The following is a 54,270-nucleotide window of genomic DNA, read 5'->3' as shown; positions in this document are numbered from 1 at the left end:
CGAGGAACTGGACGTTCGCCTGGAGCGCACGCACGAGAATCATCGGCAGGACGCTCGCGTAGATGAGCTTCACCGGGAAGCGCCCGCGCGCGCCCTTGACGCGCGCGTGGCTCAGCGGAATCTCGACGCGCACGCTCTCGGCGTACACGACGACGGCGAAGATGAACAGCGTCGTCGCCATCGCGAGCAGGCTCCCCGGGTCGAACAGGAGCGCCTCGATGAGCGACCCCTCGAGTTCGATGCTGCCGGTGATGATGCCGACCCACGCCGGGAAGAACCCGGTGATGCCCGCGAGCGACTGCGTGGCGAACAGGCCGGCGACGAGCTGTTGGCTCACCGATGCGATGATGAACAGCCCGATACCGGAGCCGACGCCCCACTTCGAGATGACCTCGTCCATGAACAGGATGAGGATGCCGCCCACGGCGATCTGCGCGAAGATGAGCGTCTTCACGCCGAGCACCGCCTCGCGCGACCCGAAGACGGCCGCCGCCACCTCGCGGCTCGCCGGGAGGTACCCTCCTGCGAAGACCATCGGCAGCCCCGTCAGACAGATCATGGCGAGGACGAGTAGCTTCTGGAGGCCCTGGTACAGCACCTGGTCGCGCGGGTCGTCGGTGTCGAGTCCGAGCAGGTTCGCGCCGCCCAGCAACTGCAGCACGATGCTCGCCGTGACGATGGGGCCGATACCCAACTGGAGGATCGACCCGGTCGACCCGGCGAGTATCGAGCGGAACTGTCCGTAGAAGTCACCGCCGGCCGTCTGCGTCTGCAGGCCGAACAGCGTGACGTTCGTGAGGAAGAAGTACAGCACGAGGACCCCCGCGGTCCATCCCAGTTTGCGTCTGAACGGGACGTGACCCTCCGGTCGGGTGACCGAGGGCATCCGCGTGAGTACCGGTTCAGCGGCCTCCTTCCAGCTCATTAGTTACGCCTCGTCCTCGTCGGAATTAGAATCTTCCGCTTCGGCGCGCTCCTGTGCGCGCTCGGTGAGCGAGACGGAGCCGCCCGCCTCCTCGATGAGTTCGCGCGCCTCGTCGGTGAACGCGTCGGCCGTGACGTGCAGTTCGCCCATCACGCGACCGTTCCCGAGCACCTTCACCACGTCCGCCTCGTGGCCGTCCTCGGCCACGTCGCGCGCGTCGAGGCGGTAGCCGTCGCCGTCCTCCTCGGCGAGGCCCTCCGCGGCGAGCAGCGCCGCGTCCTCGTCGAGTTTCTGGACGGTGACCTCGACGACGTCGTCCTGGACGGACGGGGGGCGCGTGAAGCCGTGTTTGCCGAGCGGACCGTAGAGGATGCGCTCGTGCTTCTTCCGCCCGGCGCGGCCGCGGCCGCCGCGGTGGCCGGCGCCGCGCCGGTTCTTGTGGCTGCCGCCGCCGTGCGTCCGGCTGCCGCGCTGGCGTCGCTTCTTGTTCGTCATCAGCGCATCGCCCCCAGCAGGCCGTCGATGTCGTCGTGGTGACCGAGTTCGCCACCGTTCTTCGTCGCGTGCTTGATGCCCCGGTGACCCTTGCGCGGCGGGTGGAGCCGCAGCGCCGGGGAGAGTCCCTGCTCGCGCAGCGTGGTCTCCTCGTCGACGAGCGCCGACGCCAGCGCGTCGACGTCGTCGTAGTCGGTCTCTTCGGCGACCCAGTCGTCGTCGACGACGGCGGTGCCCTCGAGCGGTTCGCTGCGCGTCCGGAGCAGGGTCGCGACCGTCTCGGCCGACGGCTCGCCGAAGGCCACGAAGTCGTTGACCTTGGCGATCATGCCCCGGTACGTGTCCTCCTCGGGCACGAGCGTCGCGTGGTTGACCGCGTGGAGGTTGAGCATCTTCAGGGTGTCCCGCTGGGCGCCGGACATGTCCACCTCGCCGCGGAGCTGGACGACCGCCTGCATCACTCGGACACCTCCTGGCCCTGACTCCGGCTCTGTCCGTCGCTTCGCGCCTCCTGCTGGACGCGCCGCGCCCGGTCGGGCGTGCGCGCCTGCGAGGCGTTCTGGAGCGCGTTGAACGTCGCCTTCGCCAGGTTCACCGTGGTGCGCGTGTTGCCGTTCGAACTGGTCCAGGCGTCCTGGACGCCCGCGAGTTCGAGGATGTTGCGCACCGTCTCCGCGGCGGCGAGTCCCAGCCCCTGCGGGGCCGGGCGAATCTCCACCTCGACGGAGCCCGCCTTCCCCTTCGCGGTCCGGGTGAGCGAGTTGACCCCGCCGGCGGAGTCCTCCCACGACCCGGAGCCGCGGTCGACGCTGATGACGTTCAGCTTCGCCACCTCGATGGCCTTCTGGATGGCCCCGCCGACCTGGTCGTCGCGGGCCTCGGCGTAGCCGAGGTAGCCGTCGCGGTTGCCGACCGCACAGGCACACCGGAACTTCACCCGGCGCCCGGAGTCGGTCATCCGCTGGACCATGTTGATATCGAGCACCTCGTCTTCCAGCCCCGGGAGGAGCTGGTCGACGATTTCGGGCTCCTTCAGCGGGAGCCCAGTGGCGAGCGCCTGGTCCATCGACCCGACGTCCCCGTCCTGTACCATGCGGCCGAGCCGCGTGCGCGGCGTCCAGCCGTCGTTGTTTCGACTCATTTACTCGAAGTCCTCCGTGATCTTCCCCAGCACACCGTCGAAGTGGTCGGGGAGTTCGGTGGCGTCGAAATCACCCGAGTAGAGCGGCTCGTCGAGCGACTCCGCGTACTCGGCGATGTGTTCGCCGCGGTTGCGCGGCCACTCGGCCAGCACGTCCTCGTTGTGGGGGATTTCGAGCCCCGCGTCGATCGCACCTTCCTGTACAGCGAACGTCTTGTTGCCCGGCGTCGCCGTGTTGAGACCGATGTCGAGCACGGCCTCTTCGAGGCCGGCCTCCACCGCCCGCAGCCCCGCGAGGTACCCCGTCAGGTACGCGCTGGGGAGGTTGCCCGTGGGGGCCTCCCAGCCGTACTCGACGAGGTCCTCGCTGGACGCGGCCGCGTGCGTCTCGTCACCGTTCGGACCGGGGGTGACCAGCTGCGCCCTGACGTGGCTGTTCGAGGCGCGCGCGACGAGGCGCGGCTTGCCGGATTTCAGCAGGCGCAACCTCTGGTGGTAGTCGGTCCGAACCTCGCGGCGGCGCCGCATCGGCACCTTGTATCGTGGTCCGGTCGCCATTATTGGTCCTCCAGTGTGATGTCGTAGGTGTTCTCTGCGTACGTCTCGAGCCGGCGCACGTCCTCGAACTCCCCGCCGGAGGCCTTGTCGTACAGCTCGCGGTACTGCGAGCGGTCGAGCGGCCCGTCGTCGCGGAGTTCCTTGAGGCGCGCCCGCTGTGCGCGGATGCGCGCGACCCAGTCGTCTTTCGTGTTCTGGCGGCCTCCGGCCTTCCCCTTCCGGGAACCGGGGCCGGTTCGGTGGCCGTACGAACGCTTCTCGTCGCGCTCGCGGGCGCGTCCGCGCGAGTTGGACTTCGCGTCCTCAGCGCGGACGTTGCCCTGTTCGACCTGCTCGCGGATGTCCGCGCGCGTGATGGCGTCCGCCAGTTCGTCCTGTGCCTCTGGGTTGAGCCAGACCCGGCTCTCGCCCACGTCGAGGACGTCTGCGGCGAGCCGGCGCTGTGCGTTCAGGTCTGTCATTGCTCGACCTCCACTTCCTCGTAGGTGGGGTTGAGGACGCGAATCTCGCGGTCCTCGCAGACGTCCTCGATGCGCTCGCGCTTGCGAGCGCCGACGCTCGAGGCGATGCGGACCGCCTCGGTGTCGGCGTCCACACCCTCGAGGTCGTCGGCGTTGTGGACGCGGACCTCCTCGAACCCGCTCGGGTGGAGTCCGCGGGCGGCCTTCGGCGAGCCGTAACCCGCCTCGACCGTGGGACCCTTCCCCTTGATGCCGCGGCGCTGCTTCGAGAGCTGGCCGCGGGGGCGGCGCCACGAGGTGGGCGTCCGCTTCTTCTTGTGGTAGTCCTGCCGGTTGAACTGCGGCGTGGACTCGCGGTGCTTCTGGACGAGCGCGCGAGCCGTCTCGTCGTCCAGGTCGGGCGTCTTGTCCGCGTGCCCGCGTGGACGGAGTTCGGTCTCCCTGTCCTCGTCCTCGGGTCCTCCTCCGCCTCGGCGGCGGACTCGTCCTCCTCGATTTCGGCCTCCGTCTCGGTGTCGACTTCCAGTCCGCCCACGTCCGCCTTGATGCGGGCGGCGAGCGCGTTGCCGATACCCTCGACGTCCGCGAGCTCGCTCTGCGAGGCGGCCTGAACGTCCTCGACGGTCTCGTAGCCGGCCTCGTGGAGCGCGTCGGCCTTCGAGGGACCGACGCCGCTGATGGCTTCGAGGTCCTCGGGCTCGTCGCCGTCGTCGACGACGACCTCCTCGTCCTCGTCGAGTTCCTCGTCGACGCCCGACAGTTGGGCGACGATGTCGGCGGCGAGCGACTCGCTGATGCCCTCGACCTCGGTCAGCTCCTCTGCCGTCGCGGCGCGGAGGTCGTCCACCGACTCGTAGCCGGCGTCCGCCAGCGCCTCGGCCTTCGAGGGACCGACGCCGTCGATGTCCTCTACGGTCTCGATGTCGTCGTGGTCTTCGTCGGCCATCTATCAGGCACCTCCGGTCGGTTTCTCGGTGATGTACACGCCGTCCTGGAAGACGCGCGTGTCCTTGTCCGTCACCCGGGTGAGCTGCTCGATGTTGGCCGCCGTCTGCCCGACGTCCTCCTTCGAGGGACCCGAGAGGGTGATCTCTTCGCCGTCCACCTGTACCTCCGTGTCGCCGCGGATGGCGGCGTGGCGCGGCGCCCGCTCCCCGAGGAAGTTCGTGATGGCGACCTGGTCGCCCTCCACGGAGACGTCCATCGGGAAGTGGGCGTAGAAGACCTCCATCTTGTACTCCCAGCCGTCGGTGACGCCGCGGACCATGTTTCGGACGTGGGTCGCGAACGTCCCGACGGTCGCGCCCGTCTTCCGGTCGGCGCCCTCGGGGTACTCGATGGCGACGGCGTCGTCCTCGACGGAGACGGTCACGTTCGGGTACCACAGGCGGCGCGTCACGGAGCCGCTCGGCCCCTCGACCGTCAGGTCGAGGTGGTCGAGTTCGGCGGACACGTCCTCCGGTAGTTCGATTTCTCGTCGTTCCATTGTTCTATCAGTAGACGTATGCGATTACCTGGCCACCGATGCCCTGCTCGCGGGCGTCGTAGTGGCTCATGACGCCGTGGGAGGTGGTCACGATGAGCGCGCCGTAGTCGCGGGCGGGGAGATACCGCTTCTCCCACCTCTCGTAGCCGTCCGCGCCCACGGAGTACCGCGGCTTCACCGCGCCACACTCGTTGATGGCGCCTTTCAGTTCGACCTCGAACAGGCCGGCCTTCCCGTCCTCGACGTACTCGAAGCCGTCGACGTAGCCGCGGTCGTACAGCACTTCGAGGATGGACCCGACGATGTTCGAGGCGGGCTGGACCGTGTACTCCAGATGACCGACGTTCTCGGCGTTGTTGAGTCCGCCGAGCGCGTCGGAGAGGGGGTCGTTGCCTGCCATAGTTATCGGTACTTGTGGAACCCCATCGAGCGGGCGACCTCGCGGAAGCACTGCCGGCAGAGGTTGATGTCGTACTTGCCGACGAGTCCCTGCTTGCGTCCGCACCGGCGGCACTCGTGTTCCTGCCCGGTGCGCTTCGCCGCGTGCTCGCCCGTCGTCTCGGAGCCCTTCTGCTCGATGTCTGCTTCACTCATTGTCGGTGACCTCCACGTCGAACTCGCGTTCGAGGAACGCGACCGCGTCGTCGACCGTCATCCGGTGACGGCTCGGCAGCGACCGGGTGACCGTGTCCCGCTTGGCGACGCGGTATCCCGGGCGCGTGAGCGCGACCGTCACGTCGAGCCCGTAGATGCCGATGTTCGGGTCGTACTCCTGGCTGGGGAACTCGGTGTGCTCCTCGACGCCGAAGCTGAAGTTCCCCGTGTCGTCGAACTGCGCCCGCCGCAGGTCGACCAGGTCGAGCGCCGTCTCGAGGAACTCGCGGGCGTCCACGTCGCGGAGCGTGACCTTCGCGCCGATGGGGTCGCCCGGCCGGATGTCGAACTCGCCGATGGCGCGTTTGGCCGTCGTGCGAACCGACGTCTGCCCGGTGACCTCCTCGAGGATGTCCTCGGCGTTCGCGAGTTCTCGCCCGCCCTGACCGACGCCCATGTGGACGACGACCTTCTCGATGCGCGGTTCGCGCATCTCGTGGAACTCGGCGTCGCTCTCGCTGCTCTCGCTCGATTCGCTCATCACTCACCCCCCGCGGCGTCGTCCGCCGCGTCGGTGAAGTTCTCGTCGATGACGACGACGTACTCCTCGACCGTCTCGAAGCCCGCGTCGTCCTCGCCGTCGTCCTGACTCACGGTGACGCCGTTCGACCCGGAGCCGGGAGTGACGGTTATCTCCTCGACGGTGCCGATCTCCCCGGCGTGCGCGCCGTCGACGGCGGTCACGAGCGCCCCCTCCTCGTACGGGAAGTGGGCGACGACCTCCTTCGTCTCGTTGTCGACGACCAGCGAGTCCTTGCCGCGGTACTCGCCCTCGTCCGAGCGGAGGGTGGTGCCGTCGTGCAGCGTGTACTGGAACTGCCCGCCGGGCATCTGCTGTTTGCCCGTGACCTTCCCCAGCCGCGAGGAGGCGGCCTCCTCGTCGATGGGACTCAGCGAGAGCCGACCGCCCTCGCCGGGGAAGACGCGGTAGAACTCGCCGCGCTCGGTGAACGCCAAGATGTCGAACATCCCGACCGGACGGGCCTCGTCGGACACCGGCGTCCCGTTGACGAGGACCGAGTCCTGCCCGAGCGCGTAGCGCGCTTCCTTCCGGGAGTCGACGTACCCCAGCACGTCACGGAGGACGATGAGCAGGGGGACGCCCGACTCGCCGTGCGGACCCGCGTCCGCCTTCACGGTGAACGTCTCCTCTTTCCGCTCGACCGGCCACGAGTTCGGGGCCGAGAGTCGTTTCTGGTGTTTCGTCATGTTATGCGGCCTCCTCGTCGGAGTCGAGACGCGCCTCGCGCCGGTCGTCCTCCAGGTCGAGTTCCGTCACGCGAACGTTCGAGGCGTCGAGCGCCCGAGGGGTCTCTTCCCCGTCGGCCTTCTCGATGACGACGTCCTCGACGTGGATGACGGACTCGCGGAGGTCGACCTTGACGACCTCGCCCTCCTCGCCGGCGAAGTCGCCGCGCATGACCTCGACGGTGTCGCCCACGTTGACGCGGACGTTCCGCTGTCCGTACTCCTCGCGGAGGTCGGGCGTGAGGGTGGCGCGGACGAACTTCTGCCGCTCGTGGAGCGGCGCGTCCCGCGTCCGGTTTCGCTGCTTGTGCGGTTGCTCTGTCATACGATCTGCGTCGCGGTGGATGCGATGCTCCCGAAGCGCTCTGCGACCTCGCGCGCGATGGGACCCTTGATCTCGGTCCCGCGCGGCTCGCCGACGTCGTCGATGACGACGGCGGCGTTGTCCGCGAACTTGACGCGCGTGCCGCTGGGGCGACGGATGGGCTTGCGCTGGCGGACGACGACGGCCTCGAGGACCTGTCGCCGCATCTCCGGCGTACCCTTGGTGACCGAGACGGTCACCTTGTCGCCCACGCCCGCTTTGGGGTGGCGATTCTTCGTCCCCGAGTAGCCCGAGACGCTGATGACCTTGAGTTCGCGGGCGCCGGTGTTGTCGGCGCACGCGATGAGCGAGCCCTTCTCGAGGCCCTGCGTGACGTCGGCCTTCAGGGCCTCCATCAGTCATCACCCTCCAGAATCTCGACGACGACGTGTGACTTCGTCTTCGAGAGCGGTCGGGTCTCGGCGATGCGCACCTCGTCGCCGTCCTCGACGTCGAGACACGGCGAGCAGTGCGCGGGGACGCGACTCCGTCGCTTCATGTAGCGGTCGTACTTCGGTACGAAGACGTCGTACTCTCGCTCCACGACGACGGTCTTGTCCATCTCTGTGGAGGCGACGGTGCCCTCGAGCGTCTGCCCGCGCACGGAGAGCGTTCCGTGGAACGGACAGTTCTCGTCGGAGCACGTCTCCTCCGGTTCTGTTGCGTTCAGTCCTAGTGCCATGTCGAATCACCCGCACGTTCCGTGCGGAAGGCGGGTCGTGAGAGCAGTCTGGCCCCATCCACCGTAACGTAGACCGCACCCTCGCAACCGCCCGACTGACCGGCTGTGACCCCGGCAGTATCGTCCTGTCCTCGCCCGACGGCCAGCGTGTCGGGCGACGACGACGGGAGTTCGGATGCGGACCCCGGGGGCTTGCGCGCCCCGGCGGCTTCATTTGTGGGCTGGGGGTTCCCCCCCGTGACGGAATCCGTGGAGTTCTCGGGATTCTCGGAATCCTCGGAACCCGTGAAATCGGTCGGGTCTGTCGACGAAGCGGGGAGCGCGAACACGAACGTCGTGCCCGCCTTCGGTACCCGCTTGTCCCCGTCCCCCGCCGCCCCGTCGCGGGACGGAACGCGGACCGTGAGGGTCCGCTGGCTCTCGGACACGACGCGGCCGGCGATGCCGACGTGGGCGTCGCTGGCGGCGGTGGCCACCCGGACGGGCAGGCCGATGAGTTCGTGTCGCGTGAGCGTCTCGGGGGTCAGGGGCATCGGTCGGTTACTCCTCGTCGACGTCGCCTTCCTCGCGCCGAATCGTCTTGATCCGGGCGATGGTCCGGCGGAGTTCGCCGACGCGACCGGGGTTCTCCGGCGCGCCGCCGGCCGCCTGCACGGCCTTCGCGTTGAGCAGTTCGGTCTCGAGTTCGTCGAGTTCCGACTCGCGCTCGGCCGGCGTCATGTCGCGTATCTCGGCAGGGTGGAGGATGGACATGTTACTCCTCCTCCTCGTCCTCGTCCTCGTCCGCTTCGTCGGTCTCCGAGGCGGCCTCGTCCTCGTCGGATTCCATCTCGGCGACGAGTTCCTCGGCCTCGGCCTCGACGTCCTCGTCGAGGTCCTCGAGTTCCTCCACGTCCTCCTCGTCGGCCCCACCGGGTTCGCCGGTGGCGGCGGCGCCGTCGCCGTCCTCGGTCTCGTCGGCCTCGATGACCTCCTCGACCACGTCCTCGTCGATGACGTCCTCGGGTTCGTCGGTGGGCACGTCGACCTCCTCGTCCTCGCCCACGTCCGGGACCTCCTCGGGTTCCTCCTCGAGGAGGCTCTCGACGCCCTCGTCCGCGGCGGTCTGCTCGACCTCGGGCGCCTCGGCGTCCTCGGCGACCTCGAAGTCGTCGGGCAGCTCCGCGCCCGGCGGGATGATCTTCACCGTGACGCCGATGGTGCCGAGTTTCATGACGGCCACGCCCTGGCCGGTGTCGACGACGTCCTCGGCGGGTTCGCCGTTGTGTTTGATGTAGCCGCGGTTGAACTTCTCGTCGCGCGAGCGGGCGCCGGTGACCTTTCCGTTGAGGTTGATCTCGGCGCCCAGCGCGCCGGCGTCCATGATGCGGTCGATGGTCGTGTGACCCGCCTTCCGGAAGTACCAGCCGCGTTCGAGCGCGTTCGCCAGCCGGTCGGCGACAATCTTCGCGTTGAGGTCGGGTTCGTCGACCTCCTGGACGTCGATCTGCGGGTCGTCCATCTCGAAGCGGGTCTCGAGTTCCGAGGTGATCTTGCGGATGTTCTTCCCGCCCTTCCCGATGACCATTCCGGGTTTCTCGGCCTTGAGCACGATCTGGGTGCCCATCGGCGTCTTGGCGACGTCCATGCCGCCGTAGCCGGCGCGGCCGAGTTCGTCCTCGAAGAACTCGTCGATCTGGCTCCGCTGGAGGCCGTCCTCGATGAACTGGTGTTCGTCCGCCATTACTCTTCGACCTCCGTGAGGATCATCTCGACGTCGACCTGCGGGGAGTTCCACGGGGTCGCGCGCCCCATCGCGCGGGGCTTGCGACCCTGCTGTTCGCCGACCTTGTGGGCGGCGACGTGCATGATCTCCATCTCGTCGGCGTCGAACCCCTGCTCGTCGGCGTTGTTCTTGACGTTCACGATGAGTTTCTGGAAGTCCGCGGCTGCCTTCTCCGGGTAGCGGCCGGCGTCCCAGCCGTCGATGTCGGAGCGGTGGCCCACGCCGGAGTTGTGCTGTCGGAACGGTACGGAGCGCTCCTCGTTGCGGACCGCCTCGAGGTACGCCTCGGCGTCGGCGACCGTCTTGCCCTTTATCTCGCGGGCGATGGCCTTGCTGTGCTTCAGGCTGATCTGCCGTTCGCGGAGCATCCCTCTCGCGCTGGAGTCCGGGTCGGCGTCGACGCTGTAGTTGATTCCCATGGTTGTGTTACTTGAGCGGCACGAACTTCGAGGACCGGGTCGCGCCGATGCCGGCCTGTCCGTGTTCGACGGACGTTCGGGTGAGCTGGAACTCGCCGAGGTAGTGCCCGATCATCTCGGGCTCCACCCGGACGCGCTCGAACGACTGCCCGTTGTAGACGGCGAAGGTGAGGTCGACGAACTCCGGCAGCACCGGCATGTCGCGCAGGTGCGTCCGGACGGGGTCGTTCGCCGACGCCTCCTCGTCGGTCTCGCGGGCGTCCTCCAGCAGCTTCTGCTGCTCGACGCTCAGTCCTCGGGTGATGGTTCGCCGCGTCCGCGCGGGGAGCAGTTCCGCGACCTCGTCGAGGTCCATCTCCTGCAACTCGTCAAGCGTGTGGCCGCGGTAGGTGAACTCGCCCTCGCGACCGGTTCGGTAGTCGGAACTCATTATTTGTTACCTCCACGTCCAGTGCGCTTGGACGCGATGTCGCCGACCTTCCGTCCCGGCGGGGCGTTCCGCGAGACGGACTTCGGCTGGCCGGGGTGTTGCCGGCCGCCGCCGCCGAACGGGTGGTCGACGGCGTTCATCGCCACACCGCGGACGTTCGGCCACTTGGTACCCCGGGCCTTCATCTTGTGATACTTGTTCCCGGCCTTCACGAACGGCTTTTCGGTCCGGCCGCCCCCGGCGACCACGCCGATGGTGGCGCGGGCGTCGGGGTTGAGCCGCTTGACCTCGCCGCTCGGCAACTGGACGACCGCCACGTTGCGGTCGTGGGTGAGCAGCGTCGCGTTCACGCCCGAGGCGCGGGCGAACTTGCCGCCGTCGCCGGGCTTGGACTCGACGTTGCACACCGGAACCCCCTCGGGAATCTCCGCGAGCGGGAGCGTGTTGCCGGGCTTGATCTCCGCCGAGACGCCGACCTGCAGGGTCTCGCCGACCGTGATGCCCTCGGGCGCGAGCACGAGGCGGCGGTCGCCGTCCTCGAACTCCACGTCCGCGAGCGGGGCCGAGCGGGCGGGGTCGTGTTCGATGCCGACGACCTCGCCCGATATCGTGGCGTCGTCCGTCTCGGTCTTCTTGTGCTGCTTGTCGGATTTGTAGCGGTGCGAGGGCGCACGGAACGTGGGCCCGCCGCGGCCGCGTCGTTGTCCCTGAATCCTGCGTCCCATTGTCAGAACACCCCGATGCGCGAGGCCACTTCCTGCGCGTCGTCGTCCTCCGCGAGGGTGACCGTCGCCTTCTTCGTCCCTTTCGGCGTGACCTGCGTGCGGACGTCCTCGACCGTCACGTCGAACTGCGACGCGATGGCCGACGCCACGTCCCGCTTGGTCGCGTCCATCGAGACGATAAACTGGAGTTTGTTCTCGAAGTCCATCTCGTCCATCGCCTTCTCGGTCACGAGCGGGTGGCGGATGACGCTCATCGGCTCTCACCTCCGGTGAGAACGACGAGGTCGTCGCGCGCCGCGCGTGCGACGGAACTCATCGTTCCGCCACCTCCTCGAGAGCCGACTCGGTGAACACCGTGAGTCGGCCCGGGTGCGTGCCGGGCGCGAGGTCTTCGGCGTTCACCTCGGCGCCGGTCGTCACGTCGACGCCCGCGAGGTTGCGGGCGGCCGTCGACGGTTCGCCGGCGGTCACGAACAGGAGCGACGTCGGCTCCTTGTACTTGCGGCCGCGGGTCGTCCCCTGGCCGGCGCGGACCTTGCGTCCGTCGTCGGCGCGCTCCACGTCCGCGTGGACGCCGAGCGCCTCGAGCAGGTCGACCACCTCGCGCGTCTTCACGAGGTCCGCGAAGTCGTCCGAGAGGACCAGCGGCAGGTCGAGGTCCTCGTCGAAGCGGTGACCGCGCTCGGCCACCAACTCGGCGTCCGCGGTGGCCGCGATGGCCGACCGGACGGCGAGTTTCCGCTCCTTGTCGTTGATGTCCTTCCCCTGGTCCTTCTCCGCCTTCGGCGGGTGGGCCTTGCGCCCCTTCACCGTCTGGGGGACGCGGCGGCCCTGCCCGTTCTGTCGGGGGACGTGTGCCATGCCGCGGCCGGACCCGGGCGACTCCGCGGGCGTGCGGAGGCCCGCGTACTCGTCCGCGCCGTACGGCTGTTTCCGGTTCGCCTGCGCCGAGAGGACGGCCCGCCGGATGAGGTCCGGGCGGTACTGGGTCTCGAAGACCTCGGGGAGGTCGATCTCCTCGCCCTCGTCGCCGTTCAGGTCGCGTACTGTTGTCTTCATTATCCTTGGTTCGACGCGGTGGAGACGTAGCGCACCTCGGGGTCGAGGCGCGGCTGGTCGTTCGGCCGGATGGCCGGGCGGAACCTGAGGAGACGCTTCGAGGGACCCGGCAGCGAGCCCTTCACCAGCGCGTACGACCCGGTGACCTCGCCGTAGCCCTTGAAGCCGCCCTCGACGGACGCCTCGTCGCCCTCGCCGAAGTCGATGAGTCGCTTGTTGAGTTCGGTCCGCTGGTGGTAGCCCGTCTGCCCCTGCTGGGGGACGGTCGAGCGCACGCGCGAGGGGTTCCACGGGCCGAGGTTGCCGATGCGTCGGCGCCACCCCTGCCGGGCGTGTTTCCCCTTCCGCTTCTGGACGCCCCACCGCTTGACGGGACCCTGCGTCCCCTTCCCCTTCGTGACGCCGGAGACGTCCATGTACTCGCCGGCGCGGAACACCTCGCCGAACTCGTGCTCGCCACCGTCCCCGACGAGGTCGAGGGCGTAGTCGAGTCGGTCCGAGAGGGAACCGCCGCCGACGCGGGTCTCCATCACGTCGGGGTTCTTCTTCGGGACGTTCGCCAGGTCGCTCGGGACCGTGTGCGTGATGAACCGCAGGTCGTCGACCGCGCCGTCGTCGACGAGCGTCCTGAGTTCCTCGGCGTCGTCCTCGTGGGTGTCTTCCGCCGGTAGATCGAGGGTCCGGTCGAGTTCGTCGTGGAACTCGGATGACCAGACCTCGGTCACCGGCTTCTGGCCGTACGGCGTGTCCTCGTACGCTCGAAGGGCGACCGCGCGCATCGGTGGCACCTCGACGACCGTCACGGGGACCGACTCCTCCATCCCCTCGCGCGGGGAGTCGGATTCGTCGTTGACCATGACGACGTGGGTCATCCCCGCCTTGTAGCCCGCGAAGCCCTGCACGACGGCCGAGCCGTCGTCCTCGGGCCACGAGCGGATGCGTGGGACCTCGCTGGTCGCGCGGGTGCGCGGGCCGAAGCCCATCGAGCCCTTTCGTGGTCTGCTTGGTTGTGGCATGTGTGTGGCTTACTCCGTTTCGGTGAGCGTGAGGGGCGAGAGGGTGGCGAACACCGCTTCCTCCGTCCGCACCACCTCGCTCCCCTGTCTCGGAACCGTGTTCAGCCAGAGGTCGAACCCCGAGTCGTCGGCTGCCCCGGGTTCGACCGGCACCTCCTCGGGCGTCATCCCGAGGATGGCCGGAAGCCCCCGCCCCGGCGAACCGAACGCGATGGCGACGTGCTTGTCGCGCAGTCGCGCGTGGAGGTCGCCCAGCCCCGACACGGACAGCGGGCGTCCGTGCCGCGAGGTGGCGACCGCCAGTTCGGCGGCGGCGAGGGCGTCCGAGATGTCCCCGCCCGCGACGCGGAACCCCGGTGGGGGGTCGTCCACGACACGGGCGCGGACGGGTTCTCGCGAAGAGACCCTGACGGTGACGCGCTCCCCCTCCGCCGCCTCCCGTCCGGGAGGCAGGTGGAGGGAGATCGGGTGTTGCAGTCCGCAATTGACCCGAACGCGGCCTTCAGGTCCGACCTCGGTCACGATTCCGTCGCGCAACTCCGACCCGTCGGGGCCGGAGGCGTCGGGCCGCATCGGCGGGAGTACGCCGACGTGCCGGAGTTCCTCGCGCATCCCCCACACCTCCTTGCGGAGGTACGGCGGGGTCGCGCAGTACTCCAGCACCGTGCGGACGTACTCGCCGCCCCAGCGGCGTTCGCCTTCCCGGTCGGGGAAGACGACCAACCGGTCAGCCCGGAAGACCGTCGCCGCGCGGGCGACGTAACCGAGTTTCCGCGTGGCCTCGCGGCCGTCCTCGGCCTCCCGGACGAGCGACGACGGCACGAGCACGTCGAGTCTCGCGTCGTCCATGTCGCTCACACCGGACTGTACTCACACACTCACGAGCCACGACCTAAAAGCACATCGGAACGCCCCCGGGGGAGTGACGCGCTCACACACCCGTACGCGGTCGGTTCGAGCGTCGCGTGGCGGCGCACGGTCGGCCGCCGAGCACGCGGCGGGCGTGCGAACGATCCCCACGCCCTCGTGCGGTTTGTCTCCGTTTCGACAGCGTTAAGTGTGCGTCGGCGGTACCGAGGAGTGCAGCATACCAAGGCGCTGGTAGTGTAGTGGTATCACGTGACCTTGCCATGGTCACAACCTGGGTTCAAATCCCAGCCAGCGCAGTTCTACCGAGCCAATCGGCGAGCAGGGGGACCGCCTTCCGTCCCCGACCGCTCCGATCTGTCGCCCTCCACCGAACGCTCACGCCGACGGTAACGAGTCGTTACCGCTGTAGCTCCCGCCTTCCGCCGAGTAGTAGCCGTTTTCCACCACCGGAACGCGGTGCATGACTAAGTGGTATCCACCCGGACGTACGAGTGCAGCGGGGGTCACACGCCCCCTTCCCTCGTGCGCTGGTGGTGTAGTGGTATCACGCGGCCGTTCCACGGCCGTGACCCAGGTTCGACTCCTGGTCAGCGCAGTTCTCCGGGTCGACGGTTCCCCCGACACCGCTCAGTCGTCCCGTCCCTCGGTCCCGTCGGCCGCCCGGGCGTGGGAGCCGTCCGCGTCAGCCCCGGTGGGACCGGTCGGAACCGCGCTCCCGTCGCCGGTCGACTCACGTTCGCCGCTCCAGCGGAGCGTGACGCCGAGGTCGTTCCCCCCGAACACGCTCGACTGCGTGTCGGTCTGGACGCGCTGCGGGGCGGGAAACGACACCGACCGACCGTCGACGGACACCGTGAACGCCGCGGGTCTCGCGAGTAGCTCTTCGAGGTCCTCGATGGCGCGGATCACCTCCTCCTCGCCGGAGCGCTCGGGCGTCGTGTACGACCCGAACACCGGGTCGACGCTCACGTCGGCGCTCCGGTTCGAGAGGACGGCGTTGACCGCGGCGCCGACGAGGATGACCAGCCCGGAGACGTACAGCCACGTCAGGAACACGAGGATGGCGGCGACGACCGACTCGCCGGGCTGGCGGCCGCTCCACTCGGTGTAGACCCGGAACAGCGACTCGAACGCCACCAGTCCGGCGGCCGCGAACAGGGTGCCGGGGAGCACCTCGGCGACGGAGACGTCCGCGTCGGGGAACACGTAGTACATCGGCAGCAGCGTGAGCGCGAGCAGTCCGGTGAGCGAGACGTAGTGGACCGCCCACCACATCGGGTTACCGCCGGCCGCCGGGAGTACGCGCTGGACCGTCGCCGCGAGGAGGACGGCGGCACCGAACAGGACGAGGACGAACACGCCGTCGCCGAGTTGGTCCAAGAAGCTGTTCTCCGACTCCGTCTCGTAGATGGCCGAGAAGGCCGTGTCCAGCCCGCGGAAGATGCGGAGCGCCCCCCAGACGAGCACCCCGACGCCGACCAGCGAGAGACTGCGCGACTCGCTCGCCCGCTGGAGTTCCTGCAGGAGTTCCTCACCCGCGTCGGGAGTCAGGGCGGCACGGACGAGCGACTCGAACGCCGACTCCAGCCCCGCGTTCTCGGTGGCGGAGAGCAGGAAGACGACGAGCAGCAGCAGCGGGAGCAGCGAGACGAACGCGTGGTACGCGATGCTCCCGGCGAGGAACGTGACCTTCTCCGTCCGAATCTCGTGGAACACCGCGCGGGCGAGCGTCGCGACGCGGCGGCGGTCGAGGTTCACGCACCCGCTTCGCCGGGGTGGACCGAGAAGGTAGCGACGCGCGGTCCGGACCGTTCGCGGGGAGTCTCAGCGTCGAGCGATGACCTCCACGTAGTGGTCTACGGCCAGCAGGTCGTCGAACGTCTCCACGTCGAGGTGCTTTCCGTACCAACCCGGCTCGCCCTTCCTCATGTAGCCGGCCTCGCTCACCGCCGAGACGAGTTCGAACCCGTTCTCGACGAGTATGCTCATCATCGACTGGGCGGCGGACGAGGGGACGTGGTTGGGGTGGAACTCGAAGTAGACGAGGGTCGGTCCCGGCGCACAGAGGGTACGCTCCAGTCCCTGAAACACCGCCGACTCGGCGCCCTCGAGGTCCATCCGTATCACGTTGACCGACTCGTGTGGGACGTCGTTGTCCGTGAGGTACTGATCGCCAGTCGTCTGTTCGACGAGGAGCACGTCTGCCCTGTCGGAGTCGCCGGTGAGGGACGCGTCGACGGCGTGCCTGTTCGACAGTTCGGACAACCGGATGGCTGTCGGTTCGGTGGTCGCGCCGAAGGCGCCGCGTCCGATGTCGACCAGGTCCTCGTAGCCGTTGAGTTTCACGTTCCGTTCGAGGAGAGCGACGTTTCCCGGTACCGGCTCGACGGCGTGAATGGTCGCTCGCTCGCCGAGGACGGACGCGATGAACAGGGAGAAGTACCCGATGTTCGCCCCGACGTCGAGAACGACGACGGTTCCATCGACGTCCCTCGCGAGCGCTCGTAGCTCGTCTCCGAACACGCCCGTCGAGACGTGTTCGTGTGTTCCGTAACTGAGCAGCGTGTGGGAGATGCCCGGGTCCTCCGTATCGAGATACATCTCGTAATCGTGGATACGTCGCCGGACGTACCGAGACTCTCGATACGTCGTGACGTCGTAGTAGAGGTTCCGACCGAGAAACAGGACTGCGAGCGCGCCGGCGAGTTTGCCGAAGTCTCCGTTCTCGACTAGCCACCGTGCTCTCGTGGCGGACATTCTGCCGACGTTCACGACGGACACGGATACCTCGAGGGTCCGCCTCAGAGTCGGGGTCGAGCCGAGGGACGTGCGCCCGAGGAACGAACAGAAGCGGGTAAACCGCCCCGGAGACCCTACGTTCGGTGGGTCTTCCTCCACGCTACCGTCGGAACTCACACTGGCCCCGGATTTGCCGAGCGAATCGAGAGTCGGAGCGAGCGAACGAGAGAGGGGAGGTGGAACGAGACGAGCGAGATAACCGGTCCATCAGTTGCGACCTATTGAGTCACACACACATAAACATACACACGACAAGAGCCGGTCGTGTCACCGCGCCCGGCGTGAGAGTTAGGGCCGAGCGTGCCGAACTGCCGGTATGACAGTCATCGCGCTGCTCAGCGTCGCGCCCGTCGTCGAGGGGAGCATGGCCGGCGAGGTCGCGAAGGCCATCGAAGCACTGGACGGGTTCGACGTGACGTACGAGACGAACCCGATGGGGACCGTCGTCGAGGCCGAGTCGATAGAAGAGCTCATGGCGGCCGCGACGGCCGCGCACGAGGCAGTCGACGGCGACCGGGTGAGCACGTTCCTGAAGATCGACGACAAGCGCACGCGCGACCAGCGGGCCAGCGAGAAGGTGGACGCGGTCGAACGGGCGCTCGGCCGGCCGGCGCGCACGCCGCCTAGGGAAACCGAGGAGGACCGCCGGTTCGACCCGGACGCCTGAGGCGACCCGGCGCGGGTGTGGTCGGTCGCTCTCGCTCGATTGCTCGCGCCGCTCGCCGACTGGCAAACTCTTTCCGGAGAAGCGCCCAACCCTCGGCATGGACAGTCTCAACCGCATGGCGGTAGAGTTGGTCGACGAGGCCATCGACTTCGCGGACGAACTCGGCGTCGCGGCCTACGAACTCGACTCGGGCGCGACGGTCGTCGACTTCGGCGTCGAATCGGACGGCGGGGTCGAGGCGGGGCTGCTGCTCGCGGAGATTCAGACCGCCGGGCTGGCGACGGTCCAGACCCGGATGGGTCGGGTCGCCGGCGCGCCGGTCCCCCACGTCGAACTCACGACCGACCACCCGGGCGTCGCGCTGCTCTGCTCGCAGAAGGCCGGGTGGGAACTCGACGCGACCGGGTTCGAGGGGCTCGGCTCCGGTCCCGCCCGCGCGCTCGTCGGCGAGGAGCGGGAGTTCGAGGCGGTCGGCTACTACGACGAGTTCGACCTGACGGTGCTGTGCGTCGAGAGCGCGACCCTCCCGGACGACGAGGTGGTCGCGCGGGTGGCCGAGCGGACGAACGTGAACGAGTCGGCCGTCTTCCTCCCGACGTGCGCGCTCGGCTCCACCGCCGGGAGCGTCACGACCGCCGCTCGGGCGGCCGAGTTGGCCGTCTTCCGCCTGCTCGAACTCGGGTACGACCCGACGGACGTGCTCTCGGCGTCGGGGTCCGCCCCCCTCGCGCCGGTCAGCTACGACGAGACGACGGCGATGGGGCGGACGAACGACGCGCTCGCGTACGGCGGCGAGGTCCACCTGACGGTGGCGTCCGACTCCGACCGGTTCGACGAGGTGCCGTCGGTCGCCGCCGACGAGTACGGGACGCCGTTCGGCGAGATCTTCGCCGACGCGGGCTACGACTTCTACGACGTGGACGAGGCCGTGTTCGCGCCCGCGAGCGTCACAGTCGACGTGGTCGACGGGCCGACGTACGCGTACGGCGAGGTCCGGGAAGACCTGCTCGCCGAGTCGTTCGACTTCGCGGGACGAGCGGCGGACGGGGACGCGAGCGACGGCGACGCCTGAGACTCGACGCGATGAAGTTCAAACTGGTTCCCGAAGCGCCCGAGACCGTCTCGCTCGTCGCGGAGGCGCAGGCGGCGGTGCCGCTCGTCCCCGGCAGCGAGGACGACTGCTGCGCCAGACTGATGCGTCGCTGCGGGTTCCGCTCGCGCGACGACGCCAGGACGTGGCTCACGTTCCTCCGCGCCCTCGGACTCGCCCGCGAGACCGACGACGGATTCGAGCGCCTGCGGACGGAGCCGACGACGGACCACCTCCGCGCGGCGCTGCTCGACGGCGCGTACGGCGCGAGCGAGGTCGCCGACGCCCTGCTCGACGCGCGCGAGTCGGCCGGCGGGGAGTCGAGAACCGTGACCGTCGACGACGCGTTCGCCCGCGTGGCCGACCGCGTGCCCGGCTGGGAGCGGAACCGGACGAGCGACTGGGAGTCGGTGTGGCGCGAGCGGACCGTCCGACTACTCGGCTGGTTCGTCCTGCTCGGGCTGGCAGACGAGAGCGGGAACGAGAACGAGGGCGGCTACGCCGCGACCGACGCACTCGTCGAGGTCGCGGCGGAAGACGGGTGAGCGTCGCGTGAGCGACGACGGACGGCCGGTCCACGCGGTCACGTTCGACCTCGACGACACGCTGGTGAGCTATCGGCGCTCGCCGGGGGAGGTGCTCGCGGCGGCGTTCGAGGCGGTCGGCGTCGACCCCCTCTTCCCGGTCGAGGCGTACTACGAGCGGTTCGCGGAGTTCAACGACCGGTCCGACTCGATGGCGGCCCTCCGCCGGGCGTGTTTCGCCGCGCTCGCCGACGGCCGCGGCCACGACCCGGAACTGGGACGGACGGTCGCCGACGCGTTCGCCGACGCGCGCGACCACGCGAACGTGGGCTGGCGTCCCGGCGCGGCCGACCTGCTCGACGCGCTCGACGCCCGATGGGTACCGTTCGCCGTCGTGACCAACGGCCCGCCGGACGCGCAGGCCGCGAAGGTCCGGGCGGTCGGACTCGACGAACGGGCGACGACGGTGGTGTACGCCGGCCACGACGCCCCGGCGAAACCCGACCCGGGCGCGTTCGCGCCCGCGCTCGACGCGCTCGGGAGCAGCCCGAACGGGACGGTCCACGTGGGCGACGGTACCGACGACGTCGTCGGGGCGCGGCGGGCGGGGCTGCGAACGGTCCGGGTCGGCGACGACCCCGCCGAGTGCGGCCGTGACCGAGCGGACCGACGGGTGGACGGGCTCGACGACCTGCTGGACGGACGGGGAGACGACGCGGTCGTTCGGTGGCGACTCGGCGAGCCGGACGAGTAGAACGGGACACCGGCCGGGACCGGTCGGTTCAGGTCGGGGGAGCTCGGGTCACTCGTCGGCGTAGCGGACGTCCGTGACGGTCCCGACCCCCTTGCTGCGGCCCTCGCGGAAGACGAACCGCTGGCCCTCCTCGACGAGGTACGACCGGAACTTGAACTCGACTTCCGTCTCGCCGGTGTCGCCCGGGAGGAGTTGGCCACCCGCCGGGTGGAACACCGCGGCCTCGCTGAGCGTCTCCAAGTGGACCACGGGCTCGTAGCCGTCGCGGATTCGCGTCGGGTGGTTGAGCACCATCACCTCGGCGTCGAACGACTCGACCGGGCGAGGCTCCGACTCGCGCGGGACGAGCACCATCCCGCGTTCGAGTTCCCGCTCGGCGACTCCCTTCAGGGCGATGCCGACGATTCGGCCGGCGCGCGCCTTGTCGACCCGGTGGTAGTGCATCTCGATGGAGCGCGCCTCCACCTCGCGGAACGAGCCGTCGGCCATCGGCCCGACGAGGAGTTCGTCGCCGGCCTCGACGGTGCCCGACTGGATGGTGCCCGAGGCGACGGCACCGACGCCCTTCACGTCGTACGAGCGGTCGACGTACATCCGGAACTCGCCGTCGGCGTCGTTCGCCCGCTTGGGGAGCGCCTCGAAGAAGCGGTCCAGGTCGGTCAGCCCGCGACCGGTCACCGCCGACGTGGCGAGCACCGGGACGACGCCGTCGCCCACCTCGTCGACGGCGGTGGCGACGCCGTGCCGTTCGACGCGCAGCGGCGTCTTCCCCGCGTTCCGCAGCATCGACTCCACCTCCCGCTCCACCTCGGCGACCCGTTCGTCGGAGACGACGTCCACCTTCGTGACGGCGACCAGGGTGGGGAGGTCCATCGCGAGCAGGATGCCGAGGTGTTCGCGGGTGGTCTTCGTCGGGCCGTCGTCGGCGGCCACCACCAGGAGACCGTAGTCGAGTTTCTGCCCGACAAGCCCCCGGATGGTCGTCCGGAGCCACGGCTCGTGACCGACGGTGTCGACGAACGAGACGAGCCTGTCGGCCTCCTCGACGACGCGGGCGCGGTCCGACTTCCGGTGTGGGTTGTCCATCCGGACGGGCCCCTCCGCGTCGAAGCCGTACACCGCGTAACTGAGGTCCGCCGAGAGGCCGCGCTCCACCTCGTGGGGCTGGACGTCGAGGAACGACCGAGTGCCGCCCTCGCCGTCGTCCGCCTCGCCGGTGACGAGCGACCCGACGAGCGTGGACTTCCCGTGGTCGACGTGGCCGGCGGTGCCGACCACGATGTGTTCGTCGTCCGTCTCCAGCATCGCCCCCTCCCGCACGGTTGCGATGCCGACGAGGCCCGCCTCGTCGGCGGGACCGTCGCCCGCGCTCCACGTCTCCACGTCGCCGATGTGCGCGTCCGCCTCCTCGGCCAGGAGCGAGAGCACGTCCATCGACTCCGAGAACTCCGCGGGCGCGATGCCCGCGATGCCGCCGTCGTCGTCGACGCCGACGACGTACAGCGCCTCGCCGTCGCCCGAGAGGACGCGGTGGCGCAGTTGCGCCGCGAGGCTCTCCATGCGCCCGTCGGCCAGGTGAACCGTCCGCGAGAGGCGGGTCTTGAACTCGATGCGCCCCCCCTCCTCCTCGCCGCGCTCGATGGCCCGCCGCAAGGCGGCCCGGTCAGCGCTCATGCCCCCGTTCCGCGCGCGCCGGCTATAATCCTTTTCACGGAACGGCTTCACATACCACGCCCGTATTTGCGCGAGCGAGCCGTCGAGACGCCGATCGATTCGACCCGCACCGGCTTCCGTCCGCCGGCGCGCGGTCGGACCGGAGGATACACGGGGACCGCCCGCGAACCCGGAGTCGTGACAGACCCCACCGACGGCGGGGCCGGCCGGCGGCCGAACGGTGGTCGGCGCCGGAACGGGACGCGCCGGCCGCGGGGACTCCGGGTCCGTCTCCGCGCGCTCTGGCGTTTCTCGTCGTCTGCTGGCGGTTCCTCCCGTTCGCCGTCGCTCTCGTCCGCGACCGGCGTCGGTTCCTCCTCGTCGGCGGCGGGCGCGAGGTGAGCGCGGAGACGCGCGAGCGCCGCGCGGAGCGCCTCCGCGAGACGCTCGTCGGACTGGGACCGACGTTCATCAAACTGGGCCAACTCCTCTCGACCCGACCGGACGCGCTGCCGGCCGCCTACGTCGCCGCCCTCTCGGCGCTACAGGACCGCGTGCCGCCGGCCGACTGGGCCGAGGCGAGACGCGTCGTGGAGGCGGAACTCGGTCCGGTCGGGGAGACGTTCGACGAGTTCGACACCGTCGCCATCTCGGGGGCGAGCCTCGGGCAGGTGTACACCGCGCGCGTCGACGGCGAGCGCGTCGCCGTGAAGGTGCTCCGGCCGGGCATCCGTCGGGCCGTGGCGGCGGACCTGCGCGTCGTCTCGACGCTCCTCCCGTGGCTGGTTCGGCTGGCTCCGCCGGGGCAGGCGTACACCCTGGAGAACCTCGCGGACGAGTTCGCCGCGACCATCCGCGAGGAGATGGACTACGAACAGGAGGCGCACAACCTCCGGACTATCGGCCGGAACCTCGCCGACGAGGACGACGTGCGGGTACCTGACCCCCTCGACGAGTACTCGACGGACCGCGTGCTCACGATGGAGTACGTCGGGGGGGTGAAGATAGACGACGTGGCGGAACTCGACGCGCGCGGCATCGACCGCGAGCGACTCGTCCGGCGGCTGGAGGAGGTGTACATGGGGATGATACTCGAGGACGGCGTCTTCCACGCCGACCCCCACCCGGGGAACCTCGCGGTGCGCGACGACGGCACCATCGTCTTCTACGACTTCGGGATGGTCGGCCGGCTCGACGCCCGCACCCGCGAGCGCCTGCTCGACTTCTACGTCGCCGTCGCGCGCGACGACGTCGACGCCGCCCTCGACGCGTTCGTCGCGCTCGGAGCGCTGGACCCGTCCGCGAACCGGGCGCTGATGGCCGAGGCGTTCGAACTCGTCGTCGAGCGGTTCCGCGGGGCGGACGTGGAGCGCTACCGCGTCGAGGAACTCGTCTCCTCGTTCCAGGCGGAACTGTACGAGTTCCCGATGCGGCTCCCGCGGAACCTCGCGCTGCTCGTCCGCGTCACGTCGGTGCTGGACGGTGTGTGCCGGACGCTCGACCCCGAGTTCGACTTCATCGCGGTCGTCGGCGACTACGTCCGCGAGCGCGGCGCGAGCGCGGAGGGCCGGCGCGAGGTGGCGGAGCGCGCGAGCGCGGAGGTGCGGGCGCTCGCGAGAGGGATGGTCGGCGTCCCCCCCAAACTCGACGCCGCCCTCGACGCCGCGGAGCGGGGGGACCTCGCGGCGACGGTCCGGCTCGCCGAGGACCGCGGCGTGCTGGTGCGGGTCGCCGGCCGCATCGCGGCGACGCTGCTGTTCGGGTCGGGCGTCGTCGCCGCGGCCGTCCTCTACGCGTTCGGGTCACCACTGGACGCCGTCCCGGCGGCGACGCTCGCCGCGGTGGTCGGGGCGGTCTCGTTCGCTCTCCTCCGGCGGCACGCCCGCGAACCGCGGACGGCCGTCTCCCCCCAGTTCACCAGACAGCGGCTCCGCGAGCGGCGCGACGGGTAGGTGGCGACGCCGTCCGCGCGGACCCGCGCCGGCCTCACCGGTTGACGAGCGACCGGGTCTCCGCGCCGCACTCCCGGCACGTCATCACCCGACAGGGGAACTGGGCGTACTTGCGGTGGTCCTCGCACGTCTCTTCGGAGCCCGTGTCGGCCATCTCGACCGTTACCTCGTGCTCCGTCTCGCGGTCGCACGCCGGGCAGTTCCGGACGCGCGAGTCGTCAGAGCCGTCCGAGCCGGCCGGCGTCGACAGGTCCCCGTCACTCATGGTCGAACGGAACCCGCGACGGTCGACGGGTGAGTCACTCACCCGCTCCGCTCGCCGCGCTCTCCAGGTAGGTCTCGACCCGTTCGTCGGCCCGGTACCGGACCGTCCGTCCCGCCTCGTCGTACTCGACGAGGCCGACGTCCGCCAGTTTCGGCAGGTGGACGTAGTCGAGCGAGAGAGTGACGTCCTCGACGGTCGGGTCGCCCTCCGACGCGGCGCCGGACTCGACGAGGTGGTCGACCAGTTCGCCGACGGGGACCGCTTCCCCCTCCCGTCCGGAGAGGTACTCGACGAGCGACCGCCGCCGCTCGTCGGCGAGCGCCTCGAAGAACTCGTCCGGCGACAGGTCGGAGTCGGACCCCGACCCCGAGGGCTTGTGTGCGCGGGGGTCGCCAGGTTCCGCTCCGTCGTCCGTCCGTACTGCGTCGTTCGCGGTCCGGTCGTCGTCCATGCGTTCGTACCCACCAGTATAGGGGGAGCTTCGCATAGTGAACCGGCTCCGTGAGCGGAGCCATTTATATCAAGTTCGAGCAGTGCGAGAGCGGCGACCGGTCACTCGGCGCTCAGCCCGACGCCGGTGGGGCGACCCACGGTGAGGGTGTTGCTCACGAGGTTGGTCTGCGCGCGCCGGAGACGCTCGGAGGCGGCCTTCGTCGAGATACCCAACTCCTCCGCGACGTCGCCGAGCGTCGTCCCGCGCGGGATATCGAAGTACCCCATCTCCAGGGCGGTAATCATCGCTTCGCGCTGTTTCTCCGAGACGTTGAACTGACCCATCTTCGGTTCGACCAGCGGGAACAGTCGGACTACGTCGAACTCGATGCCGCATTCGTCGCAGTGACCCAGCAGTTCACCGAGCACGTCCCGCGACGGGACGCGGAGTTTGAGCAGCCACTCGTCGGCCTGCGCCTCCGACTGGAGCACCGTCGCGTCGGCACTCCGGAGCCACGCGAGGAGTCCGTCCTCGTCGAGACTCGCCCACTCGAACTCGTAGAGCGCCCCCTGTTCGAACGTCGCGAGACGGCGGAGGCGCTCGACCGTCTCGTCGGTCGCCGCGGCGGCCTCGAACGTCGCGTGGTCGCCGTCGGTCGTCCAGAGGTACGGGAGCGTGTCGGGACGGGCGGGGACGAACTGCTCGAACTCGACGACGAGGTCCGGGACCGTCGACAGCGTCGCCGCGAGCAGGAAGTCGTCGGCGGGCACGGTGAACTCGACGACAAGTCGAGTCCCCTCGTCCGCGGGGTCGTCGTGACCGTCGTGAGTCGGTGACATGGGTGTCGCTGTTACGGTAACACGTGGGTGGTTGGTACGTCCCGCGTGTCTCCACGCGAATGAGTATCCCCGCCACGCCACGGACGTGTCATCGGTCCCTCCAGCGTCGGGACACGGATGCACGAGCGGCGTAGCGAGTCCGTGTGCACTATCCGGGGCCGAACTGATAGGCGTGGTGGCACTTTCCACACGGCGACCGGTATCCAGTCAGTCCCGCCTCCGCTCCCACTCACTCGGTCAGCGACTCGTACGCGCGCGCGACCCGCTTGAACTCCTCCTCGTCGCCGCCGGAGTCCGGGTGGGTGTCCTTGACCCGCTCCCGGTAGGCCCGCTTCACGTCCGCTCGCGAGGCGCCGGGGGAGACGCCCAGTTCGTCGTACGCCTCCGTGCGGGACATCCCGGCGTCGCGAGCGGGTCCGCGCGTCCGGCCACCGGTCCCGTCGGTCCGCGCCCCTCCGCCGGCGCGCGCCCGCCGACGCGCCTCCCGCCCGAACCGCGACCCCGGACCGCGGGGACCCTCGTCGGCGCTGGGACCGACGCGGGTGCGGGCGCGGCCGCCGCGCAGGTCCGTCGCCATCCGGCCCGAGGCGTGGTACCACATGAAGTAGGCCGCCACCCCGAACGGGACGGCGGCCAGGAGGAAGAACAGGGAGGTGCTCAACGCGAGCACGGTCATCACCACCGCTATGCCGGAGAACACGGCGGCGATACCGAGGACGAGCGCGTCGCGGTCCACACCCGCACTCGGTGGCGCGCGACCGTAAACCCCTCGCCGGCTCCCGGACATCCCGGTCGAACGACCGTGACCGGCCCTCGCAGGGAGGGACCTGAAGCCGACGGCGCGCCGTCACATCACACGATGAGCGTTCGAGGACTCTGTCAGGTCTGTGAGGTCGAGGAGGCCGAGTTCACCTGCGACGTGTGCGGCGCGTTCGTCTGCGCCGACCACTACGACGCCGACGTGGGAGCGTGCGTCGAGTGCGCCCGCACGACGACCGGCGGGCCGGACGAGCGGACGCCGTAGCCGGCCCGCCGGCCTCGACGGCGTGGCTGATCTGCCGGGTGCGACAGCCGAGCGACCCCGCCGCCGTCAGCCGCGATAGCGGTTCAGTCGGTCCCGCAGTCGCTTCGCCGCCTGTCCGGCGGCCCTGTCGAACGCCTCCCCGGCGTCCTCGCCGGCGAAGATGATGCCCCGCGAGGAGTTCACCAGACCGACGCCGTCCGCGGGGCCGAACGTCGCGGCCGCCTCGGCGTCACCGCCCTGCGGTCCGAGGCCGGGGACGAGGAACGGGAGGTCGGGGACCGCCTCGCGCAGTTCCGCCAGTTCGTCGGGCGCGGTCGCACCGACGACCAACCCCACGTTCCCCCGCTCGTTCCACAGGTCCGCGAGCGCGGCCACCCGGCGGTACAGCGGTTCGCCCGACTCCAAGTTCAGGTGCTGGAGGTCCGCGCCGCCCGGGTTCGAGGTGCGACAGAGGACGAACACGCCCTTGTCCGCCCGCGAGAGGAACGGCTCGAGCGAGTCGCGCCCCAGGTACGGGTTCACGGTCATGGCGTCGACCGTCTCCAGCAGGTCGGCGTACTTGCGGGCGGTGTTGCCGATGTCGCCCCGCTTCGCGTCGAGCAGGACCGGGACGTCCTTCCCGTGGGCGTACGCCACCGTCTCGCAGAGCGAGCGCCAGCCGTCGGCGTCCTCGTAAAACGCGGCGTTGGGCTTGTAACACGCCGCGTACTCGTGGGTCGCGTCGATGATGCGACGGTTGAACGCCCACCGCGGCAGGTCCCTGTCGAGGAGGTGCTCCGGAATCCGGTCCAGGTCGGCGTCCAGTCCGACGGAGACGAGCGTGTCCCTGGCGTCGATACGCTCGCCGAGCGTCGAGAAGAAGGCGTTGAACTCGGGCATGCGTCGGTCGATGTGGGAGGGGGCCGGAGGCTAAGTGTTGCTGTTCGGACGGCCGGACTCGCGAGCGAGCGACCCGGCGGCCACGAAAAGTATTTCTACTTGGTTACCAAATACGTCCTCGGGAGGTCGACCCGACCTCCCGTTCCGGTCGGCCGACCGGACGCCTCCTTCGAGAGGCGGCGGCTCGCCAGTGCCGCTGCCTTTCCGACTAGGTGAGCACGGTCCACCCCGATACCGCACGCGACGGCGGCTGACGCCGAGCGTCCGGAACCGGGAACGACGCCGCTCCGCTCGCCCGTGTGAAACCGCGCTCAGTCGTCGCCGCTGACGGCGCCGTGTTCGAACGCCGTCGCCGACTCCGACCCCGACGCGGCGTCGGGAACGTCGTCGCGCACGTCCGCGCCGCTCCCCTCCGCGAGCACCTCGGCGTACGCGTCGGGGAGGACGCGAACGAAGTCGCCGACGGCGCCCGCCCAGTCGTCGAGCAACGCCGCCGCCCGGTCGCTGTCGGTCCGAGTGGCGTGGTTCTCCACGAGCCGCCGGAGCATCGTCTCGTCGCGCTCCGAGAGGTCGCGGCTCGTCGACACCATCCCGTGGTTGACCTTCGCCTCGAACTCGTCGTCCGGGTCGTACACGTAGGCGACCCCGCCGCTCATCCCGGCCGCGAAGTTCCGGCCGGTGTCGCCGAGGACGGCCACGACGCCGCCGGTCATGTACTCACAGCCGTGGTCGCCGACGGCCTCGACGACCGCCTTCGCGCCGGAGTTGCGGACCGCGAACCGCTCGCCGGCGACGCCGTTCACGTACGCCTCGCCCGCGGTCGCGCCGTACAGCGCGACGTTGCCGATGAGCGTGTTCTCGGCCGGGTCGAACGCCGCGTTCGCCGGCGTGCGCACGACGAGTCGCCCGCCCGAGAGCCCCTTGCCGACGTAGTCGTTGGCCGCGCCGGTCAGCCGGGCGTCGACGCCGGGCGCGAGGAACGCGCCGAACGACTGGCCCGCGGTCCCCGCGAGGTCGAGCGTGACCGTCCCGTCGGGGAGGCCGTCGCCGCCGTGTGCGGTCGAGATGCGGTTCGACAGCGTCGCGCCGACCGCGCGGTCGGTGTTCGCCACGCGCTCGCTGACCGTGACCGGGTCGCCGCCCTCGATGGCGGGCTCGGCCGCCCTGATGAGCGCGCGGTCGAGCGCGTCGTTCAACCCGGCGTGCGCCTGCTCGCGGACCTTGGTGCGCGGACCGTCCGCGGGGTCGGCGAGCACCGCCGAGAGGTCGAGGTGTTTCGCCTTCGGGTGGTCGGTCTCCGCCTGGCGCAGCAGGCTCGGGCGGCCGACCATCTCCTCGACCGTCCGGAACCCGAGCGACGCCATGATCTCCCGGAGTTCCTGGGCGATGTGGGTCATGAAGTGCACGACGTGTTCGGGTTCGCCGGGGAAGCGTTCGCGCAGGTCGTCCCGCTGGGTGGCGACGCCGACCGGGCAGGTGTTCTGGTGGCACTGACGCGCCATCACGCAGCCGGTCGAGACGAGCGCCGCGGTGCCGAACGCGAACTCCTCGGCGCCCAGAATCACCCCGACGGCCACGTCCCTGCCGGTCTTCATCCCGCCGTCGACGCTCACGCGGATGCGGTCGCGCAGGCCGGTCGCGCGGAGCATCTGGTTCGCCTCGGCCAGTCCCAGTTCCCACGGGAGACCGGCGTTCTTGATGCTGGTCTTGGGGGACGCGCCCGTCCCGCCGGAGTGCCCGGAGATGTGGACCACGTCCGCCTCCGCCTTCGAGACGCCGGCGGCGATGGTGCCGACGCCGGCCTCCGAGACGAGTTTCACGTTCACGTCCGCCTCCGGGTTGGCCGCCTTCAGGTCGTGGATGAGCTGTTTCAGGTCCTCGATGGAGTAGATGTCGTGCTGCGGCGGCGGGGAGATGAGCCCGACGCCGGGCGTCGAACACCGGACGTGCGCGATGTACTCGTTCACCTTCGAGCCGGGGAGGTGGCCGCCCTCACCCGGCTTCGACCCCTGCGCCATCTTGATCTGGATCTCCTCGGCGCTGGCGAGGTACTCGCTCGTGACGCCGAACCGTCCCGAGGCGACCTGCTTCACGTTGCACTCCTTCTCGGTGCCGAAGCGCTCTGGGGGTTCGCCGCCCTCGCCCGTGTTCGACTTCGCACCGATGGAGTTCATTGCCTCCGCGTTGGTCTCGTGCGACTCCGGCGAGAGGCTGCCGAGACTCATCGCGGCCGTCGAGAAGCGCGTCACGATGTCCTCGACCGGTTCCACCTCCTCCAGGGGGACCGGGTCGCGGTCGGAGTCGAACGCCAAGAGCGAGCGGAGTTCGGTCGGTTCGTCCGCCCCGTTCGCCTGCTCGGCGAACGCCTCCCAGTCGTCGTACTCGCCGCTCCGGACGGCGGTGTGGAGCGCGTTCACCGACTCGCGGTTCCAGCCGTGGTGGACGCCCGTCGAGCGGTTCTCGTACTCGCCGTGCGTCTCCAGGTCGGGGTCGTCGCCGAAGCCGACGCGGTGCCGCTCGCGGAGGTCGGACTCGAGTTCCGGCAGGCCGATGCCCTCGGTCCGGATTTCGGTCCCCTCGAAGTACTCGCGGACCAGTTCCGAGTCGAGGCCGACCGCCTCGAACACCTGCGCACCCTGGTAGCTCTCGACCGTCGAGATGCCCATCTTCGCCATCGTCTTCAACAGCCCCGCCTCCAGCGCCCCGCGGTAGGCGGCGAGCGCCTCGTCCTCGTCGGCGCCCTCGGGGCCGGCGACGATGTCGCGGACCGTCTCGTACGCCAGGTAGGGACAGACGGCGTCCGCGCCGTACCCCACGAGGCAGGCGACGTGGTGGACCTCGCGGGGGTCGGCCGAGTCGACGACCAGCCCGCAGCGCGCGCGCAGTCCCTCGCGGACGAGTCCGTGGTGGACCGCCCCCGTCGCCAGCAGGCTCGGTATCGGCAGTCGGTCGGCGCCGACCCCGCGGTCGGACAGCACGAGCACGTCGGCCCCGTCCTCGACGGCCGCGACGGCGCGCGAGCGGAGCGCCGCCACCGCGTCGCGCAGGTCGGCGCCGGCCTCGAACGTCGCGTCGAGCGTCTCGGCCGTCAGCGCGCCGTCGGTCGTGCCGCCCAACTCGCGGACGCCCGCGACGTCCGACTCGGTGAGGACGGGCGAGTCGCAGACGACCTGGCGGGCGTGCTCGCGCGACTCGTCGAGCAGGTTCCGCTGGGGACCCAGCCGGGACTCCAGCGACGTGACGAGTTCCTCGCGGATGTAGTCGATTGGCGGGTTCGACACCTGCGCGAACAGCTGTTTGAAGTAGGTGAACAGGGGTCGGTCGTACGTCGAGAGCACCGACAGCGGCGTGTCGTCGCCCATCGACCCGACGGGGTCCTTGCCGGCCTCGGCCATCGGTTCGATGAGGTGGTTCAACTGGTCGGTGGTGTAGCCGAACGTCGCCTGCAGGCCGCGCAGGTCGCCGTCGACGGCGGGGGCGTCCGCTCCCCCGGTCACCGCGTCGAGGCCGCGCTGTTCCGCCTCGACCCACTCGGCGTAGCGGTCCGCGGTGAGGTCGGCGAACACCTCCTCGTCGTCGAGCACGCGACCCGCCTCGCGGTCCGCGAGGAACGTCTCGCCGGGCTGGAGCCGGCCCCGCTCGCGCACCTCGCTCGGGTCGTGTTCGAGCGCACCCGCCTCGCTCGCCATCACCAGCCGACCGTCGGTCGTCACGTCGTACCGGCACGGCCGCAGGCCGTTGCGGTCCAACACGCCCGCGACGCGTTCGCCGTCGAAGCCGAGCACGAGCGCCGGGCCGTCCCACGGCTCGATGAGCGAGGCGTGGTAGTCGTAGAACGCGCGCCGGTCGTCGTCCATCGCGTCGTCGCCGCGGTACGCCTCGGGGACGAGCATCCGGAGCGCGTGGGGCAGGTCGCGCCCCCCGTTGAGCAGGAGGTCGAGCGTCTCGTCGAGCGACGCCGTGTCCGACTGACCGGGGTCGGAGACGACGGGCGTGACCGCGTCGAGGTCCGCCTCGGAGAACCCGCCGCCGGCGAGGTCCCCCTCGCGGGCGCGCATCCAGTTGACGTTCCCGCGGATGGTGTTGAACTCCCCGTTGTGGATGATGTTCCGGTACGGGTGCGCGAGGTGCCACGCGCCGAGCGTGTTCGTCGAGAACCGGGCGTGGACCAGCGCGACCCCGGAGGCGAGTCGCTCGTCGCGCAGATCGGGGTAGTACGCCGGGAGCTGACTCGCCGTCAACAGCCCCTTGTACACGACGCGCTGGCGGTCGAGCGAGACGACGTAGAACCGCTCGGCGCCGTCCACCTCGCTCGCGGCGGACTCGACGGCCCGGCGCGCGACGTACAGCCGTCGGTCGAACGCCTCTGGGTCGGGGTCGTCCCTCGGGGCGACGAACACCTGCCGGACGGCCGGCTCGGAGTCGAGCGCCGTCTCGCCGAGGTCCGCCCCCTCCGCGTCGGTCGGGACGTCGCGCCAGTCGAGTACGTCGATGTCCCGCTCGTCGAGTTCGCGCTCGAACCGGGTCTCCAGGTCGGCTCGGACCCCGTCGTCGTGCGGGAAGAACACCGACCCGACGGCGTACGTCTCCGGCAGGTCGCCGACGGCCGCCTCGAAGAACTCGTCCGGTCGTTCGAGCATCACACCCGCCCCGTCGCCCGTGTTCGGCTCCGCTCCCGTCGCCCCGCGGTGTTCGAGGTTCGAGAGCAGGTCGAGCGCGTCCGACACCACCGAGTGAGAGCGGCCGCCGTCGAGGTCCACGACGGCACCGACCCCGCAGTTCGAGCGCTCGTCCGCGGGGTCCGCCAGCCCCGCGGCCGCGCTCGTCGACTCGTTCGTATCAGTCATGGACGGGAGTTGACGGAGCGACGTAAAGCCGTGACCCTGAAGGGATAAGGGCGTATTACTACCATACTAGGGAATAATAGGTAGTTCCTATCCGGAACCGACGGAACCGCTCGACGTGAACGCGACGAACACCCGATTTTCGTGTGTATCGCGGGTGGTGAAGTTGAATACTGGAACTCCGTCAATTCGTGACGGGGAGTAGCACGACAATCGTTCGTAATATCACCGGAAAACCGGACGCCGGTCGGTACCCGGCTCAGTACGATTTGGCGAAGTACGCGGTGCGCGTCGCCGGGTCACCACAGACGGCGCAGGCGTCGCCGTGGTCGCCGCCGTGGCGCTCGTCGTCCTCGGGGAACGGCACCATGACGATTTCGGCGGCGATCTGTTCCTTGATATCGTCCTCGCAGGCCTCCTCGCCGCACCACGGGGCCGCGACGTAGCCGCCGTGCTGACCGATGGTGCCGAGGATGCCCGCGCGGTCGTCCGCCTCGCGGACCTCCCCCTCGAGGCGCTCCTCGGCGGCCGCGTACAGTTTCCCGTACACGGTGTCGAGGTGCTCCTGCGTCGTCTCGGCGACCCCCTCGCGGTCGACGGTCGTCGTCTCGCCGTCCGGCCGATGGACGACCGTCACCTCCTCGTCTTCGACCTCGTGGGGACCGATTTCGAACCGAACGGGCACCCCCTTCAGCTCCCACTCGTTGAACTTGAAGCCGGGGTTGCGCGTGTCGCGGTCGTCGAGTTCGACCCGGACGCCCGCCGCCTCGAGGTCCTCGACGACCCCCTCGGCGTACTCGAGGACCTCGTCTCGCGTGTCCGACTGCCAGATGGGGACGACGACCACCTGCTCGGGCGCCACCGTCGGGGGGAGCACCAGCCCCTGGTCGTCCGAGTGGGTCATGATGAGCGCGCCGAGCGCGCGCCAGGAGAACCCCCAGGAGGTGGTGTGCGCCAACTGCTCCTCCTCGTCCTCGTCGGCGTACGTGATGTCGAACGCCTCGGCGAACGACGTGCCGAGGTAGTGGGAGGTCGCCCCCTGGACGGACTTGCCGTCGGGCATGAGCGCCTCGACGCTCGTCGTGGTGTCCGCGCCGGGGAACTTGTCGTGCTCCGGCTTCTGGCCCCGGAGCACGGGGATGGCGAGCGCGTCCTCGTAGGCCGACTCGTACTGGTCGAGGCGGAGCATCGTCTCCGCCCACGCGTCCTCCTCGTCGGCGTGGGCGGTGTGCCCCTCCTGCCAGAGGAACTCCTTGGTTCGGAAGAACGGTTTCGTCTCGGTGGCCTCCCAGCGCACGACCGAGCACCACTGGTTCACGCGCAGGGGCAGGTCCCGGTGGCTCCGCACCCACTGGGCGATGTAGGGGGTGATGATGGACTCGGAGGTGGGCCGGACCGCGAGTCGCTCGTCGAGTTCCTCGCGGCCGCCGTGGGTCACCCACGCCACCTCGGGGTCGAACCCCTCGACGATGTCCTTCTCGGCCTCGAGGTAGCTCTCCGGGATGAACATCGGGAAGTAGGCGTTCTGCACGCCCGTCTCCTTGAACTTCCCGTCGAGGAACGCCTGGGTGCGCTCCCAGAGTTCGTACGCCCGGGGGCGGGTCACGATGAACCCGGACATCCCCTCCGGGCCGTAGTTCGCGAGTTCCGCCTTCCGGACGACCTCCGCGTACCACTCGCCCGTCTCGTACTGCTTGGACTTCGTGATGCCGAGTTCCTGCTCGTCCCCGGCGTCGTCTGTGTCGCTCATGGTCTCGTATGTATCGTCGGTTTCGGACCGGCGTCTTAAACACGGTGCGTTCGCGTCGCGGTGAGAAGGGAGAGGAGGTGGGAAGGGTGGCTACGCGCCACCCGGCGGCAGCGGGGCCGAGCGGACGCTGCGGCGAACACGGTCGGTGTCGGCGCGGCGGCGGGGCACGGAGAACGGTCCGCGACCAGCGCACAAGAGCGTACCGGCGGGCGGGACGACCGGGAGCGCGAGGACGGCGGAGACGGGGGTAGCGACCCGAGCGAGGCCTACTCCGACGGCGCACGGGTCGTCACGTCGACGACCCGGGGCTCGCCGTCGTGGTAGACGAACCGCCCCCGGAACGTCCCGCCGTCGAGCACCGCGGGGAGCCACGCGCGGTCGGTCGCCCACATCTCCTCGAACGGCAGGTCGTCGACCGGAACCCAGACGGGGTCTGCCTCGGGCGACTCTCGGGGCGTCCCCGCGAACCTCGTCGCACGGAACACGTGGACGAGCGCGTCCCAGTCGTCCGAGTAGTACTCGAACGCGCCGACCCGCTCGGGGTCGGTCACGTCGACCCCTACCTCCTCGCGGACCTCGCGGACGGCGCACTCCAGCGGCGTCTCGCCCGACTCCAGTTTCCCGCCCGGCCCGACGTACTGCCCGGCGCCGACCCCGCGCTTCTTGCGGATGAGCAGCGTCCGCTCGCCGTCGACGAGGTGACACAGCGTCGCCTCGCGGAGGTCGGTCGCGTCCGTCACTCGTCCGCCCCCGCGTCCCCCGCCCGCTCCCCGTCCCCCTCCGTGCCGACCGGCGGGACCGCGAACGGGCTGTCGGTCTCGCGCCACCGCCACCCCGGCAGGCGCGTCTGGAACCCCGCCGCGAGCGCCGCGTCCAGGTCGTCAGCGCCCGCCGGGTCGTCGTCACTCCCGTGCGTCCGCGCGTCGGCGAAGTGGAACGTCGCCTCCGCCAGCAGCGCGAGCGGCTGGCCGCCCGCGACGGTCGAGGCCAGTCGCCGGCCGAGCAGTTCGTCAACGACGAACCCCGGGTAGTCGCCCTCGACGTCCAGGTCGCGGAGCAGGCCGCACAGCGCGGCGACGTTGACCGCGCGGTCGCCGTCGGCGAAGACGGCGTCGACCTCACGACGGTACGCGGCGAGCGTCACCCGGCCCACGTCGGTGTCGAACAGGTCGCCGAGCGCGTCGCGCGTCTCGTTCACCAGCGGGACCACCACGTCGCCCCGGTCGCGGACCCGGTCGCGTTCGGCGCGGACGCGGGCGGGCGTGAGTCGCATACCTTCCCCCTCGACGGGCATAGACCTTGCAGTTTGGGAAGGCTTTTATAATCAGGGAGGATACGGTCGGGTAAGCGGGTTTTCGTCGCCCCGACAGGGCCGAACCTCGAACGGAGAGCCAGTATCGTGGACTCTTCCAGTCGGACCGACCGGGCCGTTTCGACACGGAGCGGCGTTACCCAGTCCTCGCAGGTATGAGCCAAGTCGACAAGCAGCTCGAAGACACGAAGGCACAGATCGAGTCGGAGATACCGAGCCACATCTCGGTGACCGACGTGAAGTACGAGGGGCCGGAACTGGTGGTGTACACCCGCCACCCCAAGGAGTTCGCACAGAACGGCGACCTCGTACGCCGCCTGGCGTCGAAGCTCCGCAAGCGCATCACCGTCCGCCCCCACCCGGACGTGCTCTCCGACCCGCGGGATGCGGAAGAGCGCATCAAGCAGGTCATCCCCGAGGAGGCGGGCGTCACGGACCTCGACTTCCACCAGGACACCGGCGAGGTGGTCATCGAGGCGGAGAAACCCGGGATGGTCATCGGCCGGCACGGCTCGACGCTCCGGGAGATAACGCAGGAGGTCGGGTGGACGCCCGAGGTCGTCCGGACGCCGCCCATCCAGTCCTCGACGGTGAGCAACGTCCGGAACTTCCTGAAACAGGAGCGCGAGGAGCGCCGCGACATCCTCGAACGCGTCGGCCGAACCATCCACCGCGAGGAGATGGCCGACGAGCAGTGGGTCCGCATCACGACGCTCGGCTGCTGCCGCGAGGTGGGGCGCGCCTCGTTCATCCTCAACACCGCCGAGACGCGCGTGCTCATCGACTGCGGCGACAAGCCCGGCGCCGAAGGCGAGGTGCCGTACCTCCAGGTGCCGGAGGCGCTCGGGGCGGGCGCGCAGAACCTCGACGCGGTGGTGCTCACGCACGCCCACCTCGACCACTCGGCGCTCATCCCGCTTCTGTTCAAGTACGGCTACGACGGCCCCATCTACTGCACGGAGCCGACCCGCGACCTGATGGGCCTGCTCACGCTGGACTACCTCGACGTCGCCTCGAAGGAGGGGCGCACCCCGCCGTACGAGTCGGCGCAGGTGCGCGAGGCCATCAAACACACCGTGCCGCTGGAGTACGGCGACGTCACCGACATCGCGCCGGACGTGAAGCTCACGTTCCACAACGCGGGCCACATCCTCGGCTCGGCGGTGTCGCACTTCCACATCGGCGACGGCCTCTACAACGTCTGTTTCTCGGGCGACATCCACTACGACGACACCCGCCTGTTCAACGGCGCGGTCAACGACTTCCCCCGCGTGGAGACGCTCGTGATGGAGTCGACGTACGGCGGGCGCAACGACTACCAGACCGACCAGGAGGACTCCGAGCGCAAACTCAAGGAGGTCATCAACGAGACGCACGACCGCGGCGGGAAGATGCTCATCCCCGCGTTCGCCGTCGGGCGCTCCCAGGAGATGATGCTCGTCATCGAGGAGGCGATGCGGAACGGCGACATCCCCGAGATGCCGGTCCACCTCGACGGGATGATCTGGGAGGCGACGGCCATCCACACCACCTACCCCGAGTACCTCCGGGACGACCTGCGCGACAGAATCTTCCACGAGGACGAGAACCCGTTCCTCGCCGAGCAGTTCAACCACATCGACGGTGGCGAGGAGGAGCGGCAGGAGGTCGCCGACGGCGGCCCCTGCATCATCCTCTCCACCTCGGGGATGGTCACGGGCGGCCCCATCATGTCGTGGCTCCGCCACCTCGGGGGCGAGGAGGAGTCGACGCTCACGTTCGTCGGCTACCAGGCGCAGGGGACGCTCGGCCGACGCATCCAGAACGGCTGGGAGGACATCCCGGTCAACGGCCGCGGCGGCGGCGGCCGTGGTTCGACGCTCACGCTGAAGATGAACGTCGAGACGGTGGACGGCTTCTCCGGGCACGCCGACCGGCAGGGGCTGGAGAACTTCGTGAAGACGATGAACCCCCGGCCGGAGAAGGTACTGTGCGTCCACGGCGACGAGCGCTCCGTGCAGGACCTCTCGTCGTCGCTGTACCACGACTACAACATGCGGACGTTCGCGCCGAAGAACCTCGAGACGTTTCGCTTCAAATGAACCACTGTTAGCGGGGGCCTCTTCGCTCGCTCGTCGACCCCCGCCAAAACCCGTTCGTGTTCAAAAGGGCCGCTCGCTCGGCCCCCGGCCTCGCTCGCGGTACGAGACGTAGTGATTACCGCAACGGCCCGCTCCGGCTCACCATGCCAGCCGGTTCGCCGTCGTGGTAATCATCCGGTAATATTTTTGTAGGAGCGGCGACGATATCCGTCCGTGTCGAGACGCATCGCGCTCCGCTGTCTGCTCGCCCTCCTCGTCCTCCTCGTCCCGGTGGGGTCCGCCGCCGCCGCGCCGGAGGACTGCTTCGGCGCGGGGAAGGACCTCGAAATCGGGACCGAAGGACCGCGAATCGACGCGACGGTGTACACCTCCCTGTTCACGAACCTCGGCGGGAAGGGCGCGTTCGGCGCGTCGTTCGTCGGGACGACGGGCCAGTTCCGCGTCGTCACCCTCCGGACGGGCGTGGTGTTCTCGGGCGTCGGGAGCGACCCCGCCGCCTTCCTCGCGGACCCGTTCTCGCACTTCGCGCTCGCGTTCGACTACCGACTCTCGCTCCCGATGCTCGGGTCCGAGTTCGACTACGAACAGTCCGAGGTTCCGGTGTCCGGCGTGCCCGAGGCGGAGTGTTCGGTGGCATAGACGGTCGACTAGGGTGGTTCAGTCGCCGCCCGCAGTGACCTCGCTCGGGTCGACCACGTCACCCGAGAGTTCGTCGACTCCGACCCGCTCACAGAGGTCGTACAGCGGGCACGCCTCCGGCCCCTCCAGACAGGCGGGTTTCCGCGCCGAGCAGTACTCCCGGCCGAACTGTATCATCGCGGTGTGCCCGAACCCGCACTTCTCCGCGGGTACGCCCGCCTCCACGTGGGCCCGAACGGTCTCGTGGTCCGCGTCCGGCGGCGCGAGGCCCATCCGCCGCGCGATGCGGTGGACGTGCGTGTCGACGGGGAAGACGCCGCCGCGCCCCCCGGCGAACAGGAGCACGCAGTCGGCCGTCTTCGGCCCGACGCCCTTCATGTCGAGGAGCGCCTCGCGCACCTCGCCCGGGTCGCCCTCGCGGACGAACTCGTCGAACCCCGCGGCGCTCCCGTACTCCTCGACCACGCGCCCGGCGAGTCGAGTCAGCGTCTCCGACTTCTGGTTGTAGAGGCCCGCCGAGGAGATGGTCTCCGCGAGGTCGTCCCGGGCCGCCTCGGCGAGCGACACCGCGAGGTCGCCGTCGCCCGCCGAACGCTCCCCGCCCTCGCCGTACCGTCCCATCAGCGAGTCGTGCGCCGGCTGACTCGCCTTGTCGCTCGTGTTCTGTGAGAGGACGGTCCGGACGAGACACTCGAAGGCGTCCTGCCCGCCGTACGCCTTCCGCCAGTAGAGGTCCCCGAGCGCGTCGACCACCGCCTCGGCGCGGGTCTCCCCGTCGCCGACGGAGAACTCGGCGGGCGCGCCGCCGCCGGCGTCGCCGCCGCTGATGTTCTCCGCCGGTTCGTCGTCGGCCATGCGCCTACTGGGCGGGCGAGCCACAAGAACGGACGGGTCGCGGTGGGGGACCGCGCGGCTACTGGAAACTGAGGTCGGACTCGCCCGCGTCGGTCTCGGGTTCCCCGCCGAGTTCGTCCACCAGTCCCTCGTAGAACTCCAGCCGCTCCGCCGTGACCGACGGTCTGACCTTCCGGAGCGCCCGCTGGAAGTGGTGACGAGAGACGGCGAGCCCGTCGAGCAGTTCGTCCGTTCCCGACTCGTCGACGGCCCCCGCGTCGTCGCCGAGGACGGCGACCGCTTCGTCCATGGCGAGCAGACTCGCCTCGCGGACGACCGCCTCGATGTCGCCGCCCGTGTACCCCTCCGTCTCCTCGGCGAGTTGGTCGAGGTCGACGTCGTCGTCCATCGCCACGCCGCGCGTGTGGACGCCGAATATCGCCCGCCGGGCCTCCGCGTCGGGCACCGGCACGTAGACGTTCTTCTCCAGTCGACCGGGCCGGAGGAGCGCCGGGTCGATGACGTCCGGACGGTTCGTCGCCCCCAGCACGAAGACGCCGCTCAACTCCTCGACCCCGTCGAGTTCGGTCAGCAACTGTGACACCACCCGCTCGGTCACGCGGGAGTCGAACGACCCCCCCCGCTCGGGTGCGATGGCGTCGATCTCGTCGAAGAAGACGATGGTCGGCGCGTTCTGGCGGGCGCGCTGGAACACCTCGCGCACTCCCCGCTCGGACTCCCCGACGAACTTGTCGAGCAGTTCCGGGCCCTTGACCGAGATGAAGTTGACCCCACTCGCGTTGGCGACTGCGCGCGCGAGCAGCGTCTTGCCCGTCCCGGGCGGTCCGTACAGGAGCACGCCCTTCGGCGCCTCCGTCCGGAGTTTGGCGAACATCTCCGGCTACCGGAGCGGCCACTCGACCGCTCTGACCAGTTCGTGTTTGACCGCGTCGAGCCCTCCGACGTCCTCGTAGGTCACGTTCGGCACCTCGACAAACACCTCCCGCATCGCGCTCGGTTCGACGCTCTGGCGGGCCTCCTCGAAGTCGGCCGCGGTCACCTCGATTCGGTCCAGCACGTCCGCCGGGATGACTTTCGCCTGCATGTCGAGGTCGGGCTGGACGCGGCGAATCGCGTGCATGGCGGCCTCCCGAGAGAGGGAGGCGAGGTCCGCGCCGACGAAGCCGTGCGTGTGGTCGGCGAGGTCGTCGAGGTCCACGTCGTCCGCCAGCGGCATCCCCTTCGTGTGAATCTGTAGGACCTCGAGTCGCCCCTCGCGGCCCGGTACGCCGATCTCGATCTCCCGGTCGAAGCGACCGCCCCGGCGGAGCGCCGGGTCGATGGCGTCCGGGCGGTTCGTCGCCGCGATGACGATCACGTTGCCCCGCGCTTCGAGTCCGTCCATCAGCGAGAGGAGTTGCGCGACGACGCGGCGCTCGGTCTCGCCGGTCACCTCGTCGCGGCTCGGCGCGATGGAGTCGATCTCGTCGATGAAGACGACGGCCGGCGTGCTCCTCTGGGCCTCCTCGAACACCTCCCGGAGGTGCTGTTCGCTCTCGCCGTAGTACTTCGACATGATCTCCGGGCCGGATATCTCGTGGAAGCTGGCGTCCACCTCGTTGGCGACCGCCTTGGCGATGAGCGTCTTTCCGGTGCCCGGCGGGCCGTGCAACAGGACCCCCTTCGGGGGAGCGACACCGAGACGGCGAAACAGCTCCGGATGCCGCAACGGGAGCTCTATCATCTCCCGGATCTGGTCGACCTCGCGGCCGAGTCCCCCGATGTCCTCGTAGGTCGTGTCCGGGAGGGTGGTCTGTTGGCCGCGGAGGTCCTCCTCCGTGATCGGGGTCTGGCGGACCCGGACGTCCGTCTCAGGCGTGACGAGCGTCGGTCCGGACGGGCTGGTCTGTGTCACGAGGAAGATGAACGGCTGACCGAGGAGGCGCATCTGAACGCTGTCCCCCCGAACGACGGGCCGGTCGACGAGGTAGCGGTGGACGAGCGACTCCGCCCCCCGGAGGATGACGTAGTCCGGCAGCGCGACCGTGACCGACGCCGCCTGCTCGGGGTCGACCACCTCCACCTCCACGGAGTCGTCGATGTTCACGTCGGCGTTGACGCGAACGTTCCCGTCGATTCGGACGAGGTCGTCGGGGTCGTCCTCGTACCCGGGGACGACTTTCGCGACCGTGCGACGGCGACCGGTGATCGTGACGACGTCTCCCGGCTCGGCTCCCAGTTCCTCTAACCCCGCTCTGGTCACCCGCGCGATACCGCGCCCCGCATCCTGCGGAGCGAGTCCAGCCACGATGAATTCGGCCATGGTCGGTCCCGACCGTTCGCACGGAACCGGTCTCGAAAGGTGTTACCGACGATTCGTGACGGGTTGTCTACGGGATTTTGACGGTGAGGTGGTGTCGGTCCTCGCCCGCGACGGCCGGGTTCGACACCCCGTCCGGTGGCGGCCCCGTCTGCCCGCAGTCGCCCGCAAGAGCGAACTGGCCACCCGCCGTACTGAGAGGGACAATGAGTAGCGCCGAGACGGAGCGGGTCGTCGTCCTCAACCCGGTGAGCGGAACCGGCGAACACGCCGAGACGGTCCGTGCCCTCGCCACCGAGTACGGCTACACCGTCCAGGAGACGCGGTCGGACGGCGACGCCGTCTCCCACACGCGAGCGGCGATTCGGAACGGCGCGTCTGTCGTCGCCGCGGCCGGCGGGGACGGGACGCTGAACGAGGTGGTCCGCGGCGTCGACGAGGAGGACGCGTTCGACCGCGTCACGGTCGGAGTCGTTCCGGTCGGGACCGGGAACGACTTCGCCGACAACATCGGCCTCGCGGACGCCGAGTCGGGGTTCGCCGCGCTCGAACGCGGCGAGCGGAGGCGAATCGACGTGGGCGTGGCCGACCACCGGCTCTTCGTCAACTCCTGTATCGGCGGACTCACAGCGGAGGCGAGCGGCGAGACGACGTCCGAACTGAAGAACCGGTACGGCGTCCTGGCGTACGTGCTCACCACGCTCAGAACGCTCTCCTCGTTCGAGGGGCTCCCCCTCGACGTCCGGGTCGGCGCTCGCGGGGAGGGAGCGCCCGTCTGGGAGGGTGACGCGGTTCTCGCACTCGTCGGAAACGGGCGCCGGTTCCCGGCGCAGGGACGCCCGCAGGCCAACATGGAGGACGGGGCGTTCGACATCACCATCGTCGAGGACGTGCCGCCGGTCGACCTGATGGGCGACCGGGTCGTGGAGCGACTGTTCGGCCGGGAGTCACCACACATCACGCGGCTGAACGCCCCCTCGCTCACGGTGTCCGTCGCCGCCGCCGACGCGGCGACGTTCAGCCTCGACGGGGAGACGCTCGCGGCCCGGTCGCTCTCGCTGACCGTTCGTTCGCGGATTCTCCGGATGCCCGTCGGCGACGCGTACGAACCCTCGCCGGAGTGAGCCCGCGGGAGCCACGCACGCCCGAGCGGGACCGGTGACGCGAGGCCGTCCGGGTCGCTCGGGCCGAGTGGCGACGGGCGAGCAGGCTCCGGGCGCTCGACGCGGCAGGCGCGTTCGTCCCGCTTCGCATCTCCCGTACGCGCTCGCGTCTCGCCCCGACTACTACGACGGCGCGAGTCAGTCGGTGCGCGTGACCCGCAGGCGGAGCGTCAGCGGCGCGCCGCGCGACAGCGCCGTCACCAGTCTCCGGTCGACGTCCGCGGCCGCCGCGTCCGCGCCGACGAGTACCGTCCGCTCGTCGACGTAGTCGCTCGTCCGGCCGACGAGGCTCCGGTCGCCGTCGAACGTGAGGTCGGGGTGCCCTCGACCGGTGACGGTCTGCTTGATGCCCGCCGCCTCGAACGTCGCCGCGACCGTGGCGTCGGCGTCCCGACAGGCCGCGACGAACCCGGGCGAGAAGTCGGCCGGCGTCCGGTCGGCGTCGACCGCGAGGATACAGTCGCCTGCGGGCGTGAGCCAGTCGTCGCTCGTCACCTCGAACGTGCTGGTGTGTTCGGCGCTGACGTGCTCGTGACCGGTCGCGCGAACGACCTCCTCGTGAACCCCGCTCTGCACGCGCTAGCGTGGGCGTCGCGGCACCAAAGACCCGACGGTCCGGGAGCGGACCGGCCGACTCACGACCGGTACAGGTGGAGAACGACTACGAACACGAGCAGCAGCGGGACGAGCGGGGCTGCGACTTCGAAGGGAGCCACGAGCAGCACCACCGAGGCCATCACGACGAACTCGAGTACCACCAGGACGCTGATGACCTCGGTCGGGTCGGTCACGTACCGGCCCTTGCTCCCGGTACCCTATCGGCGTTTCGGGGCGACCGGGCCGGCGGCCCGCGGAGTTTCCGACCGCTCGGGGCCGCAGAGCGGGCGACGACCGAGCTACAGTTCGATTCCGCCCGCAGCCCGGTCGAGCGCGAGCACCAGCAGCGCCCCGACGACGGCCGCGACGGCGAACAGGAGGAGCGCCTCGCCGGTCCACCCGCGCCCGAGTTCCGCGAGGTTCTCGGTCGCGCTCGCGACCGGCGCGCGCAGCGCACCCACCACCAGCGCGACGAGGAACGCCATCGTCGTCTTCCGGTCGCGTTCGAGCGCCCAGCGGACGCCGTGTGCGACGGTCAGGAGACCGACCACCCCGCCGGCGATGAACGAGACGACGGTGGTCCCGGGACCGACGAGGACCGAGAGGTCGGCCCCGCCCGCCACGTCGAGCAGGCGGTCCTGGAACGTCGAGAGCGCGCCCGACATCCGTTCGTACTGTCCGAGGATGACGAGGATGAGCGACCCGGAGATGCCGGGGAGAATCATCGCGCTCACGGCGAACGCGCCCGCGAACGCCGTCGTGACCGGCGACTCCGGGAGCGCGGCCGACGCCGACCCGGAGACCAGAACGCGAGGAGGAACCCCGCCGCGGCCGCGACGCGACGCCGCGTCGTGTCGAGGGAGACCTCCCTCCGGAGGACGAACGCCGACGCCGCGATGAGCCCGAAGAAGAACCCGAACGTCGGCGCGGGGCGGCTCTCGATGGCGACGTGGAGCACGCGCGTCACCGAGAGGACCGACGTGAGGATGCCGACGCCGAGGACGACGAGGAACGCCGCGTCGACCCGTTCGAGGGCCGCGCGGAACCGGCCGGTGTCCCCCGTCAACCCGGAGAGCGCGTCGCGTGCCACGTCCGGTCCCGCGGCGGTGACCGCGGCGATGAGGCGGTCGTAGATGCCGGTGATGAGCGCGATGGTTCCCCCGGAGACGCCGGGAACCGCGTCGGCCGCGCCCATACAGACGCCCCGGAGGTACACCCCCAACCAGGAGTAGTCGTACGACTCGGCGTCCGCGACCGCGTTCCGGTCGGCGTTCGCCCTCGACTCGGCGGTCGTGACCGACCCGTCCGGTCCGTCCCCGGCACCTCCGGACATCTACGGGGTGACCGGCAGGCGGTCGTCGGCGCGGACCGCGGGCGCGGCGCTCACCCCGGCCGAGACGAGCGAGGCGGGTCCGCCGCCGCCGGTCACCGAGGCGGCCGGGAGCGGCGGCGCGAGCGACCCGGACTCGTTCGACCCGGACTCGTTCGCGGCCGTCCCGTTCGACGCGGTCCCGTTCGCGACCGTCTCGTTCGACGCCGTCTCGTTACCGTCGCTCTCGTTCTCCTGGGGTTCCCGCAGCACCTGCTCGCTCAGCGTCACGGTCGTCGGCTGGTCGGTCTCGCCGACGACGGCTCCCTCGGAGACGTTCAGCGACGCCTGGTTCCGGACGACGTACGAGCTCTCGTTCGTCCGCACGTCGCCGTACACCGTGTACGCGCCGGTCGCGCGGACGCTCACGTCCGTGTACCCCTCCTCGGGACCGTACTCGTCGTACCCCGTGGTGGAGTACGGGAGCGTGAACTCGAAGGTCCCGTCGGGGCCGGCGGTCGTCTGCTGTTCGTACGTGAACGTCGTCGCGTTCCCGCCCGGTGCCGGCGGCGGCACCTGCATCTCGACGACGGCCGTGACCGTCTCGTTCGGGTCGGCGCCCGACCCCTCGACGGTCGCGCCGGGGACGCGCTCGAACGTCTTCACCCAGCGCGGGGAGGTCTGCTGGAGCAACTGCGGTCGGAGGCCGGTCGCGCGCGCCTCCCGAAGCACCGTCTGCTGGTACTGCTGGGAGGCGTACGCCGACGTGTTGCTCGTGTGTACGAGCCGGTAGTGCTGGAGCGCGGGCACCGGTTCGCTCGGGTACGGCCCGACGCCGCCGACCATCGCGCTGCCGTCCCGGTCGATGAACTCCTGGGCCGCGGACATGTTCCGGAACGTCCGGATGGCGGTGGCGTTCTCACCCTGCGGAGCCATCCTGAACTCCTGGCCGGCGTCGTTCGTCACCACGTCGTAGTCGAAGACGATGACGAACTCGCCGAGCGGTCCGGCGCTCACCGTCGGCTCCATCCGGCTCCCGTGGTACTTGTAGAGCCGAATCATCGTGCTGTCGTAGTACCGCTGTTCGTGCGAGTAGAACGCGAACTGCCCCTGCTGGTTGTACACCGGGGTGAGGAAGTCCGACCGGGAGACGTTCCCGGCGTCGTAGAAGACGACCGGCGCGCCGAACTTCGAGCCGGCGGTCGCCATCTGCCAGTCGACCATCACGTACCGCGTCTGGTTCCCCTCGGTGCTCTGTCGCGCGAGCACGTCGTGCGCCTGGCTCTCGTTGGGCGCGAGCAGGTAGTTCGCCGCGGTGGTCGCCCCCTCCTGGAACGGGTTCGCGTTGGGGATGCGGTGGCCCTGCACCGTTATCCAGTGGCCGTAGTCCCACCACGACTGGACGCCGTACGCGCCCTCGGGGTAGTCGAAGTCGTCGTCGTCCGGCACGTCGTACGTCTCGTAGTAGCCGAGTTCGCCGGCGTTACCCGCGCCGCCGTAGTCCCCCTCCGCGGGGGTGTTGTCCTGCATCCACTCGAGGCTCTGGTCCCAGATGGTCACGGCGCCCGGCGCGGTGCTGTTACCGACCTGCCAGGCGGTGTCGGTCCGGTCGATACCCGCGTTGCCGGTGTTCCCGAGCGAGAGCGGGACGACGAGCACCGGGACGAGGACGACCATCGCCGCGAGCGCGAGCGCGAGCACCTGGTACGTCTCCAGGTCGGGCAGCGCGCGGTCCAGCGAGAGGTCCACGTCGACGCCGAGCAGCAGTTCGCGCAGGAAGTACGCGTTGAACGCCGCGACGGCGACGGCGAGGTAGTAGTTGAACCGGACCTGCGTGAACGCGGCGCTCGTGATGAACGCCGCCCAGACGAACGCGAACAGGTACTCGGCGTCGTAGCGAACGCGCGCGACGGCCGCGAAGACGAGCAGTGCGACGAGCCCCACGCCGAGCAACTGGGCGTTGACCCCGACGAACTCCGTCGCCGCGATGTACAGCGGGCGCGCGACGAAGACGAACAGGAGGACGGCCGCCGCGACGCCGACGAGCTGGTAGTCTCCCGAGTCGCCGCGCCGCCAGAGCGGCTTGACGAGCACCCAGACGGCCGCCGCGAGTGCGGTGATGAACGCGAAGCCGTACTCCGCGAGGACGACGCCGACCGGGCCGTAGTACTGCGAGAACCCCGACTGGAGGAACGGCTGCGCCTCGCCGATGGTCCGGGTCGCCGCGCCGGCGCTGAACCCGACGAACCGGAGGAGGTTGTTCTGGATGGTCGAGAAGAACGCGATGGGGGCGACCACGGTGACCACGACGCCGACGAACCCCAGGGCGAGGACCGCGCCGGCGAAGCCGTACTCGTTCAGCCGGTCGTCCTCGAACTCGTGCGCGTCGAACCAGCGTGCGAGCCACGCGAGTCCGACCGCCGCCGCGGCGACGGCGAGCGAGGCGAGCGGCTGGAGGAAGCCGAACTGGGTGGGCGAGAACGTCGGCTCGTGGAACCGGAGCAGCGTCATCACGGCCGTCACCACCATCGAGATGGCGGCGACGAAGGCGACGTGGTCGGGCGAGCGACCGTTCGCCTGGTCGTTCACCGTCTGGTAGACCAGGTAGACGCCGACGATACCGACGAGGAGGACGCCCGGCGGCCACACCCAGATGTACAGACCGACGGCGACGCCGGCGAGCGCGCTCCAGTACGCGGTCGGTCTCACCGCGTCCCACTCGCGCGCCTCGACCAGTTCCCAGATGGGCCGGTCGCGCTGTGCGACCGTCAGCGCGACCATGAGCGCGACGACCGCGAACCCCTGGAAGAACGGCTCCGCGACGTTGTGGTCGGCGAACCCGACCAGCCCGCGGCGGAGGAACGTGCCGGGGAGCAGCATCAACACGACGGCGCCGAACAGGCCGGCGAAGCGGCCGCCGAGGCGCTTGCCGATGAGGTACGTCGGGACGGCCGTGAGCGCGCCGAACACCGCGGGCGCGACGAGCAGCGTCTTCGCCACGAGGTCCGCCGAGGGGGAGCCGAGACCCACGGCGAGGGCGGCGGTCGCCACCAACTGGTCGTAGATGGTCCCGAACTGGCCCGCGCTCGTGCCGTACGGGAAGTAGGTCCACGGGTCGAACGGCATGGTGAACGGCCAGTTCCGGACCGTGTAGCTGACCTCCCGGAGGTGGTACCACGCGTCGTTCCCGGAGAAGAACACCTCGCCGCCGACGATGAAGTTGTCGTACGATTGGAGCCGTATCCACAACATTACCGCGACGACGACGAGGAGCGCCGGGACGTGATAGAGGTCCCCCGCGACCTCCGCCGCCGACTTCCCCTCGAAGTCGTAGTCGAACCCGAGGGTGGAGGAACTCCCCTCGCTCTCGTTTGCCCTGGTCATTACGTCGTAGGATTCGGAAAACGTGGATAAGCCTTGTGAAGTGGCGCTCGCGGCGTGACGGCGGCCGGGGTCGACTCGGCCGGCGACGGTGCCGACGAGAGCGGTCTACCGGTATCCCTGGTCCCGGAGTCGGTCGTCGACGTCCGGGCTTCGGGGCGCGCCGGCCGACTCGGAGAGCGACGGGCTGTACTCCCGGGTGGCGGTCGCCGTCGTCTCGACCCACGGGACCTCCCTGAGACACCCGAGCGGCATCCGCGCCGGGTGGCCGTACACGCCGAACTCGCCGACCGCGTTCCCGTGGTCGGCGGAGAGAACCACTCTGTCGGCGTCGACGACCGACCGGAACAGTTCCACGTCCCGGAAGGCGAGTTCGAGGTTCGCGCGGTACGCGCGCCAGAGTTCCGCCGTCGTCACCTCCCCGTCGCGGAGTCGGTCCCACGCGCTGCGTGGGCCGCCCCCACCGCCGATGTCGTCGGGGTCGACGCCGTCGGCGACTGGGTTCTCCAGGAAGGGGTAATGTGGCTGCATGTAGTGGACGACGAGTCGGTCGATGCCGTGTTCCGCCCGCCGCCGCCAGGCGTCGACCGCCCTGTCCGTGAGCGGTCGTGGCCGGACCGTCCCCGCCTCGTCGTCCCAGGCGTACCGCCACACCTCGTCGAGGTAGCCGACGGCCGAGTCGTCGACCGTCGAGTCGGAGAACGGGTTCCCGGTCACGTAGCCGGCGCTCCGGGCCCGTTCGTCGTCGAAGGTTCGGCGGAGCCACTCCGAGGACGTACTCGCGACCGAGTCGTGGGTCCCCCACTCGAACGCGGACCCACCTCCGCGCGCGTCGAGGACCTCGCGCATGAGGTCGGCGCGACAGCCGTCCAGAACGAGCAGGACGTCCCACTCGCGGTCGAACACCGAGGTTCCGGACCGATAGCCGGCCGCGTCGAGGCGCCTGAGGGGCGCACGGAACGCGAGTTCCTCTGTCGCGTACCGGCCGGCAGCGAGCGGACCGCCTTCGACCCCCCTCAGTCGAACGTTCCGGGCGAATTCGGTGAGGGACATATACCTCGTTTGAGGTTTTAGACCGAGACGCCGGGATAAGCGTTCTCGCGGGAGAATCAACGCCGATACGCGGAGCCGTTCGACCCCTCTGGCCGGCCGGGTGGTCACCCGCTCCCGTCGACCGGGTCGAGTCGTTCGTAGACTGCTTGCGTTCGCTCCGCGACGGTGTCCCACGACAACTCCGCCGCGCGCCTGCTCGCCGCCTCGCCCTTCCGGTCGAGGTCAGCCGCGAGGGCGTCGCGCAGTCCCCGCTCGACGTCGTCGTCCGGGTCGTACAGCACCGCCGCCTCGGGACCGAGCAGTTCGCGGTTGCAGCCGATGTCCGGGACGACCGGCGGGCGCCCGAACGTGAGCGCCAGCATCGCGCTCCCGGAGGTGAGGATGTCGCGGTACGGGAGCACGACGGCGTCCGCCGCGCCGAAGTACGTCGCCACCTCCTCCGTGGGGACGTACCCCGCGTCGAGTCGAACCCGGTCGAGACCGTTCGCCAACCGGTCGAGCGAGTCGGAGTACGACTCGTCGGCCGGGTCGCCGGCCACGACCAGCGTGGCGTTCGCGGGCGCGACGCGCTCGAACGCCGTCAGGAGCGACTCGATGCCCTTGTACGGTCTGAGCTGACCGAAGAAGAGGAAGAGAGGACCGTCGGACGGGACGCCCAGCGAGGCGCGTGCCTCGTCCCGGTTCACGTCGGTGGCGTAGTTGTCGGCGTAGTTCCCGTGGGGAACGACGGCGAACTTCGCGCGCTCCGACGGGGTGAGGTCGTACGCCTCGGCGAGTCGGTCCGCGGCCCGTTCGCAGTGGACGACGACCCGGTCGCACTGCCGGACGAACATCCTCCGGTACGCGACGTGGTACCAGTCCCACTCGGCGTTGTGCGGGACGACGTTGTGGGCCGTCCAGACGAACCGGCAGCCGAGGAGCCGCAACAGGAGCAGTTCGACGACGAACGCGACCGACTTTATCGTCGTCTCGGCCAGGTTGTCGCCGTAGTAGAACCCGTGGAGCCAGTGGAAGTGGACGACGTCGGCGTCGTGGCGCCGGGCGGCCCGGACGGCCGCGAACACGATGGGGCGGTCGGGGACGACGGGAAACGCCGGGGTGCCGCGCTCGGAGAGCGCCGCACAGAGGTTGCGCTGGTACGGGTTCCCCTCGCCGGCGTCGGGAATGTGGACGACGCGAGAGGACCGGGTGTTCATGTCGGTGCGTCTCCCGACGAGCTAATCAAGTCTTGTGGTCGGTCGGCGCGACGGTGACCGGAGCGGTCCGAACCGGGCGGTCGACCGGCGACACGCGACTACTCCAGGTACCCGAGTTCCCGGAGGTGGTCTTCCGGCAGGTCGACCCGCTCCCCGGCGTCGGTCGCGGTGCCGGCGTTGTCGTCGACCCACGCCCGGACGTCGAAGACGGACGCGGGGACGCTTCCGGCCGTCGAGGACGCGAACGCGCGCCACGAGTGGGTCCCCGGCCGCTCGTCGGGGTCGAGGTAGGGGGTCCGCATGCCGTGGTCGCTGAGCAGGAGGAGGTCGTCGTCCGGACCGAGCGCGTCCGCCAACTCCTCGACGTACCCCGCCACGCGCTCGTAGACGTGCCGGAGCCGCGGTTCGTCCTCGGCGTAGGCGTGGCCGGCCGCGTCGAGCGCGTGGACGTGGACGCCGGCCACGGCCACCTCGTGGTGGAGCATCTCGCGCGCCCAGCCGAACTGCTCGGCGGCGATACCCATCGTCTCCCGCTCGAACGCCGCCGCGGTCAACTCGCCGTCGTTGGTCCGCTTCAGGAGCGTCCACACCCGCTGGAGGTCGCGACCGTCGGTCACGCCCGGCCAGTTGTGGACGACCCGCCCGGGCCGGTCGAACATCGTCTCGGCGTCCGTCCGCCCCAGCGAGTGCTCGGCCCCGAACCGTTCCTCGACGAACTCCCCCAGCCGGGCCCGGTTCCGCTCGGAGAGGAGTCCCGTCGCGCGGCTCGCCACCTGGAGGAGGGGGTTGCGCCACTCGCTGGTCCCGCCGCGCGTGACCCCGTGGTCGTCGGCGTGGAGGCCCGTCGCGACGGTGGTCCACACTTCGAGCGTGTACGGCAGGTCGAGTTTCCCGGCGTACGTCTCCAGGTCGGCGTCGGTCCCGACCCGGTAGGCGTCGAGGTCGAACCGCTCGACGAGGCCCGCGTCGAGGGCGTCGAGCGCGAGGACCACGAGCGTCATCCGCCCCACCAGCCGTTCACCACAGGAGTGAGGTGTTCCGTCTACCGCTTGCGACCCGTACGACGTCCTTGCCGATAGCGAATTCGGCGACTGCCATCGACGCGTTCCTTCGAGACCGGTAATTAAATAGCTTTAGTGTCGCCCGAATCGCGGGAGTGTCGACCCGGATAACATTCCGTCGTAGTCGTATATATTACTAAACGGATTTAAACTATATCTCATATCGTTGGAATTATATCCCTGTCCGTCCCGAGCAGTAGAGAACGTGCAGACAGTGGCGAAATTGGCGGACACCGCGATGAAGTTTCGCGACTACCTCCTCATACGAACGGGAGTCGCGCCGGAGACTGTCCGTGCGGTGGTGAGCGGTCACGCTGTGCAGTTTCGCGTTGAGACGCCGACGGAACTCCACCGGGCACGTTCGCTCGCGGGCGAACGAGTGGTACTCGAACGCCTACTCGCCGATATCGAATCGGGAATGACTGTCTGGGACGTCGGGTCGGCCGTCGGGACTGTGGCGTGCTTCCTCGCTACGATCGCCGACGTCAGAGCGTTCGAACCACATCCAGGGAACGCGGCGCACCTGCGGAAGAACCTGGCACTCAACGACCTCGACGCGACCGTCGACGAGCGGGCTCTTTCGGACAGCGTGTATACGGGACGGCTAGCCGTAACCGGGGGGGCCACGACTGGAACCCACCGACTCGACCGGTCTCGCGGGGACGAACAGGTCGAGGTGGAGTGCATCCGAGCGGATGCGCTCTCCGAGACCCCTGACGTGGTGAAGATCGACGTGGAGGGTCACGAGTTACAGGTGCTTGATGGATTCGGGGAGCGACTCTCGGAGGTTCAGTCGGCGGTGATAGAGTGCCACCCCCAACACGGCGTGCGGCTCCGAGAGATCCGAGCTAGACTCGCCGAGGCAGGATTGGACGTCGAAACCATAGCGACGGACCGCCGCGAGACGTTCCTACACGCGAGCCGAAACGACGATGAGACGGCGTGAACAGCGCAGCCATCGCGTCCGTTTGGACGCCCGGAAGCACGGAGCCACGGGGGCACCCTGGGTTCTGAGAGAAGAGCGATTCCAACCAGCAACCGCGACCGACCGAACGACCACATGAGTTTGTCCGACTGGTACACAGAGACGAGACGGCGGTTCGACCGAGACCCGTTTCGGACGGCAACACCCGAGAGCGCTTACCGGTTGTATGCGGGAACGCTCGGCCGGTTCCGTGCCCTTCGCCCAGGAACGCCTGTCTTCGAACGCGAGTGGGATGTACTCGTCATCCTAGACGCCTGTAGACTTGACCTCCTCGTCGGGGCAGCGGACGAGTATTCCTTCTTAGACCGGATCGAGTCGGTCGATTCCGTCGGCTCGACGTCCGAAGAGTGGATGGAGTACACGTTCACCGATAAGTACGCCGCAGAGATGTCCGAAACCGTCTACGTGAGCGGGAATATTTATACGGAGTCGAAACTCGACCCGGGGCAGTTCGAACACCTCGACGAAGTCTGGCGGACGGAGTGGAACGACGAACTCGGGACGGTCGAACCACGTCGGTTGACCGACGCGACGATCCGGTATGGACGGGAGGAGACGTTCGAACGCCTCATCGTACACTACATGCAACCCCACTACCCGTTTCTCACGGAGCCGGATCTCTCCCCGGGTATGCGCTCGCGGGGCGGTATGCGGAGCGTGTGGGATCGACTTCGGCGCGGCGAACTGGACCGAGAGACCGTCTGGCAGGCGTACGCGGAGAACCTGCGCTGCGTGCTCGACGAGGTGAGTATCCTGCTCCGAAACCTCGATGCGGAGCGCGTCGTAATCTCGGCGGATCACGGCAACGCGTTCGGCGAGTTCGGCGTGTACGGCCACCCGCACGGCGTTCCGCTTCGGTGTCTCCGCCAGGTACCGTGGGCCGTCACGTCCGCCGAGGACACCGGTGAGCACGAGCCGAGCGCGGGAAACCGTGACCGAGAGACGCAACGCTCCGTCGAGGAGAAACTCTCGGCGCTCGGCTACGCCGAGTAACCGGCCCCGGCCCGAGAGGGGTCACGGGCGACCGAGGAGCCCCTTCGGGAGACCCCCACAGCTGGTGTCCTCGACCGACCGACCGGTGAGGTCAATCCACTGTCTCTCCATCACGCTCAGTCGGTAGTGGCAGGTATCCGGCCGTCGCTTGTTCCAGAAGATATCACGCATCTCACCTGTCATGTCCGGGGCCTTCGCGGCCGAATCGGTCTCGTTCGACGTTCCCACCGACTCCGCCATCCCCATCGAGTATCCGGTTCCGACGACGACGTGTTGGAGGAGGGGTTGCTCGCTCGGCGGCGTCTCCTCGGCGAGCGCGAACGGATATCCGAGGTCGGGGACCGAGTACGTCACGACTCCGAATCCGCCGAGCGGACCGACGCTGACGATGAGCAACACGGCGAGCAGCGCGCCGACGGTTCCCCTCGTCCGGCGGTCGGTGCCCGCAACGAGGAACGCGACGCCGAGCGAGACGACGGTCATGCCGACGAACAGATCGGGGTAGCCGTCGAAGTCGACGAGCAGAATCTGGAAGCCAGCCCAGAGGCCGAGCGCGTACACGGGCCACCGCTCCAGGGCCCGGTTCCGGTGTACGAACAGTCCGAGGAGACCGAGAACGACGGTGACCGTCGTGTATCCGAGAACCAGCGGTCCCTTGGCCGCCCGAAACAGGACCGTCTGTCCTTCGGGAGTCAGTATCGGTGCCAGCACCGTTTCGGTGACCATCGGAACCAACGCCCCCCAAACGGCGATCGGAAGGAGGACGAGCACCGTTGCGAGCGCCGCGCCGCTCACCGTCGCTACGGCGTCCCGTCGTGACCGCGCGAGTGCCATCGCGACCACGAGCGGCGCGACCCCCGCACCGAACTGCCAGAAGCCGGCGCTGGCCGCGGCAGCGGCGCCGGAGAGGAACGAGTACCCGCGACGGGCGAGGAGGAGTGCAGCGAGGAGACAGACGACCGAGAGATACTTCGGACGGAACCCGAACGCCGGCAAGTAGTGAAACCCCGCCAGGGTGAGCATCGAGACGCCGGCGAGGAAGGCGGCTCGGGGGTCGCCCGTGTACTCGACGGCGAGGGCACCGACCAACAGCACGCTCCCGACAGCCGCAGCCGCCGTGAGCAGCACGCTCGAGAGATGAATGGCGAGCGGGTCGCTACCCACCAGCGTGGCAAGCATCGCAGTCGTCTCGAAGCTGAGCGGGGGTTTCGGGTCCCAGATGTGGACGTACGGTTTCGCCCCGACGGTGATGTACCACCCGCCGTGTTCCCACACTGCCGCGTCGCCGTTCACCGGCGGTCGTCCCGGTCGAAGGAGAACGCGAGCGACGGAGAGGGTTTGTACCGCCGTCGCGAGAACGCCAAGCGCGAGAAGCCAGGCCCGCCCCTCCGGCGAACCCGTCCCCCGAGAACCGCGGGAGGAGATACTCATGCGGAACCGTGCTCCCGTCATCAGAATGAACGTTTTGATTCCGGGACCGGGAACCCGGTTCGCCAGCGAACGGACCGGTCGGTCGAGTCGGGTCAATCGACGAGCCACCGCCGGAGCGCGAGCGGGAGTCGGTCGGCGAACGCG

At 69.6% G+C, this 54,270-nt stretch carries 56 protein-coding genes, 2 tRNA genes and 4 pseudogenes (2 of these 62 running past the window's edge); 13 read left to right on the top strand and 49 right to left on the bottom strand.

Annotation, left to right across the window (positions count from 1 at the left end):
- The 26 genes and pseudogenes from secY to AC6RUA_RS13770 all read right to left on the bottom strand — a co-directional run.
- A protein-coding gene (gene secY / locus AC6RUA_RS13895; RefSeq protein ID WP_499813594.1) for a preprotein translocase subunit SecY crosses the window boundary here: on the bottom strand, positions 1-925 show its 5' portion. The gene continues 554 nt to the left of window position 1, outside the view; only the first 925 of its 1,479 coding nucleotides appear in the window; it begins with the start codon at positions 923-925; its stop codon lies off the left edge, out of view.
- Positions 926-928: 3 nt separating this feature from the next.
- Positions 929-1,420, bottom strand: coding sequence for an uL15m family ribosomal protein (locus AC6RUA_RS13890; protein ID WP_499813593.1), 492 nt, complete (start codon positions 1,418-1,420; stop codon positions 929-931).
- Positions 1,420-1,878 carry a 50S ribosomal protein L30 gene (gene rpmD, locus AC6RUA_RS13885; RefSeq protein WP_499813592.1) on the bottom strand — a complete coding sequence of 153 codons (459 nt, stop codon included), beginning with the start codon at positions 1,876-1,878 and terminating at the stop codon, positions 1,420-1,422. Before rpmD ends, AC6RUA_RS13890 begins: the two co-directional genes overlap by 1 nt.
- The gene (locus AC6RUA_RS13880; RefSeq protein WP_499813591.1) at positions 1,878-2,561 is read right to left on the bottom strand and encodes a 30S ribosomal protein S5; all 684 of its coding nucleotides are present in this window, start codon (positions 2,559-2,561) and stop codon (positions 1,878-1,880) included. Before AC6RUA_RS13880 ends, rpmD begins: the two co-directional genes overlap by 1 nt.
- The gene (locus tag AC6RUA_RS13875) at positions 2,562-3,119 is read right to left on the bottom strand and encodes a 50S ribosomal protein L18 (protein ID WP_499813590.1); all 558 of its coding nucleotides are present in this window, start codon (positions 3,117-3,119) and stop codon (positions 2,562-2,564) included. It abuts the gene before it with no gap.
- Entirely contained in the window at positions 3,119-3,580 is a 462-nt protein-coding gene (locus tag AC6RUA_RS13870) for a 50S ribosomal protein L19e (RefSeq protein ID WP_499813589.1), read from the bottom strand. Before AC6RUA_RS13870 ends, AC6RUA_RS13875 begins: the two co-directional genes overlap by 1 nt.
- A pseudogene (locus AC6RUA_RS13865) lies at positions 3,577-4,259 on the bottom strand (50S ribosomal protein L32e). Before AC6RUA_RS13865 ends, AC6RUA_RS13870 begins: the two are co-directional and overlap by 4 nt.
- Before the next feature lie 138 nt (positions 4,260-4,397).
- Positions 4,398-4,526: pseudogene (locus AC6RUA_RS13860) on the bottom strand (helix-hairpin-helix domain-containing protein); the annotation flags it as partial.
- A gap of 3 nt (positions 4,527-4,529) precedes the next feature.
- Positions 4,530-5,066, bottom strand: coding sequence for a 50S ribosomal protein L6 (locus tag AC6RUA_RS13855; protein WP_499813588.1), 537 nt, complete (start codon positions 5,064-5,066; stop codon positions 4,530-4,532).
- Between the two features lie 7 nt (positions 5,067-5,073).
- Positions 5,074-5,466: a 30S ribosomal protein S8 gene (locus AC6RUA_RS13850; RefSeq protein ID WP_499813587.1), complete on the bottom strand. Its 393-nt coding sequence runs from the start codon at positions 5,464-5,466 to the stop codon at positions 5,074-5,076.
- Positions 5,467-5,468: 2 nt separating this feature from the next.
- The gene (locus AC6RUA_RS13845; RefSeq protein ID WP_499813586.1) at positions 5,469-5,660 is read right to left on the bottom strand and encodes a 30S ribosomal protein S14; all 192 of its coding nucleotides are present in this window, start codon (positions 5,658-5,660) and stop codon (positions 5,469-5,471) included.
- Positions 5,653-6,201: a 50S ribosomal protein L5 gene (locus AC6RUA_RS13840; protein WP_499813585.1), complete on the bottom strand. Its 549-nt coding sequence runs from the start codon at positions 6,199-6,201 to the stop codon at positions 5,653-5,655. Before AC6RUA_RS13840 ends, AC6RUA_RS13845 begins: the two co-directional genes overlap by 8 nt.
- On the bottom strand, positions 6,201-6,929 hold the full coding sequence (locus tag AC6RUA_RS13835; protein WP_499813584.1) for a 30S ribosomal protein S4e: 729 nt from the start codon (positions 6,927-6,929) through the stop codon (positions 6,201-6,203). The genes AC6RUA_RS13840 and AC6RUA_RS13835 overlap by 1 nt, the downstream gene beginning before the upstream one ends.
- A gap of 1 nt (position 6,930) precedes the next feature.
- Positions 6,931-7,293 carry a 50S ribosomal protein L24 gene (rplX, locus tag AC6RUA_RS13830; RefSeq protein WP_499813583.1) on the bottom strand — a complete coding sequence of 121 codons (363 nt, stop codon included), beginning with the start codon at positions 7,291-7,293 and terminating at the stop codon, positions 6,931-6,933.
- Entirely contained in the window at positions 7,290-7,688 is a 399-nt protein-coding gene (locus AC6RUA_RS13825; RefSeq protein WP_499813582.1) for a 50S ribosomal protein L14, read from the bottom strand. Before AC6RUA_RS13825 ends, rplX begins: the two co-directional genes overlap by 4 nt.
- Positions 7,688-8,014: a 30S ribosomal protein S17 gene (locus AC6RUA_RS13820; RefSeq protein ID WP_499813581.1), complete on the bottom strand. Its 327-nt coding sequence runs from the start codon at positions 8,012-8,014 to the stop codon at positions 7,688-7,690. Before AC6RUA_RS13820 ends, AC6RUA_RS13825 begins: the two co-directional genes overlap by 1 nt.
- Entirely contained in the window at positions 8,005-8,547 is a 543-nt protein-coding gene (locus tag AC6RUA_RS13815) for a ribonuclease P protein component 1 (protein WP_499813580.1), read from the bottom strand. Before AC6RUA_RS13815 ends, AC6RUA_RS13820 begins: the two co-directional genes overlap by 10 nt.
- Before the next feature lie 7 nt (positions 8,548-8,554).
- On the bottom strand, positions 8,555-8,767 hold the full coding sequence (gene rpmC, locus AC6RUA_RS13810; protein ID WP_499813579.1) for a 50S ribosomal protein L29: 213 nt from the start codon (positions 8,765-8,767) through the stop codon (positions 8,555-8,557).
- A 1-nt stretch (position 8,768) separates the two neighbouring features.
- Positions 8,769-9,737 carry a 30S ribosomal protein S3 gene (locus tag AC6RUA_RS13805; protein ID WP_499813578.1) on the bottom strand — a complete coding sequence of 323 codons (969 nt, stop codon included), beginning with the start codon at positions 9,735-9,737 and terminating at the stop codon, positions 8,769-8,771.
- Positions 9,737-10,198, bottom strand: coding sequence for a 50S ribosomal protein L22 (locus AC6RUA_RS13800; RefSeq protein WP_499813577.1), 462 nt, complete (start codon positions 10,196-10,198; stop codon positions 9,737-9,739). The genes AC6RUA_RS13805 and AC6RUA_RS13800 overlap by 1 nt, the downstream gene beginning before the upstream one ends.
- A 7-nt stretch (positions 10,199-10,205) precedes the next feature.
- Complete coding sequence (locus AC6RUA_RS13795; protein ID WP_499813576.1) at positions 10,206-10,628, bottom strand: 30S ribosomal protein S19; 423 nt, start codon at positions 10,626-10,628, stop codon at positions 10,206-10,208.
- On the bottom strand, positions 10,628-11,353 hold the full coding sequence (locus AC6RUA_RS13790; protein WP_499813575.1) for a 50S ribosomal protein L2: 726 nt from the start codon (positions 11,351-11,353) through the stop codon (positions 10,628-10,630). Before AC6RUA_RS13790 ends, AC6RUA_RS13795 begins: the two co-directional genes overlap by 1 nt.
- A gap of 2 nt (positions 11,354-11,355) precedes the next feature.
- Positions 11,356-11,607 carry a 50S ribosomal protein L23 gene (locus tag AC6RUA_RS13785; protein WP_499813574.1) on the bottom strand — a complete coding sequence of 84 codons (252 nt, stop codon included), beginning with the start codon at positions 11,605-11,607 and terminating at the stop codon, positions 11,356-11,358.
- A gap of 58 nt (positions 11,608-11,665) precedes the next feature.
- Positions 11,666-12,412, bottom strand: coding sequence for a 50S ribosomal protein L4 (gene rpl4p / locus AC6RUA_RS13780; protein ID WP_499813573.1), 747 nt, complete (start codon positions 12,410-12,412; stop codon positions 11,666-11,668).
- Positions 12,412-13,428 (bottom strand): 50S ribosomal protein L3, encoded by a 1,017-nt coding sequence (locus AC6RUA_RS13775; RefSeq protein ID WP_499813572.1) that lies wholly within the window; start codon positions 13,426-13,428, stop codon positions 12,412-12,414. The genes rpl4p and AC6RUA_RS13775 overlap by 1 nt, the downstream gene beginning before the upstream one ends.
- Before the next feature lie 9 nt (positions 13,429-13,437).
- Entirely contained in the window at positions 13,438-14,277 is an 840-nt protein-coding gene (locus AC6RUA_RS13770; protein WP_499813571.1) for a putative RNA uridine N3 methyltransferase, read from the bottom strand.
- A 246-nt stretch (positions 14,278-14,523) separates the two neighbouring features.
- Between AC6RUA_RS13770 and AC6RUA_RS13765 the strand changes: the two genes are divergently transcribed.
- Positions 14,524-14,594 (top strand) — tRNA-Gly (locus AC6RUA_RS13765).
- 228 nt (positions 14,595-14,822) lie between these two features.
- A tRNA-Gly gene (locus AC6RUA_RS13760) sits at positions 14,823-14,893 on the top strand.
- Positions 14,894-14,925: 32 nt separating this feature from the next.
- On the opposite strand, the gene AC6RUA_RS13755 is transcribed toward AC6RUA_RS13760, so the two are convergent.
- Positions 14,926-16,056: a YihY/virulence factor BrkB family protein gene (locus tag AC6RUA_RS13755; protein WP_499813570.1), complete on the bottom strand. Its 1,131-nt coding sequence runs from the start codon at positions 16,054-16,056 to the stop codon at positions 14,926-14,928.
- 66 nt (positions 16,057-16,122) lie between these two features.
- The gene (locus tag AC6RUA_RS13750) at positions 16,123-17,055 is read right to left on the bottom strand and encodes an FkbM family methyltransferase (RefSeq protein WP_499813569.1); all 933 of its coding nucleotides are present in this window, start codon (positions 17,053-17,055) and stop codon (positions 16,123-16,125) included.
- 358 nt (positions 17,056-17,413) lie between these two features.
- On the opposite strand from AC6RUA_RS13750, the gene AC6RUA_RS13745 reads away from it, so the two are divergent.
- The 4 genes from AC6RUA_RS13745 (at position 17,414) to AC6RUA_RS13730 (ending at position 20,132) form a co-directional block, all read left to right on the top strand.
- Complete coding sequence (locus AC6RUA_RS13745) at positions 17,414-17,764, top strand: MTH1187 family thiamine-binding protein (RefSeq protein WP_499813568.1); 351 nt, start codon at positions 17,414-17,416, stop codon at positions 17,762-17,764.
- 97 nt (positions 17,765-17,861) lie between these two features.
- Entirely contained in the window at positions 17,862-18,836 is a 975-nt protein-coding gene (mch, locus tag AC6RUA_RS13740) for a methenyltetrahydromethanopterin cyclohydrolase (RefSeq protein WP_499813567.1), read from the top strand.
- An 11-nt stretch (positions 18,837-18,847) separates the two neighbouring features.
- The gene (locus AC6RUA_RS13735; RefSeq protein ID WP_499813566.1) at positions 18,848-19,399 is read left to right on the top strand and encodes a double winged helix-containing putative transcriptional regulator; all 552 of its coding nucleotides are present in this window, start codon (positions 18,848-18,850) and stop codon (positions 19,397-19,399) included.
- A 7-nt stretch (positions 19,400-19,406) separates the two neighbouring features.
- Entirely contained in the window at positions 19,407-20,132 is a 726-nt protein-coding gene (locus AC6RUA_RS13730) for an HAD family hydrolase (protein WP_499813565.1), read from the top strand.
- A 48-nt stretch (positions 20,133-20,180) separates the two neighbouring features.
- Here the strand turns inward: AC6RUA_RS13730 and AC6RUA_RS13725 are convergent, their stop codons facing one another.
- Positions 20,181-21,806 (bottom strand): GTPBP1 family GTP-binding protein, encoded by a 1,626-nt coding sequence (locus AC6RUA_RS13725; protein WP_499813564.1) that lies wholly within the window; start codon positions 21,804-21,806, stop codon positions 20,181-20,183.
- A 377-nt stretch (positions 21,807-22,183) separates the two neighbouring features.
- Here AC6RUA_RS13725 and AC6RUA_RS13720 point away from each other — a divergent pair, with 377 nt between their 5' ends.
- A complete protein-coding gene (locus AC6RUA_RS13720) occupies positions 22,184-23,737 on the top strand; it encodes an ABC1 kinase family protein (protein WP_499813563.1) in 1,554 nt (517 codons plus the stop codon).
- Positions 23,738-23,771: 34 nt separating this feature from the next.
- On the opposite strand, the gene AC6RUA_RS13715 is transcribed toward AC6RUA_RS13720, so the two are convergent.
- The 4 genes from AC6RUA_RS13715 to AC6RUA_RS13700 form a co-directional block, all read right to left on the bottom strand.
- The gene (locus AC6RUA_RS13715) at positions 23,772-24,002 is read right to left on the bottom strand and encodes a DUF7835 family putative zinc beta-ribbon protein (protein WP_499813562.1); all 231 of its coding nucleotides are present in this window, start codon (positions 24,000-24,002) and stop codon (positions 23,772-23,774) included.
- Between the two features lie 34 nt (positions 24,003-24,036).
- Positions 24,037-24,453, bottom strand: a complete 417-nt coding sequence (locus tag AC6RUA_RS13710; RefSeq protein WP_499813561.1) for a DUF7344 domain-containing protein — start codon at positions 24,451-24,453, stop codon at positions 24,037-24,039.
- Positions 24,454-24,554: 101 nt separating this feature from the next.
- A complete protein-coding gene (locus tag AC6RUA_RS13705; RefSeq protein WP_499813560.1) occupies positions 24,555-25,274 on the bottom strand; it encodes a helix-turn-helix domain-containing protein in 720 nt (239 codons plus the stop codon).
- Between the two features lie 229 nt (positions 25,275-25,503).
- Positions 25,504-26,010 (bottom strand): J domain-containing protein, encoded by a 507-nt coding sequence (locus AC6RUA_RS13700; protein WP_499813559.1) that lies wholly within the window; start codon positions 26,008-26,010, stop codon positions 25,504-25,506.
- Positions 26,011-26,133: 123 nt separating this feature from the next.
- Here AC6RUA_RS13700 and AC6RUA_RS13695 point away from each other — a divergent pair, with 123 nt between their 5' ends.
- Entirely contained in the window at positions 26,134-26,298 is a 165-nt protein-coding gene (locus tag AC6RUA_RS13695; protein WP_499813558.1) for a hypothetical protein, read from the top strand.
- 66 nt (positions 26,299-26,364) lie between these two features.
- On the opposite strand, the gene pyrF is transcribed toward AC6RUA_RS13695, so the two are convergent.
- The 5 genes from pyrF to AC6RUA_RS13670 all read right to left on the bottom strand — a co-directional run bounded on the left by pyrF (position 26,365) and on the right by AC6RUA_RS13670 (position 35,044).
- Positions 26,365-27,177 carry an orotidine-5'-phosphate decarboxylase gene (gene pyrF / locus AC6RUA_RS13690; RefSeq protein ID WP_499813557.1) on the bottom strand — a complete coding sequence of 271 codons (813 nt, stop codon included), beginning with the start codon at positions 27,175-27,177 and terminating at the stop codon, positions 26,365-26,367.
- A gap of 311 nt (positions 27,178-27,488) precedes the next feature.
- Positions 27,489-32,024, bottom strand: a complete 4,536-nt coding sequence (gene gltB / locus AC6RUA_RS13685; protein WP_499813556.1) for a glutamate synthase large subunit — start codon at positions 32,022-32,024, stop codon at positions 27,489-27,491.
- Positions 32,025-32,280: 256 nt separating this feature from the next.
- Positions 32,281-33,771 carry a proline--tRNA ligase gene (proS, locus tag AC6RUA_RS13680; RefSeq protein ID WP_499813555.1) on the bottom strand — a complete coding sequence of 497 codons (1,491 nt, stop codon included), beginning with the start codon at positions 33,769-33,771 and terminating at the stop codon, positions 32,281-32,283.
- A 266-nt stretch (positions 33,772-34,037) separates the two neighbouring features.
- Positions 34,038-34,511 (bottom strand): 8-oxo-dGTP diphosphatase, encoded by a 474-nt coding sequence (locus tag AC6RUA_RS13675; RefSeq protein WP_499813554.1) that lies wholly within the window; start codon positions 34,509-34,511, stop codon positions 34,038-34,040.
- On the bottom strand, positions 34,508-35,044 hold the full coding sequence (locus tag AC6RUA_RS13670; RefSeq protein ID WP_499813553.1) for a DUF7984 family protein: 537 nt from the start codon (positions 35,042-35,044) through the stop codon (positions 34,508-34,510). Before AC6RUA_RS13670 ends, AC6RUA_RS13675 begins: the two co-directional genes overlap by 4 nt.
- Positions 35,045-35,238: 194 nt before the next feature.
- Here AC6RUA_RS13670 and AC6RUA_RS13665 point away from each other — a divergent pair, with 194 nt between their 5' ends.
- Together AC6RUA_RS13665 and AC6RUA_RS13660 are read left to right on the top strand one after the other, a co-directional pair.
- Positions 35,239-37,164 carry a beta-CASP ribonuclease aCPSF1 gene (locus tag AC6RUA_RS13665; RefSeq protein WP_499813552.1) on the top strand — a complete coding sequence of 642 codons (1,926 nt, stop codon included), beginning with the start codon at positions 35,239-35,241 and terminating at the stop codon, positions 37,162-37,164.
- A 213-nt stretch (positions 37,165-37,377) separates the two neighbouring features.
- Positions 37,378-37,803 (top strand): DUF7332 family protein, encoded by a 426-nt coding sequence (locus AC6RUA_RS13660; protein WP_499813551.1) that lies wholly within the window; start codon positions 37,378-37,380, stop codon positions 37,801-37,803.
- A gap of 18 nt (positions 37,804-37,821) precedes the next feature.
- On the opposite strand, the gene AC6RUA_RS13655 is transcribed toward AC6RUA_RS13660, so the two are convergent.
- On the bottom strand, positions 37,822-38,658 hold the full coding sequence (locus tag AC6RUA_RS13655; RefSeq protein ID WP_499813550.1) for an endonuclease III domain-containing protein: 837 nt from the start codon (positions 38,656-38,658) through the stop codon (positions 37,822-37,824).
- Positions 38,659-38,716: 58 nt separating this feature from the next.
- Positions 38,717-40,960, bottom strand: a pseudogene (locus tag AC6RUA_RS13650) (CDC48 family AAA ATPase).
- Positions 40,961-41,163: 203 nt separating this feature from the next.
- On the opposite strand from AC6RUA_RS13650, the gene AC6RUA_RS13645 reads away from it, so the two are divergent.
- Positions 41,164-42,081, top strand: coding sequence for a diacylglycerol/lipid kinase family protein (locus AC6RUA_RS13645; RefSeq protein ID WP_499813549.1), 918 nt, complete (start codon positions 41,164-41,166; stop codon positions 42,079-42,081).
- 177 nt (positions 42,082-42,258) lie between these two features.
- Here the strand turns inward: AC6RUA_RS13645 and AC6RUA_RS13640 are convergent, their stop codons facing one another.
- From AC6RUA_RS13640 to AC6RUA_RS13610, 7 genes and pseudogenes are all read right to left on the bottom strand, one after another.
- Complete coding sequence (locus AC6RUA_RS13640; protein WP_499813548.1) at positions 42,259-42,696, bottom strand: DUF371 domain-containing protein; 438 nt, start codon at positions 42,694-42,696, stop codon at positions 42,259-42,261.
- A 59-nt stretch (positions 42,697-42,755) separates the two neighbouring features.
- Positions 42,756-42,911, bottom strand: a complete 156-nt coding sequence (locus AC6RUA_RS13635; RefSeq protein WP_499813547.1) for a hypothetical protein — start codon at positions 42,909-42,911, stop codon at positions 42,756-42,758.
- A gap of 105 nt (positions 42,912-43,016) precedes the next feature.
- Positions 43,017-43,912: pseudogene (locus AC6RUA_RS13630) on the bottom strand (DUF368 domain-containing protein).
- A gap of 138 nt (positions 43,913-44,050) precedes the next feature.
- On the bottom strand, positions 44,051-47,410 hold the full coding sequence (locus AC6RUA_RS13625; protein WP_499813546.1) for an oligosaccharyl transferase, archaeosortase A system-associated: 3,360 nt from the start codon (positions 47,408-47,410) through the stop codon (positions 44,051-44,053).
- 105 nt (positions 47,411-47,515) lie between these two features.
- On the bottom strand, positions 47,516-48,460 hold the full coding sequence (locus AC6RUA_RS13620) for an alkaline phosphatase family protein (RefSeq protein ID WP_499813545.1): 945 nt from the start codon (positions 48,458-48,460) through the stop codon (positions 47,516-47,518).
- Positions 48,461-48,564: 104 nt separating this feature from the next.
- Entirely contained in the window at positions 48,565-49,656 is a 1,092-nt protein-coding gene (locus AC6RUA_RS13615) for a glycosyltransferase family 4 protein (protein WP_499813544.1), read from the bottom strand.
- 98 nt (positions 49,657-49,754) lie between these two features.
- On the bottom strand, positions 49,755-50,657 hold the full coding sequence (locus tag AC6RUA_RS13610) for an alkaline phosphatase family protein (RefSeq protein WP_499813543.1): 903 nt from the start codon (positions 50,655-50,657) through the stop codon (positions 49,755-49,757).
- 265 nt (positions 50,658-50,922) lie between these two features.
- On the opposite strand from AC6RUA_RS13610, the gene AC6RUA_RS13605 reads away from it, so the two are divergent.
- Together AC6RUA_RS13605 and AC6RUA_RS13600 are read left to right on the top strand one after the other, a co-directional pair.
- Positions 50,923-51,663 (top strand): FkbM family methyltransferase, encoded by a 741-nt coding sequence (locus AC6RUA_RS13605; RefSeq protein WP_499813542.1) that lies wholly within the window; start codon positions 50,923-50,925, stop codon positions 51,661-51,663.
- Between the two features lie 114 nt (positions 51,664-51,777).
- Positions 51,778-52,695: a hypothetical protein gene (locus AC6RUA_RS13600; RefSeq protein WP_499813541.1), complete on the top strand. Its 918-nt coding sequence runs from the start codon at positions 51,778-51,780 to the stop codon at positions 52,693-52,695.
- Positions 52,696-52,716: 21 nt separating this feature from the next.
- On the opposite strand, the gene AC6RUA_RS13595 is transcribed toward AC6RUA_RS13600, so the two are convergent.
- Both AC6RUA_RS13595 and AC6RUA_RS13590 read right to left on the bottom strand, forming a co-directional pair.
- The gene (locus AC6RUA_RS13595) at positions 52,717-53,988 is read right to left on the bottom strand and encodes a DolP-mannose mannosyltransferase (protein ID WP_499813540.1); all 1,272 of its coding nucleotides are present in this window, start codon (positions 53,986-53,988) and stop codon (positions 52,717-52,719) included.
- Between the two features lie 230 nt (positions 53,989-54,218).
- On the bottom strand, positions 54,219-54,270 hold the 3' end of the coding sequence (locus AC6RUA_RS13590; protein WP_499813539.1) for a lipopolysaccharide biosynthesis protein. It continues 1,436 nt past the right edge of the window; 52 of the gene's 1,488 nt are visible here — the last part of the coding sequence; the start codon falls outside the window, past its right edge; the stop codon is at positions 54,219-54,221.

The organism is Halorarum sp. SLYT50, assembly GCF_059821265.1.
This window is presented reverse-complemented; position numbering and strand designations above follow the sequence as displayed.

Excerpts from the sequence above, each read along its gene's own strand:
- AC6RUA_RS13890 (WP_499813593.1), bottom strand. The coding sequence starts at position 1,420 with ATGACGAACAAGAAGCGACGCCAGCGCGGCAGCCGGACGCACGGCGGC.
- rpmD (WP_499813592.1), bottom strand. The coding sequence starts at position 1,878 with ATGCAGGCGGTCGTCCAGCTCCGCGGCGAGGTGGACATGTCCGGCGCC.
- AC6RUA_RS13880 (WP_499813591.1), bottom strand. The coding sequence starts at position 2,561 with ATGAGTCGAAACAACGACGGCTGGACGCCGCGCACGCGGCTCGGCCGC.
- AC6RUA_RS13875 (WP_499813590.1), bottom strand. The coding sequence starts at position 3,119 with ATGGCGACCGGACCACGATACAAGGTGCCGATGCGGCGCCGCCGCGAG.
- AC6RUA_RS13870 (WP_499813589.1), bottom strand. The coding sequence starts at position 3,580 with ATGACAGACCTGAACGCACAGCGCCGGCTCGCCGCAGACGTCCTCGAC.
- AC6RUA_RS13855 (WP_499813588.1), bottom strand. The coding sequence starts at position 5,066 with ATGGAACGACGAGAAATCGAACTACCGGAGGACGTGTCCGCCGAACTC.
- AC6RUA_RS13850 (WP_499813587.1), bottom strand. The coding sequence starts at position 5,466 with ATGGCAGGCAACGACCCCCTCTCCGACGCGCTCGGCGGACTCAACAAC.
- AC6RUA_RS13845 (WP_499813586.1), bottom strand. The coding sequence starts at position 5,660 with ATGAGTGAAGCAGACATCGAGCAGAAGGGCTCCGAGACGACGGGCGAG.
- AC6RUA_RS13840 (WP_499813585.1), bottom strand. The coding sequence starts at position 6,201 with ATGAGCGAATCGAGCGAGAGCAGCGAGAGCGACGCCGAGTTCCACGAG.
- AC6RUA_RS13835 (WP_499813584.1), bottom strand. The coding sequence starts at position 6,929 with ATGACGAAACACCAGAAACGACTCTCGGCCCCGAACTCGTGGCCGGTC.
- rplX (WP_499813583.1), bottom strand. The coding sequence starts at position 7,293 with ATGACAGAGCAACCGCACAAGCAGCGAAACCGGACGCGGGACGCGCCG.
- AC6RUA_RS13825 (WP_499813582.1), bottom strand. The coding sequence starts at position 7,688 with ATGGAGGCCCTGAAGGCCGACGTCACGCAGGGCCTCGAGAAGGGCTCG.
- AC6RUA_RS13820 (WP_499813581.1), bottom strand. The coding sequence starts at position 8,014 with ATGGCACTAGGACTGAACGCAACAGAACCGGAGGAGACGTGCTCCGAC.
- AC6RUA_RS13815 (WP_499813580.1), bottom strand. The coding sequence starts at position 8,547 with ATGCCCCTGACCCCCGAGACGCTCACGCGACACGAACTCATCGGCCTG.
- rpmC (WP_499813579.1), bottom strand. The coding sequence starts at position 8,767 with ATGTCCATCCTCCACCCTGCCGAGATACGCGACATGACGCCGGCCGAG.
- AC6RUA_RS13805 (WP_499813578.1), bottom strand. The coding sequence starts at position 9,737 with ATGGCGGACGAACACCAGTTCATCGAGGACGGCCTCCAGCGGAGCCAG.
- AC6RUA_RS13800 (WP_499813577.1), bottom strand. The coding sequence starts at position 10,198 with ATGGGAATCAACTACAGCGTCGACGCCGACCCGGACTCCAGCGCGAGA.
- AC6RUA_RS13795 (WP_499813576.1), bottom strand. The coding sequence starts at position 10,628 with ATGAGTTCCGACTACCGAACCGGTCGCGAGGGCGAGTTCACCTACCGC.
- AC6RUA_RS13790 (WP_499813575.1), bottom strand. The coding sequence starts at position 11,353 with ATGGGACGCAGGATTCAGGGACAACGACGCGGCCGCGGCGGGCCCACG.
- AC6RUA_RS13785 (WP_499813574.1), bottom strand. The coding sequence starts at position 11,607 with ATGAGCGTCATCCGCCACCCGCTCGTGACCGAGAAGGCGATGGACGAG.
- rpl4p (WP_499813573.1), bottom strand. The coding sequence starts at position 12,412 with ATGAAGACAACAGTACGCGACCTGAACGGCGACGAGGGCGAGGAGATC.
- AC6RUA_RS13775 (WP_499813572.1), bottom strand. The coding sequence starts at position 13,428 with ATGCCACAACCAAGCAGACCACGAAAGGGCTCGATGGGCTTCGGCCCG.
- AC6RUA_RS13770 (WP_499813571.1), bottom strand. The coding sequence starts at position 14,277 with ATGGACGACGCGAGACTCGACGTGCTCGTGCCGTCGTCGCTCGTCCGG.
- AC6RUA_RS13750 (WP_499813569.1), bottom strand. The coding sequence starts at position 17,055 with ATGTCCGCCACGAGAGCACGGTGGCTAGTCGAGAACGGAGACTTCGGC.
- AC6RUA_RS13745 (WP_499813568.1), top strand. The coding sequence starts at position 17,414 with ATGACAGTCATCGCGCTGCTCAGCGTCGCGCCCGTCGTCGAGGGGAGC.
- mch (WP_499813567.1), top strand. The coding sequence starts at position 17,862 with ATGGACAGTCTCAACCGCATGGCGGTAGAGTTGGTCGACGAGGCCATC.
- AC6RUA_RS13735 (WP_499813566.1), top strand. The coding sequence starts at position 18,848 with ATGAAGTTCAAACTGGTTCCCGAAGCGCCCGAGACCGTCTCGCTCGTC.
- AC6RUA_RS13725 (WP_499813564.1), bottom strand. The coding sequence starts at position 21,806 with ATGAGCGCTGACCGGGCCGCCTTGCGGCGGGCCATCGAGCGCGGCGAG.
- AC6RUA_RS13715 (WP_499813562.1), bottom strand. The coding sequence starts at position 24,002 with ATGAGTGACGGGGACCTGTCGACGCCGGCCGGCTCGGACGGCTCTGAC.
- AC6RUA_RS13710 (WP_499813561.1), bottom strand. The coding sequence starts at position 24,453 with ATGGACGACGACCGGACCGCGAACGACGCAGTACGGACGGACGACGGA.
- AC6RUA_RS13705 (WP_499813560.1), bottom strand. The coding sequence starts at position 25,274 with ATGTCACCGACTCACGACGGTCACGACGACCCCGCGGACGAGGGGACT.
- AC6RUA_RS13695 (WP_499813558.1), top strand. The coding sequence starts at position 26,134 with ATGAGCGTTCGAGGACTCTGTCAGGTCTGTGAGGTCGAGGAGGCCGAG.
- pyrF (WP_499813557.1), bottom strand. The coding sequence starts at position 27,177 with ATGCCCGAGTTCAACGCCTTCTTCTCGACGCTCGGCGAGCGTATCGAC.
- gltB (WP_499813556.1), bottom strand. The coding sequence starts at position 32,024 with ATGACTGATACGAACGAGTCGACGAGCGCGGCCGCGGGGCTGGCGGAC.
- proS (WP_499813555.1), bottom strand. The coding sequence starts at position 33,771 with ATGAGCGACACAGACGACGCCGGGGACGAGCAGGAACTCGGCATCACG.
- AC6RUA_RS13670 (WP_499813553.1), bottom strand. The coding sequence starts at position 35,044 with ATGCGACTCACGCCCGCCCGCGTCCGCGCCGAACGCGACCGGGTCCGC.
- AC6RUA_RS13665 (WP_499813552.1), top strand. The coding sequence starts at position 35,239 with ATGAGCCAAGTCGACAAGCAGCTCGAAGACACGAAGGCACAGATCGAG.
- AC6RUA_RS13655 (WP_499813550.1), bottom strand. The coding sequence starts at position 38,658 with ATGGCCGACGACGAACCGGCGGAGAACATCAGCGGCGGCGACGCCGGC.
- AC6RUA_RS13645 (WP_499813549.1), top strand. The coding sequence starts at position 41,164 with ATGAGTAGCGCCGAGACGGAGCGGGTCGTCGTCCTCAACCCGGTGAGC.
- AC6RUA_RS13625 (WP_499813546.1), bottom strand. The coding sequence starts at position 47,410 with ATGACCAGGGCAAACGAGAGCGAGGGGAGTTCCTCCACCCTCGGGTTC.
- AC6RUA_RS13620 (WP_499813545.1), bottom strand. The coding sequence starts at position 48,460 with ATGTCCCTCACCGAATTCGCCCGGAACGTTCGACTGAGGGGGGTCGAA.
- AC6RUA_RS13615 (WP_499813544.1), bottom strand. The coding sequence starts at position 49,656 with ATGAACACCCGGTCCTCTCGCGTCGTCCACATTCCCGACGCCGGCGAG.
- AC6RUA_RS13610 (WP_499813543.1), bottom strand. The coding sequence starts at position 50,657 with ATGACGCTCGTGGTCCTCGCGCTCGACGCCCTCGACGCGGGCCTCGTC.
- AC6RUA_RS13600 (WP_499813541.1), top strand. The coding sequence starts at position 51,778 with ATGAGTTTGTCCGACTGGTACACAGAGACGAGACGGCGGTTCGACCGA.